Source organism: Nocardia sp. NPDC055053 (genome assembly GCF_053608285.1).
In genome coordinates this window covers 56130-113800 of record NZ_JBSGVD010000017.1, presented here as the reverse complement: position 1 = coordinate 113800, position 57671 = coordinate 56130, and the positions used below count along the sequence as shown (strand labels likewise).

Genomic DNA, 57671 nt, shown 5'->3' with positions numbered 1-57671 from the left:
GCACGATCCGCTCGTCGCCGACGGGCTCGACGCCGAACGTCCGGAGGACGGGCAGCATGAGCCAGTGTGATGTGGCGCGCCGGCCGCGCAGCAGGCCTGCGGCAGCCAGGATCGCCGAGCCCGAACACACCGACGTCGTCCAAGTCGACGTCTCGTGGGCGCGGCGGAGCCAGTCGAGCAGCTTCCCGTCGCCGGCGTGCTCCATCGACGTCATGCCCCCTGGTACCAGAATGATGTCGGGGGACGGGGTCTCGTCGAAAGAGTGTGTCGCGCCGATCAGCAGAACTCCCGAGTCGGCTGGGACCGGGCCCGGCTCGTGCCAGAGGAAACGTACTTCGGCGCCGGGCAGGCGCTGGAGCACCTCGTAGGGGCCGATGAAGTCCAGTGCGGTGTATCCCGGGTACACCACGATGGCGATCTGCACTGTTGTCTCCTCTGTCAGGCGAAGGTCTTGCGGTACTGGTCGGGTGAAATGCCCAGCCGTCGAACGAAAATGCGGCGCAGCGACTCGGCGCTGCCGAACCCGCAACCGGCGGCGATGACGGTGACGGTGTCGTCGGTCTCCTCGAGTCGGCGGCGCGCGGCCTCGGTGCGGATTCGCTCCACGTAGGCGCCGGGCGCCTCACCGACCTGCTGGGTAAACACCCGGGTGAAGTGCCGTTGGCTCATAGCGGCCCGGCGAGCGAGCGCGGGAATGCTGTGCGCCCCGGCGGGTTCGGACTCGATCGCTTCTTGCACCTCGCGGATGGGTGCGCGGTTGGCGCGCGGCGTCCATACCGGCGCGGCGAACTGCGTCTGTCCGCCGGGCCTGCGCAGATACATGACGAGATAGCGAGCCACCATCTGTGCTGCCTCGGTACCGTAGTCGTCCTCGACGAGCGCCAATGCCAGGTCGATGCCAGCGGTGACACCCGCCGCGGTCCAGACGCGCTCGGAGCTGCGGACGAAGATCGGCTCGGGATCGACAGTGACCGAAGGGAATTCGCTGGCCATCCGTCCGGCGAAAGCCCAGTGCGTGGTGGCCACACAGCCGTCGATCAGGCCTGCTTGGGCCGCGAGGAACGCGCCGGTGCAGACGCTGACGATGCGGCGGGCGTGCTCGGCCGCAGTCTGTATCCACTCGACGAGCTCCGGATCGAGCCGGGCATCGTCGACCCCGAGACCGCCGGGCAGTATCAGCGTGTCGAGCGGATCGCGAGGATCGGGCAGGGGCTGGGCGAGCAGGGCGAGTCCGGTGTGTGTGGTGGCCGGTTCGCCGGTGCGAGTGACGACGCCGACCGAATAGCCGTCATCTCCCCGACCCTGGCCGGTCAGGTAGAGGGTGGCGGACGTGAACACCTCGAACGGGCCGACCAGGTCGAGAGCCTGGATGCCCGGATATCCGAGGATGAGGACTGTCTTCACGAACCCAGTGTTGGCGACGGCGGCTGTGGCGTCCAGGCCATGGTCCCCACAGATCAGGACATGGATGTTGCCCGGCCTTCCGGACATTGCCTCAATGGTGGGCACAAGCGATTCGCGCCGGTTCGTCGTCATCGGAGGTGGCCTGGCCGGTCTGGCCGCTGGACAGCGTCGGCACCCGGCAGTACGTGGAGTTTCCGGGCGCCGGGAGTCTGCGCTGGCCGGGCGGGCGCGCGGTCATGTTGTATACCAAGGGTTTCGGCGCAGTGCGCACGCTGATGGGTGCGCATCCCGACGCGGGCCCGCTGGATCGGCTGCGTGCGCTGCGGTCCTCGCTGCGGTTGGTCCGGCAGGCACTGTGGCAGCCGAAGGACCTCGCCGACATCACCACCGACCAGTGGTTCCAGCGCGTCGGAATGCCCGCGAAAGCGCGTGAAGCCCTGTGGGATTGGCTCGCGCTCGGTATCGCGGCGGAGCCGGTGGACCGAGAGTCGGCGAAGGTGTTCGCCGATGTGCTGGCCACCGGGGTCCGGATCGGGGTGCGGGACCGGGCGGGTGTCACGATCGGGTACCCCACGGTGGACCTGGACACCCTCTACATCTCCGGTGCCGAGAAGGTCTTCGAACGCCATGGGGTCGACGTGCGCTACCGGGCGGTGGCTCGCAAGATCATCATCACCGACGGAAGGGCGACCGGTGTGCAGATGGCGGACGGCTCGGTGATCGAGTCCGACGCGGTGATCTGCGCGGTCCCGAATTCCACAATCGGCGGGCTCCTCGACGACCTGCCCGAGCATGCCGAAATATACGCTGCCGCCGACAAGTTGGGCGTCACCCCGATCGTGAGCACGAACCTGTATCTGGACCGGCCGCTGAAGACCAAGTCGGCCATGGAGGCGCTGATCGGTGGCACCGGCGTGATCGATCAGGTTTTCGACCGGCAGCGCATGCACGGTCGCACCCCCGACGGAACCTGGCTGTACTGCTTGACCACCAGTGGCGCCTACGAGCAGATCCGCAAGAGCAACGACGAGATCGTCGCCGAGCAGATGGACCTCATCCGCCGCTATTATCCGGAAGCCGCCGAGGCGAAGGTCGTGACCGGCCATGTGGTGAAAATGCCCAAAGCGACGTTCTCCCAGGTCCTCGGTACCGACAACCTGCGCCCCGGCCAGCGAACGTCGGTCCCGAACCTGATGCTGGCCGGTGACTGGACCCGCACCGACTGGTCGGCGACGATGGAAAGCGCCGTCCAGAGCGCCGAACGCGCCGTCGCGGCGCTCCTCGATCAGCAGAACTAGATCATGACCCGCTGCCCCGCGGGTCAGGTGTCGTGGATCAGGACGGCCGGGCGACGAATACCCGTTTCAGCAGGGAGTGCAGGCGCTCGCGGTCCTGGTCGCTGAGGCTGTTCAGGCCATCGTGGGTGGCGTGCATCTTCGCCCGGATCGCGTCGGTGACCCGCTCGCCCTCGGGCGTGATGACCAGACGTGTGACGCGCCGGTCGGAGGGGCTGGGCTCGCGGCGCACGAGGTCACGCTTCTCCAGCCGGTTGATGATCCCGGTGACATTGGAGGCGTCGCAGGACAAGACCTTGGCCAGGGTGCGCATCGCGACGGGCCCGCGGCGGAGCACCGTCAATGTCTTGCCCTGGCTCGCGGTGAGGTTCTCGCTCGCCGCCGCGGCCGTGAAGTCCCCGTAGTAGGCGCCGAGCGACACCGAGAGCAGCTCCATGAGCTGGGCCGTGTCGACGCGGGGAGCTTCTGTCATGAGACCACTGTATCCACAGAAACTTGACCATCTCAAATAATTACCTCTACGGTGTCGGTATTGCTTGAAGTTCTCAACCATCGACATTGTCAAGTAGCTATGAGGAGCATCCAGTGATCGTCACCGCGTCCGACGCCTCCCGCACGGCGGAGATCCTGTCACGGCCCGTCACGTTGAACGGTCTGACCGTCCCGAACCGCATCGTGATGGCGCCGATGACGCGCATGTTCTCCCCGGGCGGCGTTCCCGGTGACGACGTGCGGTCCTACTACGCCCGCCGCGCCGCCGCCGGCGTCGGCCTGATCGTCACCGAGGGGACCTACGTCGGCCACGATTCGGCCGGGCAGAGTGACCGGGTGCCGCGCTTCCACGGCGAGGAGCAGCTGGCGGGCTGGGCGAAGGTCGCCGAGGACGTGCACGCGGCGGGCGGCACGATCGTGCCGCAGCTGTGGCACATCGGCATGGTCCGCAACCAGGGCGAGCAGCCCTACCCCGACGCCCCGGCCATGGGCCCCTCCGGGATCGGCGCCGACGGCACCGAGGGAGCGGGCAAGACGATGACCCAGCGTGACCTCGACGATGTCGTCGGCGCCTTCGCCGAGGCCGCCGCGGCCGCCGAGCGCATCGGTTTCGACGGCGTCGAGCTGCACGGTGCCCACGGCTATCTGCTCGACCAGTTCCTGTGGGCACAGACCAACCGCCGCGACGACGTCTACGGCGGCGACCCGGTGGCCCGCACGAGGTTCGCGGCCGAGATCGTGGCGGCGGTCCGGGCGGTCGTCTCGCCCGATTTCCCGGTGATCTTCCGCTACTCGCAGTGGAAGCAGCAGGACTACCGCGCGCGCCTGGCGCAGACCCCGCAGGAGCTCGAGGCGATCCTGGCCCCACTCGCCGCGGCCGGCGTAGACGCCTTCCACGCCTCCACCCGCCGCTACTGGCTCCCGGAGTTCGACGGCTCGGATCTGAACCTGGCGGGCTGGACCAAGAAGCTCACCGGCAAGCCGGCCATCACCGTCGGTTCGGTCGGCCTCGACGGCGACTTCCTCCGCGCGTTCACCGGCGAGGGCGCCGAGCTCGGCAACCTCGACAACCTCCTCGACCGCCTCGAGCGCGACGAATTCGACATGGTCGCCGTCGGCCGCGCCCTGCTCCAGGACCCCGAGTGGGCGTCCAAGGTCCTCGGCGGCCGGACCGATGAACTGAAGCCGTACGACGCGGCGGCGCTGAAGACGCTCAGCTAGGCGAATCCCGCTGTGCGGTAAGGATTCTCGCCGCCGCACAGGGGGAGCAGCTCCTCCTCCGGGGCCGAAAATCGTTGGCGCACTGCAAACTCTGCCCGATAGCCTGGTGAGACCGCGGATGAGCTCTGGGGAGGGGCGAAACGATGTGGAACTGGGGAAAATCTGTCGCAGAACACGCCACCGCTGCCGCATGGACTACCTGGCCGCCGGCCGATACACCACCGGCCGTCGTCGATCCTCCGGCGTGGGGTCGGTCGGCCGGTGGTGCGGGCCCGAGCGGGGGAGAAGCGGCACGTCCGTCGTCGAACTAGTGGTGTCCCGCTCCCCGGTCATCCGGTGTTGCCGAGGGACGATTTCGTGGGACTGTGAGGGGTCGAGAGCAATCGATCCAGGAGGCCATCGGAGATGCGGGGAATCAACCACATCGTCTTGTTCGTCGCGGATCTGCCGCGCAGTATCGCGTTCTACGAGGACGTGCTCGGATTCGAGCGGCTCGCCGAAGGATTCCCCGGCGGCGCGTTCCTGCGCCACCCCGGCTCGGCCAACGACCACGACCTCGGGCTCTTCCAGGCCAGGACGCCCGCGGCTGGTCCGGCGGGCTCGGTCGGGCTCTATCACGTGGCGTGGGAAGTGGACACGTTGTCCGAGCTCGCGGCTGTGCGGGACCGGCTGGCGGGGGCCCACGCGCTGACCGGGGCGAGTGATCATGGGTCGACCAAGGCGCTCTACGCCCGCGACCCCGACGGCATCGAGTTCGAGGTGTGCTGGCTGGTGCCCGACGAACACGTCGAGGACGCACTGGCCCCTGGCACTTCGATGACCGCGCCCCTCGACCTCGACGCCCAGATCCAGCGGTACGGCGCGGCCACACCGGGCGGACCGCGCACCGATCCCCAGGTGTGGGCGCGTGTCGCGGCGCGGCGGGCCGCGATGTCCTGACCCGTATTCCGCCGACTCGGCGGCAGAGTTGTCGGTGGGGATCGGTAGCGTCGCGTGCTGTGGAAACTGGGGAACGCATTGAAGAACTCGCCGACCGTATCGTGGCGCTGCGCGACGCCTACTATCAAGGCGCGCCGCTGGTCGCCGACGCCGAGTACGACGCGATCGAAGACGAGCTTCGTACCCTGATCGCGGCACACCCCGACCTCACGCCCGACCCGAATCCGCTCGAGCAGGTCGGCGCGCCCGCGGTGCTGCACGCTCCGGTCCGGCACTCGCGTCCCATGCTGTCGCTCGAGAAAGCGACCAAACCCGAGCAGGTCGAGGCGCTGTTCAACCGCTTCCCCGGTCAGCCGGTGGTGGTGATGCCCAAGCTCGACGGCCTCTCGCTGGCCCTGGTCTTCGAAGACGGGCGCTTCGTGCGCGCCGTGACCCGCGGCGACGGCACCACCGGAGACGATGTGACCATGCTGGTCCGTGCCCTGGTCGACGGTGTTCCCGAGCGGATCGAGGTTCCGGGCCGGGTGGAGGTGCGCGGCGAGGCGGTGATGCTGCGTTCGACCTTCGCCGCCTACAACACGGCGCATCCGGACAAACCGCTGATCAATCCACGCAACGCCGCGGCAGGCACACTGCGGGCGAAGGATCCGGCGACGGTCGCCGAGCGCCGCCTGCAGTTCTTCGGCTTCGATCTGGATACCTCCGCGGGCGGCGCCGCGGTCGACCTCGCGGAAGGGTTGCGCGCGCTGGGTGTCGAGGGTGCGCGGATGCGCTTGTGCGTCGATGCCGTCCAGGCTCAGGCGGCGATCACCGCGATCGAGCAGGGCCGCAACGAGCTGGACTACGACCTCGACGGCGCGGTGCTGCGGCTGGCGGACCGAAATGCCTACGCGGCGGCCGGAACACGGTCGAACTCGCCGCGTGGCGCGCTGGCGTTCAAGTTCGCCGCCGAGGAGAAGACCACGGTGCTGGCCGATGTGGTCTGGGACGTCGGCAAGACCGGCAAGATCGTTCCTGTCGCGTGGCTGGAACCGGTTTTCGTCGGTGGCACGACGGTCACGAAAGCGACGCTGGCCAACCAGGAGGTCATCCGCGCGCGTGACATCAAGATCGGTGACACCGTGCTGGTTCGCCGCGCGGGCGACGTGATCCCGTTCGTGGCCGGCGTGCTCGACGCGGCGAAGCGGACGGGCCAGGAGCGCGAGATCGTGGCGCCGACCGTCTGCCCCTCGTGCGGGCAGCCGGTGACCGAGCAGGGCAACAGCCGAGAGCTGTTCTGCACCAACGTTTCCTGCTCGGCCCAGACGGTGCGGCGCCTGATCCACTGGGCTTCACGGGCCGCCGCCGACATCGACGCCATCGGGCAGGTGTGGATCGAACGCCTCGCCGAGGCGGGCATCCTGGAGCGTCCTTCGGACTTCTACACCCTCACCCAGGAGCGCCTGCTCGAATTCGACCGCATCGGCGAGGTCTCGGCCGCGCGGATGATCGAGTCGATCGATGCCAGTCGCCAGGTCGGCCTGCGTCGCGCGCTGATCGGCCTTGCCATCCCGATGGCCTCCGACGGCACCGCGGCTCGGTTGGCCCGTGCGGGATTCGGCTCCCTGGAGGAGGTCGCCGACGCGGGCGAGGAACGACTCGTCGCGGTGGAGGACATCGGACCGAAGGTCGCCGCCTCCCTGGTCGCCCACCTGACCCGCCTGCGTCCGGAGCTGGAGCGGCTGCGTGCGGCGGGTGTCGACCTGGATGTGCGCGCGGAGGACCTCGCCCCGGTCGTCGCGGCAGGCGCGCCCCTGGAAGGCAAGACGGTGGTGATCACCGGCGCCATCAGCGACCCGCGTTCGGGCGAGAAGGTCGCCCGCCCGACATTTCAGCGTCTGTGTGAGCAGGCGGGCGCGACGGCGGCATCCTCGGTCTCGGCGAACACCGACCTGCTCATCACCGGTGCGGGAGTCGGTGACAGCAAGCTGACCAAGGCGGCGAAGCTCGGCGTCGAGGTGGTCGACCAGGGCGAGATCTGGAATCTGCTGATCGATGCCAAGGTCGTCTAGTCATGTGTCTCCATAGCCCCAACCACTCCACCGCAAGGGCTATCACGATCCCGGCCCGGTAGGTCGCGGCCAGCGTGTCGTAGCGAGTCGCAACACCACGCTGATGCTCGACCTTGTTGAACGCCCGCTCGACCACCTTTCGACCCCGGTAGGTGGCCCGATCAAACCCCGGTGGGTGGGCGGCACCAGCGCTTCCCCGACGTCGACGGTTGGCGATCTGTTCGGACCGTGCGGGATCTCCGCATCGATCCTCTTGCACCGCAACAAGTCTCGGTTCGCGCCGTGGAATACGCCTTGTCGGCCAGGACTCGATCCGGGTTACGGCGCGGCGGGCCGCCGACCAGTCTCGCCACGGCGCCCCGGGCCGTGATCACCGACAGCCGCCGCCACGGCTGACATGATGCCCGGCCAATCGATGTACCGACAGGCGCCGTTGCCCGATGTGCTGGCCAATCGACGGTGGCTGCGAAGTCGGACACGGGCGCGTCGGCCGGACGGAACTTCGTCGGTCGTCGGCTCTTATCACAGGCAACTTTGGTGTGGCGCACGCTCGACGAGCGGCTCGAGTTCGGACTGCGCCGCTCACGGCGTACCGGACGGTGAGCCGGTTTCGCGATACGGTACTGTCAATACGTATCAACGTATTGACACCCGGAGTGGGGCTCGATAGTTTGTCTTTGGAAGCGGGATGTGCGCTACCGGATCAAGCGGATCGCGCGGTTTCCAAGATTCATCCATGCACGAGGGGGTCTCGAATTCAGGCGAACATTCTATCGTGAGCCGACGGCCGCACATGCGGTCTCGTTCAAATTTTCAGTCGGACGGCCTGGTAGTAGTTCCGGTGCCCGATGCGTGACACGCGACTGCCGCCCAGCGAAGGCTTGAGAAGCCAAAGATGTTTGTGCGCAACATGATACGGCACCCCTTGTAGTCGCGCTTTGCTCGATGCGGATCGAAAGAACATCAATTCTTCCGGGGTGTGAACTTTGCCTACTTTTGAAATTCCGATCGTCGTGAAGTTTTGACGATCCGCCATTTCCGACATGCGCTCTTGTTTATCACTCGGCGCACTATCACGTGGCTGTAACGAGTCAAGTCGGCCAGGTGGACTTGTTCGTGTGCAATTCATTCGATATCTGGAAAGTTTGACAATGAGTGGAGAAGTTTCGATGGACCGTGCAGTGCAGAAGTCAAGTGCAGCCGACGCCCACGAAGAGGAGAACGTCGCGGTTGAGACCCCGCCGGATACCGAGGGTGGCGAGGCCGCAGTGGGCGCCGACGATGCGCTCGAAGACCTTGATGACCTCGACGACGTCGACTTCGATCTCGACGAAGTCGAGAACAAGATCGCCCCACTCGCACTCGCCGAGGCAGAGGCAGAGGCAGAGTGGGTGGTGCACCCGTGACCGCCGGGTCGGTGACCGCCGATCGCCCAGTCATTTCCGAGGTCGCGACGGGACCAGCCGCATCGTATGCCGGGCTCCGGCAGGCGATCTCCGACATGCGTTCCAACGGAGCAACGTTCGGCTCTTTGCCGACAGACTATGCCGCTGAGTGGGCGGTCCTCTTTCCCGGCGAGGGCACCCCTGTGCGTCCCCTGCACGACATAGCGTTGGCCGCCTCTGAACGCCGTCTGCACCGAGAAAGTGAACAGGTCTACCGGACGATCGCGGTTGCGGCGACCGCACTGTGCGCCGGGATGATCGAGCTCGATCGGCCACTGGTACTGCGCGGGCTCGGCCGGACCGACCTCAGCTCCCTGCGTGGATTCATGCGGACTTTCGAGTTCGCGCGGATGGACTCCTCGGCACGGATCTTGGTCGACGACGTCGGCTCGGTCCGCGCACACGAGGGCGTCGAGGCGGACTTTCGCGCGGATCGGCGGCGCTGCCTGGCGAGGATGGACGCCCCGGTCTCCGAATCGGAGTGGACGATCGACGCGGGCCGCACGGTGCCCACGAGCGCGGGCGGGCGCGAGGCGGTCCTCTTCGATGCGGCGACCGACAGCCAGACCGCTTCAGCCGATCGGCTCGCCGCTTCGCTGTCCTACTGCCAGGCCGGGTTCTTCAGCGCCAACTGGGAGGGCATGGCGATCGTGGCGCTGGAGTCGCTGCGACTACTGCCAGGTCTCAGTGAGGCACGCGTCGCCACCATTCTGGAGGCGGCCATGCGGGGCAGCGACGATCGTGAGGCCGCTATCGAGTTCGAACCCGGAATTTTGCGCAACGCCTCCGATCTCGGTGCGTACTTCGCCAAAGTTCTCGGCATCCAGGCGACTTTCCGCGGCGATCAGACATCTGCCCTGCAGTGGTTCCGCCGGATGCGTGAGGTCGGCGAAGGACTCTCGCCCGAGGTCCGTGCTCAGTCGCACCTCTACAGTGCGCTGACCTTGACCAAGCGCAAACGCCAACTGTCAGAGGCTGTTGCCGAGCTCGAGGCGGGGTTCGCTGTGCTCGCCCCGGTGGCCGGTGAGCCGGTGAGTGTGCGCCGAGAGCGCGGGTGGCTGCACAATCTTCGGGGACTCACATTTTTCGCGGAGAAGCGGCACAAGTCCGCGTTCGCGCAGGAGAAACAGGCACTCGAATGTCTTGCCGATCTCGACGATGCGAGTTCGACTCACCTGCGGATCAACCTGTACTCGAATATCAGTGTCCTGCAGGAACGTTCGGGTAGACCCGAACTGGCGCTCCGTACCTGGGAACGGTTCGCCGGCGCCTCGGGGGCCGACAGCATCAGCTTCCGCAAGCATCATTCCTACCGTTCGGCCGGATTGAAACTGCTGGTGGGGCAGAGCGACGTTGCGTTGGCCGATCTCGACACAGTCCTCGAGTCGGCCAAGGCGGGCACCGACGATTTTCATGAGTGCGAGGTGAACCTCGAACTCGGTGGTCTTCACCTCCGGCGCAGTGACTCCGCTGCCGCTGAGTACCACTTCGTGCACGCGGAAGCCGCCGCACGACGGATCGGAGACCCCTATCGGACGGCGCAGGCGATGGCAGGCAGGCAAACTGCCGGTGATTCGACGGTCACTACGGCAAGTGTGATCGAGATTGCCAGGCGCAGCCTCACCCACTCGCGCGCCGCTGCCGAGCTGGCCGCTGAGCTGTCGAGCGGACGTGTTGCGGTCGAGTCGCTTCCGCAACCACGCACGAAACTGAACCGGCCGTTCGATCTAGTCAATTTCCAGGACTGAGGATGACAGGCCAACTCCCCTGGAAGATGGGCTCGCGTTTGCTGCTGCGCCGGGCAGGGTTTGCCATCGACATGTGGCGTGAACTCGGCCACGAGGCGACCACTGAGGCGTCAGCCCACTATCGAGACTGCGTTCGGCAGCTCGAGGCAACTCGAGCAGAGCTGCTGCAGGGCATAGTCGGGGCGGTAGCGCAGGCTGCCGTAGAAGACGACAAGGCTCGGCTGCGCGCGTACTCGCGGGTGCGAAGCCGAATCAACAGACACCTCGACATCGAGGTGACGGTGGACCTTGCGTCGTTCGACGGGCAGATCGACGCCTACCGCACCGCACTTTTCGACACGACAGCCGCAGCGGAGCGGCTGCTCGATGCCGGAACGCTGGAATTGGAGGACCGTCCGCATCGTGTGCGGAACATGCTGCTCGACCCGCGGTTCCGGGACGCGGTGCTTCAGCTCGCTCCCTCTGTCCACGCCGAGGTCGTTCGATGGGCAGCGCGTCCGGCCGGACAGGTCCAAAAGGCCAAGGACCGCGCGTTCCACCGGCGCATGTACCTCTACGCGCAGCGACTCGCCGGGAAGAACGAAACGACCAGCTTTTTCGGGCCGCTCGTCCACGGCCGAATCGATGCCGACACGTCCGGTATCGGGCTGGGACCGGAGACCCCGGACGGGATCCGCGCAGTTGAGGCATTCTTCTCCTTTTGGGCGGTCTGCACTCTCGCCGAACGCATCGCGCATGACCCGCTGGTGGTAGATCGGGTTCCGTTGACCTGGGTACCCGCCTGCCGGCGAGAACCCGGCGCCCTCCATCTGGCCGATGGTCGCCAGGTGCGGTTGACCGGTGATCGGGCAGCGATCGCCGACGCGATCGACAACAAACGCGGACGTGCGGCGATAGCAGACATGACGGGGCTCGACGCTGCAGTCGTCGAAGACGTCGTCGGACGGTTGAGCCGAATCGGTGCGGTGCGAACAGTCCCGGAGCCCCCGTCGACGGCGTCACGACCACTGGACTGGCTCATCACGTGGACAAACACTTTCGCCGCAGACACGCGATGGCCTGGCGTACTCGCGGAATTGGCCTCGGGTGCTACCAGATATGCCGCGGCCGCCGACGACATCACTCGCCGTGCGGCGCTCGAGGAACTGGAAGCGAAATTCGCTGCCGCCTCCGGTGCCGAGGCCCGTCGAGCGGCCGGCCGCATGTATGCCGACCGCGGCATCGTGTCTATCGATGCCCGCGGAGATCAGACACCAGTGCTCGTCGGAGACGATGTTGCCTCCGACTGGGAGGCCCAGCTCGGCCCGGTCCTCGATGTGGCCATCCACCACGGTGAACTGCGGACCTCAGCGGCAGCCGGGCTCGTCGCGGAACTGATGCGGTCCCGGGGAGTCACCGAGATCCCCTACGACGAGCTGATCCGCTGGACCCGGGACCTCAGCCTGGACCAGATCGCCACGTTGGACGCGCCGTTGGAGGCATTCCGCGACAAGTTCACCGCGTTGGTGGCGGCATCCGTCGACCGGTGTAGCCCACAAAATGTCGTACTGGCACCAGCGGACTTCCGGACGTTGGTGCCGAACGCACACGGGACGCGTTTCGTCAGCCCGGACATCATGCTGGAACTCGACTCGTCGGGTCGGCAACGGCTGGTGCTCGGCGAACTGCATCCCTATGTCTTCAGCTGGGGTTCGCAACGCCATTTCTCCGAGGAACAGGGCACGCCGGACACGGATCTGGCGCCCTGGGGCGGAGCCACACGATTGGCCACGGTGATCCGCAGACGCCAGCACAAAGGCCTGGTTTCCGATATCTTTCCTGGCCGCTTCATCGAAGTGACCGCAGTGGCTACCGATGATCCGGCACGGTCGATCCCACTGTCGCATGTTCGTGTGCTGCTGACACCGGACGGACCGAAACTGCACTACCGGACCGGGGAGCTCGTGCTTTACGCCGGTGAAGACGATCACCTGCACCTTCGCGCGTTCGCCGCACCGGCCGCGTCCCTGCCCACAGTGCGTATCGGTGCGGCGGCACCTCGAATCCTCGTCGGTGACGTACTCGTGCAGCGGGCTCGATGGTGGTGCCAGACAACGGATTTGATCCCGGACCGAGGTGCGCAGCTGCCCGAGATCGTACGGCGCATCCAGTGGATGCGCGCGCTGCGCGGTGTGCCTCGCTTCTGCTTCGCGGGGGTTCCCCAGGAACCCAAACCGATCGGGATCGACCTGGACAACCCCCTCGCGGTGGACGCCCTCGCCGCTGTACTGCGGTCGGCAGACGCACCGCAATTCACGTTGACCGAGATGCGTCCCCGGCCGGACCGGCTGTGGCTGCGCCATCACGGAATGCCGACGACCTCGGAATTTCGTGTCACGTTCACCCGGAGCGCGTCATGACGCAGAGCTGGAACATACTGTCGACGCTGGTGCTACGGAGCGCCGGATTTCCCTGGCAGCTGGTCGAATCGTTGCGGTATCACCACAGCGCTGATCTGGTCGCCGACATCATCGATCTGGAACACCACGCGAGTGCTCTGGCGCAGACTCTGCGCGGCGTCCGGCTCAGCCGAGGTGACCAAAGCAAACTACGGACGTTCCGACCACTTGCCGCCCGCGGGGATACCTTTCCCGAGCAGTGGTTGACGCAGTGGAACAAGCTGACCTCGGTCCTGGCCGAAAAGCACGAACAGCTCGGAGCAGCCACCGCGGCGGATACGACTGCAGTGGACCTGGCTTTCACCGCACTGCGTGCCGACGAACGTGTCGCTGAGGCCATCGCCTGCTCCTCACCTCCGGCGTACCGTGATCTGTCTCGCGGGGTCAAGGGCGCACGCATCCGTCGCCAGCTCGCGTCCTACGCGCAACGCCTCGGCGCGAAGAGCGAGACGATGAGTTTCTTCGGCCCGATCAACTACGCCGACCTCGCACCACACGAGCCGGGCGAGTCGACACTGACCTGGCTCGGGCATCGCGTCATCCGGGACCGGGAAGCCCACACCGCCGCGCGGGTGCTGCAGGCGATCAACCAGGCGATCAACGACGACGACGAGCTCCTCGCAGGTGCGACGCCGCGCCGGAAAACGATGTTGGGCAAGGCATCCGGAATCCTGGCTCTGGTCGACGGCCACCGGACCGTACGCGACATCGCTCGCGATGCGGCATTGCCGTTGGACGACGTGCTCGACCAGGTGCGCACAGGCGTCGGATCCGGCCGACTCACCCACGACCTTGTTCCGCCCTCGACGCTTCTCGATCCGTGGGGGTGGCTCGATGACCGGCTCTCGCAGTGCACCGCCGCCGGTCACCCGAGCCGAGCGCACTCCATCGTCACAACAGTGCGAGAGCTGCTCACTGCTTATCCGTCGGCTCCCGCACAAGCGAAGCTCGCACTGCAGAACGAACTCGACTCCATGATCGAGTCCGGCCGGGCCAGTGACGACCGCTTCTACAACGACCGGGTCGTGGTTCATGAAGCCGCAGTGGGCACCACAGCAGCGACGCTGCGCGGCGATCTGGCGGCCGATCTGCTCGACGTGGTCGCACCCGCGCTGGATCTGTTGGCGTATCAGGCAGATCTCACCCGCGAATCCACCAATCGTGCGCTCGCCGCACGGCTCGGCAACCGAGTGGTCCCCTTGGCCACCGCGCTGCGAGAAGTCGGCGACCTGACCGTCCATACGGCGGACTGGCTGACCGCCGCGATCACCGCCGCACTGCACAACACCGACCCCGACACTGTTGCGGTTGATCTCGCCGAGCACCTCGATATTCCGCCCGTGCCGCGAAATCCGGTGCTCTGTTCGATCGATGTGCTGCCGGCGGTCGCCGACCTGGCGCGGTACCGACCGGGATCGACACCACTGGTTCTCGGTGACATCCATGACGCGGCGCTGCTGACTCCCTGGGCGCTGCGGTTCCATCCCGACTCCGCGCGTGCCTTGCTCGAGCGTGACACGGCCATCGAACAGGCGCTCGGAAACCAGACCGCGGTCAATGTCATCCCCAGGCGGAGCACGGGACTACCTCCGCTGGAATTCCCCGGGCTGGTCCTCGAACTCGGCGGCACCGCCGCGGACCCGACACGGGCACGAATCGGACTGGACGCGCTGCAGGTCCGCAGCGACGGGGCACAGGCGATCCTCGTCGATCGCACCGACCCCGAACGTCCACTGCTTTTCCACAATGGTGAACTGGACAGTGGACTGCACACAGCACTGGCGCTGCCTCGCATTCGGCGCGCCGTTCTGCCTGATCTGTCGTATGTTCCGCGACTGACGTGGCGGAATGCGGTCCTGAGTCGTCGGGTGTGGAAGCTGCCCTCGGACGCAGTTCCACAACCGAACGCCAAGATCGGCGAGAGCAGCAGGCTTTTGGCGACAGCGCGATTGTGTGCCGATCGCAAGCTGCCCACCCGGTTCTTCGCGAAGTCGCCTGCCGAGCGAAAGCCCATCTTCGTCGATACCGCCACGCCCTCGTTGCTGGACGCATTGACGCGACTGGCCGCGACCGCCGAGACCCTGACCGTGAGCGAAGTACTACCGGCTCCGGAAGACGCCTGGCTGCGCGACGGTGAGCTGCGCTTTGCCGCGGAACTGCGCTGTGTCTATCTCCGGAAGGGAGCGAATCAGATATGACGACACCACAAGCGCCGCTGCTGGTGATCCCACCGCTGTCTGATCCGACACGCATCGTCGCCGATGCCGGTTCGCCGGTCCTCGACCTCAACGCGAGTTTCCGAAACCGCACCGCCGACCCGGCCCGCATGCGGGCGGCCGCCGACATGGCCGACCCGCTCGATGCTCTGTTCCTGCATGCCGCGACGGCCATACTCGATCGGCAACAGCACGACCAAGCGACCCTGCGAGCCATGGGAGTGGCGCTGCGGTCGTCGACCGCGCACGACGACACCTTGCGAATGACCGCCGACGATGTCGAGATCGTCGACGGCAGTACCGAATCGAGCAACGATGTCGGCGACGCGGGGCGCCGGACGACGCTGTTCGAGCCGGAGGTCGCGCTGGCGGCCGAGATAGCCGGCCGAGGTCCGATTCGCGTTCTTGTCGATACCGACCAGCAACTACCCGCGGCGATCGCCATCGCCCTCGGTTCGGGATCGAAACGGATCGAGCTCTGCGGAAGATTCGCGTTCGCCCACCGCGCGACGTTGTCTCGCCTCCCCGAACTGCGTGGTGCGACAGTGTCGTCGTGGATTCCGCGCTGGCAGTTGGCAGGGGAATGGTCTGACGGAGAACCGGTAACCGTGGTCGCGGACCCAGCTGATCGGCGCGAGGGCGAACCATGGATCGGGTGGCTCGATGTCGCGTCCCTGCTCGAGGTGCCCACGTCCGGATGGCCGTTGTGCCGGGGACTGATTCTCACTGCTGCGGCTCGACCCGGCCACACGCAATTCATCAGCGGCGCCAGCGGTATGGCCGTAGATATCGCCGGCGTCGTCGGGCAGATGTCGTCCGGTATCCCGGTACGTGTCGAGCTTCTCGTCGGTGCGCCTGGGGTGGAGTACGACAGCATCCGGGAAACCGCGCACGGCCTGGCCGACGACAACGAACTGTGTCTTGCCGGGCTCCGTCCGTTCCGTCTCGGCGTGGACACACGCGGTAGCTGGGGCGGTCGCCAACTGATCCGTCGCCCGCAGCCCACCGACCGGGACCTGCCCAGAAGCCAGGACTTCGACGCTGCGGAAACGATTGAACCACAGAAGATTTCGGCAGTGATCGCTGATCTTCTGGCCGGACTCTCACCCCGGACCGAGCTTCTGCCTGGCCGTTTCGCGGCGACCGTGCCGATGACCGCGACAGGACAGGACGGCTGGTCGGCCAACGCGCAGGTCGTGCGGAACGACGGACCTGGCCCCGACGGCCGGGGACCGGGGCACTTCGTCGTGAACCTGGCCTCCGGCAGCGCTTTCCGCCTGCACCCTCGTCTCGCCCCGGTCGTGGACCGGCTCGCGCGTGGTGACCGATCGGTGGCCCAGCGGTTGTCCGACCGTGTTCGTGACCGACTATCCGGCCAACTGGCCGGAGCGGGTGTATGGAGAGGGTCGCTGTGACCAGAGAATGGCGCGTCGGGCGAGTGTTCGTCCTACGCCACGCCGGAATGCCGTTCGATTGGCTGGAAACCTTTACTGCGGACGCAGCGCTGCTCGCCGCCGCGCAGGACGTACTGGACCGGGAAGCAACGCTTCTGGCCGCTGCCGGCGCGCACGCGGACACAGTGCGTTCCGCGGTGCGTCGAGGTTCCACGGCCACGCTACCGGCCCTCACCAACCCGGATGCCCGTGCCGCGGTGCGGGAATGGGCGGATGCCGCTCGTCGCTTCGAACACGCCTACGAAGACGCGGACGCCGCGGCGGGCGATCAACTGCGCGAGGTGCTGCGCCGACCCGAAGTCGGCGAGGCAGTATTCCTCTCGAATCCCGATGCCTACCGGAACATGCTGGTGCCCTACCTTTCTCACGAAGGTGTCCTGAACTCGCGGTGGCGGCGCGTCCGACGCCAGATGTACACCTACGTCCAGCGATTCTGCGCCAAGAACGAAACCGTCAGCTTCTTCGGCCCCATGGCGTACGGAACAGCCGGTGCGACAACCAGGCTGCACCGAGGACGCCCGCGAGTACGACGCGTATTCCTCTCCGAGTGGGCGGTTCGCACCGTGATCCGGGCGATAGCCCGCGATACCCGGCTGCTACCGCACCTCCGATTCCACCCCGTCGCCCCCACCGGCACCGTCGCACCCGAGACCTTCGCCGAACTCCCGATCGGCGGGACGCGGTTTATCGACCTGGTTCGCACGACCGGCCGTCCAGCCAGAGAAATTGCCGCGGACCTGCGCAAACTGTTGGCCGACGGAGCCGCCGACGTCGAACTCGGCGGAGGAGAATACGACACTGCCCCCTTGAGTACTCTGCGCGACCAACTCGCGGCGATGCCGCCGCTGCCCGCCAGAAACGAGTGGATCGACCGAATCGACGAACTCGAGAGTCTGCGCGCGGCACTGGAAGACCAGCCGCTGGACAAACGCATGGTCACCGTCGCCACCTTGGAACAGCGCTTCACCGAGATCACCGGAAAGCCGGCCCGGCGCGGGGCGGGAGCGACCTATGCCGACCGGGCGATCTTCTTCGAAGAATGCTCCTCGGAGTTCGACCTGGAGATCTCCGAAGAGCAACTGGCCGAGTGGGAACGGCGATTGACCCCCCTCCTGGAGGTGGCGGTTGCGCACGGCGCCGCGACCCAACAGGCGGCGGTAGAAGTGGTCCGTGGCGCGCTCACCGACGCCGGGCACGATCCCGACGAATCGATGACGCTCGCGGCCTGGTCGACACGCGCAGCCGCCGCGTTGGAAGAACGGGAGGCGAGCACCTCGCGCTTCCGCACCGGACATGCCCCCACCTATTCCGGTGAGGCCGCCGATGAGGAGATCTCCACGCTGCTCGAGAAAGCCGCAGCCCTGCGTGGGGACCGCTATGCCGTGGTCGACCTGTGCCCACGGGCCACCGGCGAGCACGCACTTCCCGGAGCCCCGCTGATCGTTGCGCGTACTCACCACCATCTCCTGGTACACAGTTGGCTCGCCACCATGTTCGACGATCCCGGGCAGTTCGCGGCTGACGCGAACGAGTGGATCACCGGCTGTGCCGGCGAGCTGGTCGGCCTCGACTTCGGGCGACGTAACAAGGGCTACTACCGATTTCCGGGACCGGAGGTGGCATTCAGGCCACTGTCGTGGGTCGACACTCGACGGAAGGACCTGCTGACTCCCGACGAGGTGACGGTCACCCCGGTCGGCGAGCAGGTCGAACTCCGGGACCCGCGGGGGCGCCGTCTTCGTACCTATGTGCCGCTGAGCGATTTCGTGAAGTTTCCGCCGACCGCGGCGCTGTCGCATCCGCAGGTGGTGCATCCGGTGTTCGCCAACGCCCAACGGCATCAGCCCGAGGTCGAAGTCGAGGGCGTTGTCGTGCAACGGGCACGGTGGGAGGTGGCGACCGACGAACTCACGGCATCGACACCGTCGGGGAGATTCCTGAACCTGCGACGCCTCGCTCGGCTGACCGGCTCCCGGTTCGTCTTCTGCCGCAGCGCGACAGAGCGGAAGCCGTACCTGTTGGATCTGGCCGCGCCACTGGCCGCGGATCTGCTGGCTCACATAGCCAAACAGCCCGGCGAGCTCGACATCGAGCCGATGTCGCCGGAACCGGAGATGCTGTGGCTGCGTGACCAGCAGGGGCATCGCTACACCAGCGAGGCACGGATTCAAGTCATCGGTCACGACGCCGAGGAGGCTCGGTGACCAGAGTGCTGTTCGCCGAGAACACCGTTCGTGGCGTCGTGCGCGTCGACCCGACCGGAACTATCGAGCGTGAGGACCACCGAACCGCGGGAGGCTGCGTGGAAACGGTGGACGCTGCCGGGATGGGTGAGCACCGCGCTGCCGATGACGCAAGACAACTTCCCCCTGCGGCCGCTGCGGCATTGACGCATGTCCTTGCCCAGCCTGTCGACGCGGTCGCCGCCTGCTGCGAACCGCTGCTGCGTGAGCTTGCCCGCGAGACCGGCGCCGTCGTGCGGGTCGCCGGACTGCATCAGCGAATAGTCGCCGGTGATCCGGAAGCCCTGGTCGAGGACCAGCGGCGATACGCCTCGGTGGAGGTGCAGATAGACACCCCGCGTGGACCGGTTTCCGAGGCCCGACTGTCGAACTGCGATGCGATCGGAGGCGAGAGTATCGCCGCACTGGTCGAGGAGTTGCGCACACGAGCATCGCTGCCGTCCGTCGATCCGGACGAGATCGCGTGGCAGCACGCGGATCTGGTACTGCTGCCGGGGCGAGCGGGCGCGTTCTTCCACGAGCTCGTCGGACACCCGCTCGAAGCCGATGTCCTGGCGACCGGGACCAGCTGGCTGTCCGGGCGACAGGGTGAGGTGATCGGTCCGCGCTGGCTGACCGTTGTCGACGGATCGATCGAGGCAATAGGCGGCTTCCACAGTGCGGTCGACGACGAAGGAACCGCATCCTCGCCGGCTGTTCTGCTCGACAGGGGTCGTGTCGGCGAACCGATGACCGACGCCATGTCCGCGACGCGGCTCGGCCTTCGCCGAACCGGCCACGGGCGCCGGTTGAACTACCGGCACCCCGCCATCCCGAGGATGACCCACACCGTCGCCACCATCGAGCCGGGGATCGCCGCCGACGCCCCGCTACGACCGTATCTCGCACCGTTGGGGCTACGACTGGAGTCGATGAATCTCGCCACCGGCAATTTCGTCTTCCGTGCCATCGACTCGCTGTGGTGCGAACCAGGTGCGGCGACACGCCGGTTCGGGCCGATCGAGATCCGCGGGAACGCCGGTACCGCGCTCGGCGCACTGGTCCCGGTGGACCCGGCGACCCGAGCCTACGGCCGGGCCAATCGCGGCTGCGGCAAACTCGGCCAGTTCCCGCTTCCGGCATCGTTCGCCAACGCCGGAATGAGCTTGCCCGCCAACGCGATCCACATACGGACCGTGCGCCATGAATGAACTGGACCAGACCACGCAAACCCTCCTGGCGGGCCCACGACGGAACCGTTCGGTCGATACTCTCGCACTGCGTCGCGACGAGTCGGGAGCGGTCGTCTCCTCGATCCGGCTCGGTATGCCCGAGCCGGGCACCGACACGATCGACTCGGTGACCGCAGTGATCGGCACGCTCGATCGGTGGAGCATCGATCGAACGGTTGGCCTGCAGAGCGCGATCGTCACCACGCGGCAGCGAAAAGACTCCCGGCACACGAGCGTGCTCGCGCGGCTCGAAACCGCCTTGGGGCCGGTCTTGGTCGGGTCTGCGACAACAGCCGATCCCGCCGAACTCAGCGATGCACCCGGCCTCGCTGCTCCGCCGAAGCTGCCGAACCGGCTGGTCGCACCCCCCACGGATTGGGTGCGGCTGCCGCTGTGCTTGCGGCCGGAAGTAGCCGCCGTGCTCATCTCCGGCGCGGGATTCTCGCTGTTGTCCGCCAAAGGAACCGTGACGCGGCAGACGATGACGGGACGCAAGCTGCTACCGGGACTCACCCTCACCGAAGTACCCGTGTGGCCCGCCGAAGGAACACCCGACGACCTCGGCGGCACGGCGACAGCCGTCGCTCTGATCGAGAACGGACGGGTTCTCGCCCCAGATCCCGCACCGCGGCTGGTGTGGAATCACGACCTCGGAGCCACGGCTGCACCCATCATCACCGGGTGGCGGCTCACCGGCCCGGAAGCGACCGAGCCGTCGCGGGTGATCGAGCTCGTCCACTGCGTGGAAGGACTACAGCGCTACCACTCCCGCGGCTGGGTCCGGCTGACCTGCCTTGCTCGTGAGAGCGGCCGCGACGCCTGGTTTTCGCTGACACTGACCGCCCGGCCGATTCACCTGCTGCGCTGCGCCATCGGTACGACCGGCCCGGCCTCGACCGTCTACACCGATGCCGAAGTGACCACATCAACCGTGCTCCTGCCTTCAGCAGAAACGCTCAACACGAAGGACCGCGATGTCATCACCGTCAGTCAGCCATGATTTCGCCATTGTGGGAGGCGGCATCGTCGCCGCCTGTCTCGCCGACGAACTCGCCACCACCGGCGCCTCGGTCGTCGTCTTCGACGCGGGCACCACTGCCGGTAGCGCAACCGCGCGCGCCGCGGGCGTCGCCGTTCCGTCGTTGCGCTACCTCAGCGATCGAGAGTTCTACCAGTGGCTGTGCACCGCCCGTGAGAGTCTGGACTCCGATATCGCGATACTCGAGCCGGAGTCGGGCCCGTTCTCCATGGCTCGTCCAATTCTGCGGGCACTACGGCGAACCGACGCCGACCAGTACGCGACTCGCCTCGCCGATGTCGACGGCACATGGGTCGAGCACGCCGAACTCGGTGAGATCGCGCCGGGACTGACCCTGCCCGAAAGCCGGCGGTACGTCCTGAGCGACGGCTTGATGGTGGACGGGGCCGGATATCTGCGCGCGGTCCGCGATCGCGCACTTGCCCGGGGCGTCACCTGGTTGCAGGGAACCGACGTGCGCGAACTCTCCGAAGACACCGCCGGAGTCAGCGTGCGGACCGGCAACGGCATGTACCGGGCCGACCGTGCGGTCGTCGCCGCCGGAGCGTGGAGCAGTTCCCTCGGCGCACCGGCCGTGCGCCCACAACGCGGTCAGATGATCCGCTTGCGCACCGAGGTCGAGCTGCCGGTCATCTTCTCTTCGGCGCTCTACCTCGCTCCGGCGATCGGTGGTGGTGTCCTCGTCGGCGCCACCGAGGAGGACACCGGCTTCGACGAAAAGGTCACCGCGGGTGGACTGTCGGGCCTGCTGTCGTTCGCGACGGCGGCGATGCCGGCATTGGCGGATGCGGAACTGGCCGAGTTGCGTGCCGGACTGCGCCCCGTGACCGACACCGGTCGACCGATTGTGGGTGCGCTCCCGGAACGCTCCCGGCTGTTCGTCTGCGCCGGACACGCCGGGCACGGCTTGCTGAGCGCCCGCGCCACTGCGGTGGGTCTGGTCGCCGGCCTCGCCGAAGACGACTGGGACTCGCTGCCCTACAGCATGTGCCCGAGCCAAGTCGCTGCCCGATCGGCGCGGTGACCCCGATGCGCATCGATCATGTCCTGCTCGGGTCCCGCCGCATCGAACCGTTGCGGGATCGGCTACGCGACGAATTCGGGTTCGGCATCACTGATGGCAGTCCCAACCCGGACGGCACTGCCAGCTGGATCGTCCCCATGTCCACCAACCAGGTGCAATACCTGGAACTGCTCGTCATCCATGACGAGAACCAACTCGCCGGCTCCGAATTCGGGAGACTGTTCCTCGAACGCACAGCAGAGGGGCCCACACTGCTGAACTGGGCTGCTCTGGTCGACGATATCGAACAGGTCGCAGCACGGATTACCGCCACCGGTGCGTCTGCGGATCTGGTCACCGGAGAGTCGGTGCGCGCTGATGGGGGAGCGGTCCCCTGGGCAGAGGCCGGATTCGCCGCATCATGGGCCGCACCGGAACGACCGTTCTTCCTGTCCTACGGCGACATGGCGACACGGCAGCAGCGTGTGCCGGTCGACCTCGATGCCGCGGCCCACGATCACGTGCCCACCGGAATCACCGGAATCCGGGTTCGCACTGCCGACATCACCGGGTATCGCGCCTGGCTGGGCGATGAGAACCCTGGCATCGACATCGCCGAGGACGCCACCGGAGGCATCGACGAGGTACGGCTGAGCACGACCGAAGGCCAGGTGACACTGCGATGGTGACGAAGTCGCCGGTACTGCACGCGATCGTCACCGGCGCACCGCCTGCGGGCGGAGTCGGCGCGCTGGTGTCTGCCGCCCAGGCAGACGGGTGGCGTGTCGGGGTGATCGCCACCGCTTCCGCCCTGCCGTTCCTCGACATCGAGGCGCTCACCGCGATGACTGGCTATCCGGTGCCGCACACGTTCCGGTCCGTGGGCGAACCGGAACCGTTGCCGCCCGCGGACGCGGTCATCCTCGCCCCGGCCACGGCCAACACGATCGCCAAACTCGCGACCGGAGTGTCGGACACGCTCGCCACCGGCCGATGCGCTCAAGCCATCGGTGCAGGCGTTCCGCTCGTGGTTGTCCCGTTCAGTACCCGCGACCACCTGGCGCACCCGGCGATCGCCATAGCCATGTCGTCGTTGCGAGCCTGGGGCGTCACCGTCCTGTTCGGCGAACAGGTGTGCCCCTTGCCCGCCGGCGGGCCGACAAGTGGTGCGGCCGAGGCCTTCCCGTGGCGGCTGGCCTGGGACCGCGTTCGCGCGGAGTACGAGAAACCGGACAACGATCAGCGGAAGACGACACCATGAACCCATCCGTAGTAATACTCAGCGGCTCGCTGAGTCGCGGCTCGGCGTCCAACCGACTCGCGACCTGGTGCGCCGAACGGTGCGCACCGCACACCGAGACCACGGTGTTTCACGGTCACCAGCTCGAATTCCCTTTCTACACACCAGGACTGGCCGACTCGGCGACAGTACGTCCATATTTGGACGCACTCACCGCTGCTGACGGCGTCATCGTGATCTCACCGGCCTACCACGGCAGTATCTCGGGGCTGCTGAAGAACGCCCTGGACTACATCAACGAGCTGTCCACCGATACGCGTCCTTACCTGCAGGGGCGGGTGTTCGGTTGCGTCGCGGTCGCCGGTGGGGAACAGGGCGCGGCCAGTACATTGGCCGCTCTGCGTGCGATCAGTCACGCGCTGCGTGCGTGGCCGACCCCGCTCGGCGTCGGCATCGCCCGCCCGCCGTTCACCACAGACGGACTACCCGCCGATGCCACCGTCGCCCAGCACTTGCCTGCCATGCTCAACCAAGTCCTGGAAATGTCGCGCGCGCTGAACCACAAGGAGCAACCGCTCCCGGTCGGGAGCCAGTGATGGCAGTGGACACAGCGGTGGCCGGCGCACCGTCGAGTCGCGCGACTCCCCTCGCGATCGTCACCGCGGCAGTGGCATTCGTTCTGCTGTTGGTTGTCTCGCTGGTGTGGACCCGGCCCGCCGGGGCGGGGCCGGTGTTGTTCGCCCAATTGCTCCTGGCCGTGACCGTCGTCATCGTGAGCTGCCGGGTCGCCGGTCGCGCGGCGGTCGAACTCGGCCAACCCAGGGTCATCGGGGAAATCGCGGCCGGAATCGCCCTCGGGCCGTCGCTGCTCGGCCAGCTGTGGCCCGGCGCGATGGACGTGCTGTTCCCGGACCCGGTGCGGACACCGATGAGTTGGCTCGCCCACCTCGGCATGCTCCTGTTCTTGTTCCTGGCGGGGATGGAGATCGACCCGAAGCTGTTGCGGCGCAGCGGCCGCCTCACCACAACGGTCAGTCAAGTCGGCTTTCTGGTGCCGTTGCTGCTGGGAGCGCTGTTCGCGGTGTTCGCCTACCCGCGCCTGGCACCTCCCGGCGTGCAGTTGCTCCCGTTCGCGCTGCTGGTGGGTGCGGCGATGAGCGTCACCGCGCTGCCGGTGCTGGTGGTGATCCTGCGGGGCAGCCCGCTGCGTGGTACCGCACTGGCCGCCATCGCGGTCACCTCGGCCACTGTCGCCGACGTGCAGGCATGGATTCTGCTGGCCTTGGTGGCCGGTCTGGTCGGCGGTGTGGCCGGGGGGCTCCTGCCCACTGTCGGACTCACCCTCGCACTGATGGCCGGACTGATGGTGCTGCGCCCCTGGCTGCGCGCGTTGCTGAACAGCCAGGTGATTCCCTTACCGATGCGTGTCGTCATATTGACCGCCTGCGCCGTCGGATTCGCCGAGCTGTCCGCGCTGGCCGGAATGCACGCAGCGATCGGCGCGTTCGTTTTCGGCTTGCTCGTACCCCGGGTCGGCGTTGTCGCGGAGCGATCGATCGGACTGCTCGGACCAGCTGCTGCGATCCTGCTGATGCCGCTGTTCTTCGCCGGCAGCGGCATGGTCACGGATCTGACGAAACTCGGCGCAACCGGCGCACTGTGGGGATGGTTCGCCGTCGCACTGGCCGTGGCCTTCGTCGGCAAATACGGAGGAGTGGCTCTTGCCGCACGCGCCGCTGGTGCGTCGTGGCCGGACTCGGCGCGGCTCGGGGCTCTACTGAACTGCCGTGGAATGACCGAACTGGTCGTCCTGGGTATCGGGCGGGAACTCGGCCTGCTCGGACCCGAGCTGTTCACGATTCTGGTGCTCACAGCGTTCGTGTGCACAGCAATGACATGGCCCGCAGTCGCAGTGGTCGATCGATTCGGTCACACCGGCCTGCTCACAAGTTCTCGATGAAAGGTCTTCGCATGTCCGCACACCCCTTGAACGCATTCGATCGTCTGCTCGCCACCTTGCCCGAGGACGACTCGACCGCGGTGCGCGAATGGTTCACCACCTCGAACTCCTTCAGCGCCGACGCCGAAGGCGAACTCGACGACTTCCGCGATGTCTCGGCTGCTCGCCCACGCCCCGACGATCCCCGCGCGATTCGCCGCATCGGAATCGTCGGCGGCGGTACCGCCGGATATCTCACCGCGCTGGCCTTGCGAGCCAAACGACCATGGCTGGAAGTGACTCTTGTCGAATCCAGTGGAATACCGATCATCGGCGTCGGTGAGGCGACGACGCCGTCGATGGTGCCGTTCCTGCACCACTACCTCGATATCGACGTCGACGAGCTGTACCGCGAGGTCGCACCCACGTGGAAACTGGGCATCCGATTCGACTGGGGCCCTAGGCCCGCCGGCTTCATGGCGCCGTTCGACTGGGGGTCCAACTCGATCGGTGTGCTTGGCTCGCTCGCCAGCCAAGGCGATATCAACGCCTTCACGCTCCAGTCGTTGCTGATGGTGGCCGACCGAGCGCCGGTCTTCGACCTCGGCGACGGTGAACACATGTCGCTGATGAACCATCTGCCCTACGCCTACCACCTCGACAACGCTCGATTCGTCCGGTACCTCACCGAACTCGCCCACCGGCGCGGCGTACATCACCTCGATGCCACCATCGACGAGGTCGTGCTCGACGCCGACGGCTGGGTCGATCACCTGGTCACCACCGACAACCAGCACATCGAATTCGACGCCTACGTCGACTGCTCCGGATTCCGGTCGATGTTGCTGGGCAAAGCACTCGGCACCCCCTACGTGCCCTTCACCGACAGCCTCAAGACCGATCGCGCGATCACCGCGGTCGTGCCGCACCACGGCACGATCAAACCGTACACGCGCGCGACCACGATGGATGCGGGCTGGTGCTGGACCATCCCGACGCGCACCGACGATCACGTCGGCTACGTCCACTCGTCACGGTTCATGGACGAAGATGCCGCCACTGCGGAGTTGCAGCGGCTCTACCCTGACGCCCATTCCTTCCGGACTGTCCGGTTCCGCTCCGGCAGACACCAGGAAGCATGGCGTGGCAATGTCATCGCGATCGGCAACTCCTACGCCTTCGTCGAGCCGCTCGAGTCGAGCGGGTTGATGATGATCACGCTGGGCATCATGTCGCTGGTCGGATCGCTGCCCGCGTCATGGGACGAGCCCAGCCCGCGCGCCGTAGTCAACGCCGCACTGGCCAAGAAGTGGGACGAGATCCGCTGGTTCCTGTCCCTGCACTACCGCTTCAACACCCGCAAAGACACCGAGTTCTGGGTGGACGCACGGGCCGACACCGATGTTTCGGGTCTGCTGCCGTTGCTCGAGGTGTATCAGGGCGGCGCTCCGCTGCGATTCCGCGACCCGGTGGTGCGCGGATTCCTGGAGTCCACCGCACCCACCTTCTACGGCCTCGATGGGGTCGACTGCTTGCTGCTCGGTCAGGAGGTGCCGACGAAACTGTTGCCGCAGAACGAATCCGGCGAGGCATGGGCAGCGCGCAAGGCCGCCGCCGATGCACTCGTCGCCCGCGCTCTGCCCACCGAACTGGCGTTGCAGGCCTTCGATCAGGATCCGCAGCTCAATGCGGCCGTCCTGCGTTCGCGAGGCAGTTGGGCAGGGCCGCGTGGCGCCGAGCGCCTCGTCGCGGCCGAACCGGTCGGCGCCACGGGTGCGCGAGCCGAGTCGGCATGAGGCAGATGCCGGCTACCGGTGCCTTCGATCTGCTCGACCCCGAAATCGGCCGGCGATGCCGGGCCGCGGTCGACAAGCACGCCGACGACCTGCGCGAGCTGTCCCACGCCATCCACGCGGACCCCGAAACAGCGTTCGACGAACATCGTGCCGTCGCACGATGCGCGGATCTACTGCAGGCGAACGGCTTCCGCGTGCAGCGCGAAATCGGTGGACTGGCAACGGCATTCAGCGCCGAGTACGGATCCGGGCCGTTCGTTGTCGTGTTCTGTGCCGAGTACGACGCGTTGCCCGGGCTCGGCCACGCGTGCGGGCACAATGTGATCGCCGCGGTCGGTGTCGGAGCGGGCTTGGCGCTGCGCGAGGTCGCCGACGAACTCGGCATCACCGTCCGTGTGCTGGGAACTCCCGCCGAGGAATCCGGCGGCGGAAAGCTCGTCCTGCTGGCGGCGGGGGTCTTCGACGACGCCTCGGTGTGCTTGATGGCACATCCGGCACCGGAAGAGAACTGTGCCCCACGGTCTCTCGCGGTGATGGATATCGAGGTCACCTATCACGGTCGCGCCAGCCACGCCGCCTTCGCGCCGCAAGCAGGAATCAACGCCGCGGATGCGCTCACGGTCGCCCAGGTGGCGATCGGCCTGGCCCGTCAACACCTGAGGCCCCGGCAGATGGTGCACGGCATCGTGACCGATGGTGGGGATCTACCGAATATCGTGCCGGAGCGAACCCGTGCTCTGTTTCTGCTACGGGCATCAGATCTCGAGGATCTGTTGGATCTGCGGAACCGGATCATGGGGTGCCTACAGGCCGGGGCGAACGCGACCGGATGTACCTTCACCATCGCCGAGCCGACCCCGGCCTACGCCGAACTCGCGCATGACCCATGGCTCGTCAACGCCTACCGCCGGGCCGCGCGGGCACTGGGACGACCTCTGCTTTCCGAGCAGGCCGAAGCCGAAATGCCTACCGGTAGCACCGATATGGGCAACGTCAGCCGTGTGGTGCCGAGCATCCATCCCACACTGGCCATCGACTCCGGCACCGCGGTCAACCATCAACCGGAATTCGTCGCGGCGTGCGTGTCCGAGTCGGCCGACCGCGCAGCGCTGGACGGGGCATTGGGCCTGTGCTGGACCGCGGCGGCCGCCGCCGCCGACCCGGATCAGCGTGCGCGCCTGGACCGCGCGCGTACCGACCGGCCGCGGGCACACAGCCCATCGAGGGAGGAGAGGCCGTGACGTCAGGACATCCGCTCGTCGGTCAAGCCGATCCAGTCGAACCGCAGGGGACATTCACCCTGGCCAGGCAGGTCGTCCTGCCTGATCGAGTGCTGCGAATCCAATTGCGCCCGTGGGCATTGCTGCGTACCCCGGGGTTCCCCGCTCAGCTGGCAGACACCGCGACGGACACACAGCGTTTGGCTGCCATCGCACGCGTCTTGGACAGCGAAGCCGCGCTCGATGCGATCGCAACCGATTTCGACGAAAGGGTCGCGCCCGAGCTCGGCGAGTTCGCGAACCGACATCCGAATCGACAGCGGACGCAGCGGGCGGTGCGTCACGTGCGTCGTCTGTTGTCCGCACGTACTGAACTGGACGTGCGTGCGACGGATCTGTTGCTCAGCGCGGGCTTGGAGGACTGGTCGCTACGGTGGAACAAGGCCGCGCAGGACTATCTGTCGCGTCTTGCCCCGGTGGCGGCCTCGGAATCCGACGCGTTGTCCGCGGCCCGATCGACAGTGCACGCAGCCTTCGCCGATGAGCGAATTCGCCACGCGGTCTTCGTATCCAATCCCGACTTCCACGATCATGCCGCCGCGGTCTGGGACCGCGATCCCACCGAGGTGCTGAACGGATCGGCTCGTCGAACTCTGGCCACGTTGCACCGTTATCTGCGGCGGTTCAGCACCCGGTGCGAAACAGTGTCGTTCTTCGGGCCGGTCCAGTTCATCGAACTCGACGGTGCGGCGACAGAGCCACTGGCGATCGACGAACCCGGTTCCGAGCGGATCATCGTCGAGGCAAGTAGCTGGCTGGTCGAAGCATTGACCAGCCACCTCACGGCCGCCGCCGATCCCGCTGACCGATCGATACGACGCAATCCACTGTTCGCCGAGCTGCCCGGCGGGCACGGCCTGCGACATGCCGCCAACGGCCGCAAGTTCCGCGTCGACGCGCCGAGGCTCGCCCTGTGGCGCGCCGCAGACGGGCGCACGGCCGTCGAAACGGCCGAAGCGTTGGGGTGGACCGTCGATGAAGTGCTGGCCACCGCAAGCTCACTCGGTGGTGCGGTATCGATCCTGGCTCACCCGACACCGTCCGTGGAGCTCCATGCGCTGACACGCCTGGCCAGGATGAGCGATGACCCGGTAGTGGCCGGGCTCGCCGCGGCGCGTGATCGCTACGCAACCACCGCGTGGCCGCAGCGGCGCGCGGTGCTGCGCGATGCGCGCCGTCTCGCCGGTGAGTTGGCGGACGGCTCGACCCGCAGACAAGAGGGTAGCCACTACGCCGATCGGGAAATCTTTCACGAGGATCGAACCGGTCCCCACAGCGAGAGGATCCGAATCGGCGGTCCAGCCCTGGAAGGGATGGGTGACGCCCTGGGTTCGGTACTGCCGATCTGTTATCTGGGGGCCTTGCTACGCCGCGCCGACGCGCGTGCGGCCCTGCGGGAAGCGCTCGGGGGCAAGGCCACACCGTTGGCAGAGCTGACCAGCCTCACTCTGCCGACAGAGGGACCCGCGATGCGCGAGTTCCGTGACCGGCTCGAGTCGGCGTTCGCGCGCAGCTCCGATGTTCGCTCGGGTGAGCTGCATGTCGCGTTGGCCGATCTGTGGTCTTCGGTCCCACACGACGCAGCGGCGGATGTCTGTTTTCCGAGCCCGGACCTCATGGCACTCGGTCCGGAATTGTCCACAACGCCATGGCTGTTGGCGGAACTGCACGACGATTGCAGCTCGATCTATGGTGGGCTCGAATCCCCGTTGCACACCGACCCTGGCCGGTTGTGGCGCGAGTTCGCCGCGGACGTCGCGGCATCGGTCGGTGATCAGGGGGCCACCATCGTGGGGCGCCGGCGCAGCGCGCACGTCACCCCGGAGCTGCCTGGTGTGTCGATCGAACTGGCGGGACGGTCGAGCAAGGAAGAGAGTGAGATCGTCCCGATCGCCGAGGCCGTCGTGGCACCGGAAGGCGACGCGGTTCTGGTGCGCGGGCAGCGACGCAGGCTGTATCCGGGAGATCTGAACGCCACGTTGTACTGTGCGTTGGCTCTACCTTCCGTCGTGCCGGTCCCCGTCGGCTCCGGTGTGCATACGCCGCGGCTGAGCATCGACGGCACCGTCTATCAGCGCGAACGATGGCGGTGCCGTGTCCCGGAGTCCGGGAACGCGCTCGACCTGCACAGGCTTCGCCGTCGGCTCGGACTGCCCCGGCGAGTGTTCGTCCGGTACCCGGCTGAACCCAAGCCGCTGTATCTGGACTTCGCTGACCCGTTGAGTCTGCGTGAAGCCGCACGCCACGCAGGTGCCGAGGTGAGTGTGACCGAGATGCTGCCGGCATCCGACTCCCTGTGGTGGCCACTCCGAGACCCGCAATGCGCCGAATTACGAATCGGTTGTTCGATCACGCCCGTCGAGAAGGAGTCGAAATGACAATCGCTGGAACAGGCTTGGACATGCTGCTGATAGACCGCCCGCAGGAATACTGCGAGCGGGTGTATCACCGGCTGGCCACGGAACGGGTGGTGTGGTTCACCACCGTGACCTCGCGCGGTGTCGCGGCACCGAATCCGGTGTGGTTCTACTGGGATGGCGCGAGAATCCTTGTGGCCCATGACAACAGGGCGCATCGGTTGGCGCACCTGCGCCGCAACAGCGACGTCGTGCTGCACTTCGACTGTGGTTCTCTCGGGCGCGACATCGTCGTGATCGAGGGCGAGGCCGAACTGGCCGAAACGCCCGACGGCGGGCCGGATGCCGGGTACCTGGCGAAGTATCGGCACCCGATCGACGAGATGTTCGGGGGAGTGGAGCCTTTCCTGCAGTCGCATCGCGCCTTGACCTACGTGCGGCCGACGCGACTGCGTGGATGGTGATCGTCGGTCTCACATTGCGGTAGCCGCGATGAGGCTGGTGCGTTCGCTGGGCGAGTGCTCCACCCGATCGAGGCGGAATCCCGCCGATGCCAGCAGGTCGGCGGTTTCCTCCTCGGTGCGCTCACGCCCCCCGATGATCATCAGCAGATGAAGGTCGAGCAGGCCACGCGCTGCGGGCTGTCCGGGTCGGCGGAGACCGCCGACGATCAGCAACGTGCCCCCCTCGTTCATCGCTGTCCGGCAATTGGCGAGCAGGACTTGTGCCTGAGCATCATCCCAGTCCGATAGCACCCTGCACAGCACGTAGGTGTCGCCACCAGCGGGAACACCGGTCAGGAAGTCGGCACCCTCGACGCAGGCACGGTCTCCGAATCGAGTCAGCGCATTTGCCGCTCGCTCGACGACACCTGGTAGATCGACCACCAGAACACTCAGATGAGGATGCGCGTCGAGGAGGGTCGCTGCGAGCGTGCCGTTGCCCCCGCCGATATCGGCAACCACGGTCGCCCCACGCACCGCCAGGTCGCCCGTGACGAGCTCACATGACTCGGTGACCGAGTCCGCCATTGCGGCGTCGAAGTCCGCGGCCGCGTCTGGATGGCTGGCCAGATGCTGCCAGAACGACGTCTCGAAGACGGCGTCGAAGGCGGGTCGACCGGTCCGGATCGCGTGCGCGGATCCTTGCCACGCCGTGTATTGCATCCCCGCCGAGGTCGTTGCCCAGCGAGCAAGCGAGCCCGGTGCGTCGCGTCGCAAGAGCTCACCCGCCGGAGTGAGTGCGTAGCCGGCGCTCGTTCGGGTGACCAGACCGACCTCGAGCAACGCCTCGAGGAGGCGTTGTGTTGCCGGCGCATGCGTTCGGCACCGGACCGCGAGCTCGTCGGCCTCGAGGGGGCCGTCGGTGAGTGCATCGGCTATGCCGAGGTCGACCGCGAGGACTGTGACCTTGGCGCGCCGGTATCCGGTCACCAGTTCGCGGATCTGCTGTGCGGGATCGGATCTCGCGGGAGATCCGGGCTGTTCGGCGGGGTGGAAGGCGCGGTCCATGGGCGTCTCGATTCTGAATCGGTGCGGCGGCGACTAGATTTTGCCACAGATATACGGTACAACAATGCGGTACACGGATCCGGTAGCATGATACCGATACCGTGGCGGGTTGAGGTCCCTTGCGAAGTCGCATGGAGGCACATGCCGCCAAGTCCGAGAGCGTAGGGCTGGTGGGCTGTTGTCTGGCTTGCCGACTCGAATCAGTAGACAAGTAAGGAGTGCACACGGTGAACGCGATCGGTAGCCGGCCCGGAGTGGCCTTGGTGGATGTTGCCGTTTCCGATCCCGCCGCGGCGGGCAAGTTCTACGGTGACCTGTTCGGCTGGGATTTCGATCCCGAGCTGTGGCCGAACGGCTACCGCTATGCCCGCGTCGACGGTTCGATCGTCGCCGGAATCCGCCCACTGAACGAGCAGGAATCGGCGAAGTGGGACGTCTACTTCGGAGTCGATGACGTGGACGCCGCTGCCGCCAAGATTTCCGATCTGGGCGGGCGCGTGGTTTTCGGCCCCAACGACGCGGGTGGCGCCGGTAAAGTCGCGATCGCTCTCGACACCGCGTCCGGCGCCTTCGGGCTCTGGGAGGCGGGGTCTGGATGGGACTTCGGCCATGGTCGTGATCACACACTGGTCTGGTCGGAATTGCTCACACCCGAAGCTTCGGTGGATAAGTTCTATTCGTCGCTGTTCGGCTTCGAAACCCATCAGATCGGCGAAGGGCCGTTCGACTACACGATCTGGACCCTGGGCACCGACACCTCCGTGGGTCGCCTGAAGTCGACCGACGGCGAAAGATCCTCTTGGACACCATATTTCGGAGTTGACCCGGCGATCGGAACAGACAAGACCGTCGCCCGCGCCACCGAGCTCGGCGCGCAGATCCTGTTCGGCCCCGCAGATATCCCGGCGGGGCGTGTCGCGACGCTACAGGATCCCTTCGGCGCGCAGTTCTGTGTTGTTGATCTTTCCCGTTCCACTCGTTGATCCGATCGGCTGCCCGATGAATACACACGAACCCGTTCACGCCAGCGCTGCCCGCATGTATGACTATTACCTCGGCGGCACTCACAACTTTGCCGTCGACCGTCAGCGTGCAGAAGAAGTCATCGCACTGCTGCCGATTACTCCGACCATCATGCGCGCCAATCGGCAGTTCCTGCGGCGAGCTGTTCGATTCTGCGCCGAACAGGGAGTGGATCAATTCCTCGATCTCGGGGCGGGCATTCCGACCGAAGGGCCGGTACACGAGGTAGTCGGTGCAGTAACGCCGGACTATCGAGTGCTGTACGTCGACAGTGAAGAGGCCGCGGCCGTCTACGGGAAGGAAATACTCGGCCCCGATCCGAGGTGCGCCTTTCTGCACGCGGACATCTGCGATATCGACGCAGTCCTGGACAGCCCGGAGGCCAAAGGACTACTGGATCTCTCGCGGCCGGTCGCCGTACTGCTGTTCTCGGTGCTGCAGTTCGTTCCGGACACCGCTGATCCATGGGCCGTGGTCGCACGCTACCGAGATCGATTGGCCCAAGGCAGCTATCTCGCACTCTCCCACGCCACGGCCGAGGGCTTACAGGCACAGTCCGACGATGTGACCGCGGTCTACTCCAAGACCGACAATCCCATTCAGTACCGCAGTGATACCGATATCCGCGCCATGTTCGATGGGTTCGGTCTCGTCGAACCGGGACTGACACGGATACCGGAATGGCGCAGGCCTGGTGACGAGGCAGACGGAGAGTATGTCGGAAAGGTCTTTGGCCTGGCCGGCGTCGGCACCAAGACGGGAACCGCATCAGAGGCGGCGGGTGGACCTGGGGGTACAGTTCGCCGATGACTGTTGCTAATACCCGGCGGCGGCGTGCAGGTGGCGAACGTCGGCAGGCCGTCCTCAAGAACGTTATCGAGGTCCTCGCCGAACGGGGATACCACAACACCCGTTTCCGAGATGTATCCGACGCCAGCGGGGTCGCGATCAGCACTCTGCAGGGATACTTCGGGTCACGGGAAGACATGCTCGTCGAGGCGCTGCAAGCGGCGACCGAGGGCGAGGTCACCGAGATGCTTCGAGTCGGTGAAAGCACCGAGGACCTGTGGCAGCAGGTGGTACTGCTGATCGATCGTGGCATCAATACCCCGACACCGGTGTGGCGGATGCTGATGGAATTCTGGACTGCCGCAGCGCACGACGACGAGTTGCGGGCCGACAGTATCGGCCTCCAGGCACGCTACCGGGCTCCTTTCGAAACAACGCTGCAACTCGGTGTCGACAACGGTGTTTTCCATCCGAAACACGACATCGGATCCGTCGTCGACCTGCTGGTCGCCGCGCTCGACGGACTCTGTTTTCCGCGGGTACTGCAACAGCCGTACCCGCACATCGAAGGTTTCCGAGCTGTTCTGCTCGATCAGCTCGCCATTACCCTGGGGGTACAGACGTGACAGTTCTGGTGACCGGCGCGACAGGCAAGGTGGGTTCGCAGGTACTCGCCGAACTGGGCCGCCGCGATGTGAAGGCGCAGGCCGCAAGCCGCCGCTCCGACCCTCCGTTCGATTGGCAGAACCCGCAAGGTTGGGAACGGGCCCTCGCCGCCGTCGACAAAGTCTTTCTGGTTCTGCCCGGCGGCGACGACGGCCACCGCTCGGTCCGCGGTCTCGGCGAGTCCGCGCTCGCCTTCCTGCAGGTGCTGGAACACTCGAACGTCGAACGCGTAGTGCTCATGACCGCACTGGGGATGGAGTACGCGCCGGAGACGATCGATCAGCGTCGGCTGGAGCTGGCGCTGCAGGCTTCGTCGGTCGACTGGACGATCGTTCGCCCGAATTGGTTCCACCAGAACGTCACCGAGGGGCCATTGCGCGACATCGCCGCTGCGGGGACCGGCACGCTGCGGCTTCCGGTGGCCGACGCTGCCGTGAGTTTTGTCGACACTCGGGATATCGCGGCGGTGGTGACCGAGGCGCTCGTCGCCGAGGGACACGTGGGCAAAGAGTACGCGTTGACGGGGCCAGAAGCGCTGACCTTCCATGAGTTGGCCACGCTGACCGCCGGTACGGGTATCGGCGTGGAAAGCTATGAGCCGGTGTCGCCCTCGGAGTTCGAACGATTCACCCTCGAACTCGGATGGGACCGAGAATATGTCGAGACGCTGCTCGGGCTGTTCTCGACCATCGCGGACGGATACGCGGCACCGACGACGACCGATGCCGCCGAGGTGCTGGGCGGACCCGTGCGCTCGTTCGCCGATTTCGTCGCCTCCAACGCCGCACCGCCGCAATGATTCTCACCGACCGTGTCGCGGGGGCGTTGCGTCCGTGAGGTAGACGAGTCGGATCGCGGTTCGCTACGTCGGCCCTGATCGCTGAAGATCGATGTCCGCAAGCTGAAGAACCTCGGGCTGACGTGCGGCTCCAGCGCCGGCTACGAGGTCTCACCGCGAGGCGCTGCGTACCTGCGTGCCGTCGACTCTCGGTAGGCAGGATCCGCGCTTGTCGTGCGCGCCTGGCAGGACGCGGAACTCGGCCCGACACTGGTCTCGAACGACAAGCGTGGGGGCGACGAAATGACAAGAACTGTAGAGAAATTCGCTGTCGGGGGCACCGGGCGGATGACGATTCCGTGGGTGATCTCGGCCGAGGGGCATCCGGAGCTGCGCGCGCGAGCTCGCTCAGTGCTTCGGTGGCTGGAGGTGACCCGCGAACCGAACTACGTCGACATCGGCTATTCGTTGGCCACGATCCGGGAGCGAGGGCAGGCAAGGGCCGTGATCCTGGGACGGGATCGGTCAGAGCTCATGCGCGGATTGCACGCAATCGCCACCGACGATCGAGCCGCCAACGTCGTGACAGGTACCCGAATCAGCAACGGCGGCGCATTCTTTGTCCTTGCGGCGCCGACGTGGCGCACGGTTCTCGGCGCGCGCGACGCTCTCCTGGAAGTCCCCAGGTTCGGCGCAAGTCTTCGCCGCTGCGCCGATCGCTTGGCGCCGTTCGTGGGACAAGACATCGCGCAGGTGGTCGCCACCGCGACCGACCGGCCAACCACAGACCAGATCGAGATGCTCACACCGGTGTGCTTCGTCGTTCATGTGGCCGCCGGTGACTGGTGGCGATCCTATGGTGTGTCAACCGATCTGGTGTTCGGTGAGCGTGGCAGCGAACTCGCAGCGGCAGTCGTCGCCGGTAGGTATCTGCTGGAGGACGCGGCGCCCGTGCTTGTGGGTGCGGCGCCGCCCGAGACCCTGGACCGGGCGAGGTTGCGACACCGCGTCCGACGATTGGCTGGGCATGGACGAAACGTGGTGATCGAACTCGGGACCTATCCCGTACTCAGGAGTGCGCTGTCCGACTTGCCGACCGAGGGCCGGGACAGCAGCCAGGGTGTGGTGACGATCCATCCGAACCACGACAACGAGTTGGAGGGTAGAGCAGTCTCCTTCATGCTTCCGCTGGCGCAGGCCTACGTGAGCGGAGTCGATGTTCCCTGGACTGCTCATTTTGCGGGGCGTCATGCAGTGTTGCTGGATCTGCCGAACTGAAGCTGCGGTCCTGGCCGCCGAGTGCCGAGACCTGGTGCGGTAGCGGACATCCGAAGGTCGCCCGCCCGACATTTCAACGCCTGTGTGAGCAGGCGGGCGCGACGGCGGCGTCCTCGGTCTCGGCGAACACCGACCAGCTACAACGGCTCCTACACCAGCCCAGCTCGCAGTCACCGAGAAGCTGTTTCTCCAGCCTTTCCTGCGTGAAGCCACCGCACCTGCGACAGATAACAGGAGGTCCGCTTATCGCGGTGCGGGGTTGTCGATCTGTTCGCGGAGAATATCGCCGTGACCTGCGTGCCTGGCGAATTCCTGGATCATGGCGAGTAGTGTCCAGCGCATGCTGACCTTTCCCTCGCGGGGGATATCCAGGGTGTCGTCGAGGTCGAAGCGGGAGGCGATTTCTCGTGATCGCGTGCTGGCGCGTTCGAACTCGGCGATGACATCGGCGAGGGACTCGTCGTCTGTGACGGTGAAGGTGCCCTCGTCGCGGCGGGAGTAGCCATCGCATTCGGATTCGTCCAGGCCCGCCCAGAATCGCTGAAACCAGATTCGTTCCGCGGCGGCGGCATGCTTGAGCAAGGAGATCGGTGTCGTCAGTGACGCGACGAGTCGCCTGCGGGCGTCGGCCTCGGACAGGCCGCGGGCGGTCTCGATCAGTGCGGCGCGGTTGCGGTCGAGCATGTTCTCGATAGTCGCTCGCTCGGCGCCGTTGGTAATTCCATAGGTACTCATGGGTCTTCACTCCATTCTGTTGGGATCGAGGCCGTGCGGTGTGTATCGATCGGCCGACACACGGCGGTGCGGCGATCGATGTCGGGAAGGGGAGAGACATCCGGCGTCAGAGAACGACCGGGAAGTAGGCATTCGATCTGCTGGTCGCGCTGATTGCGCAGGGATCGTGCCGAGAGGCGGTGACGACGCAGCCTTAGTCTGTCAGAAGGCGCTGCTGCCTGGGCCAGCATATCGCAGTTCCAGTGACCAGATGCCGTTCGATGAAGTTCACCTGACACGGGTGAGGTGGGTGAAGTGCGGAACCGGCATCATCGGTCCGAACGCGCCATGATCGAGGCCTGACCGAAAGGAATCCGCTATGGAACTGGCTTTGTCGACCACCCTGCACACCAGCTTCGACGACGCGATCGAGCGCACCCGAGCGGCGCTGGCCGCCCAGGGATTCGGCATCCTCACCGAAATCGATATGCGCGCGACCATGAAAGCCAAGCTGGATGAGGAGATGGAGGACTATCTCATTCTCGGCGCCTGCAATCCGGCCCTGGCTCATCGCGCTGTCGATATCGACCGGCAGATCGGCCTGCTGCTGCCGTGCAACGTGGTGGTGCGCCGCGACCGCGCCGCGAGCGACACCGTCATCGTCGAGGCCATGAACCCCGAGCTGATGGCGAGGATCACCGGTGAGCCCGCGCTCGATCCCGTCGTCGCCGACGCCACCGCGCGGCTGCGCGCGGCGATCGGCGAGCTCTAGGCCATCAGGCTCAGCAGACCGAGGTTCTCGGCCAGCGCGCCGTCTTGGCCGAGCGCGGTGAAGTCGGCCTCGACGTCGGCGCGGGCGAGCTTGCCCGCCCGCACCGCTCGATAGCGCACGAACGACCAGAGGAAGACGTCGAGGTTGTCGAAACGGGTCCCGCCCTCGAGCACCTCCTCCTCGTGGAACCACACCGCGACCTGGCCGTTGGTGAGCACGACGTAGAGGTTGCCGCCGCCGTCGGCGCCGAGGGAGAACACGTCCTCGTCGGTGACTTCGGTGGTGTAGTCGGCATCGAGAATGGCGCAGTCGTTGCCGGCGAAATCGAACGCGTAGGACCAGTCGAAGATGTCGAGGAACTGTGGCAGCGTGCCGGAGCGGACCCGGCGGTCGAAGGCCGCCAGTGCGGCGGCATCGGCAGGGGCCAGTTTCTCGAGAAACGGTGCCACCGAACGGGTTTCGGCGGGGATGGCGACCGGGTCGGCGTCAGGGAACCAGCGGGCGAGGTCGGTGTCGAGGCCGCGGTCGGTGTAGCCGACGAGATCGGTGAGGGTGAGCGTCACGCCCCGGATTGTAGGAACAGCGTCCGACATGTGCGCGCCGCGCCGGCATCGGCCCTCACAGATCGAGAACGAGAGTGTCTCCGTGGCAACGGGATACGCACGCGAGTGTCTGTCCCTCGGCGTGGTCGGAGTCGGTGAGAACGGTGTCGCGGTGGTCGGGGGAGCCGGCGACGACCCGGACGACGCAGGTGCGGCAGAAGCCCTGGCGGCAGGAGTAGGGCTGGTTCGGGCGGGCTCGTAGGATGGCGGCGAGCAGGGTTTCGTCGGCGCCGACCTCGACGACTTCGCCGGTGGAGGCGAGTCGCACGGTGAAGGGGGTACCGTCGACGACCGGGGCGGGGGAGAAGCGCTCCGAATGGAATTCGACGCCGTCCCTGTCCCTGATCGCGCTCAGGAGCGCGGCGGTCATGACGGTCGGTCCGCAGCAGTACACCGCGGTGTCGCCGTCGACGCCGGCGAGCAGATCCGCGGCGGTGGGGATGCCGTGGTCGGCATCGGTGCGCACCGTGACGCGGTCACCGAACTCGGCGACCTCGTTGAGGAACGGGATGGTGTCGCGGGTGCGGCCGCAGTAGACCATCGTCCACGGCACGCCGAGCCGGTCGGCGGCCCTTGCCATCGTCAGGATCGGGGTGATGCCGATGCCGCCCGCCACGAAATGCAGTCGGCGCGCGGTGGATCCGCGGCCGGGCGGGGCGAACAGGAAGGCGTTGCGCGGGCCGCGCACCCTCAGTTCCGTGCCGACCGTCAGCTCGTCGTGCACCTCGACCGACCCGCCGCCACCATCGGGGATGCGGCGCACCGCGATCCGGTAGGCGCCGCGGTCGGCGGGATCACCGCACAGTGAGTACTGGCGGATCCGGCCGGATGGCAGTTCGAGGTCGATGTGCGCGCCGGGCTGCCAGCGCGGCAAGCTGCGTCCGGACGGCGACTCGAGGCGCAGACTCACCACATCGGCGTCGGCCGCGACCAGTACCCGATCGGTCACGACGACCGGAAAACGGTTGTCGTCCACGCCGGATTCGAGCCTGCCCCGGTTGATCAGCGTCGACAGACTCACCTTCGCGGTGGCGATCCGGTCGAGAACCCGGATGGTCGGATCGTGGCGGTGCTTGCCGTACAGGTCCGGCGGCAGCACGGTGGGCACGGGGCGGGTCACTGGTTCGCCGCCCTGGCCGCGGGAGACTTGGCGAGGTACGCGATCGCCTGCTCGGTCGATCCGACACTGTTCGGCGTATAGCGCGGGTTGAACGTCGACAGCGCGCTGATCGCGAGCGCGCGCAGCCGCGGCAGCGCCCCGCGCCGCATCGCGCCGAGGATGCGCCACAGCAGCATCGGGTAGCCGATGTCCGGCATGCCGGGGTCCTGGTTGATCAGGTAGCGGGTGCCGCGCACGACCAGCACGAGCAGGATCGGGATGACGATCATCATCATCACCGCGCGCCGCAGATAGCCCGCGCCGAAGTAGACCGCCACGTCGTGAGCGACATTGCGGTGCTCGACCTCCTCGGCGCCGTGCCAGCGGAACAGGTCCAGCATTCGCGGGTCGGCGTGGTGTTTCTCCAAGTCGGCGTTGAGGATCCAGTCCCCGAGCCAGGCGAAGAAGTGCTCGAGACTGGCGATGAAGGTCAGCCGCTCCACCATCCGCGCCTCGGTCGCCGCGGTGCTGCCGTCGCGGGGCCCGAGGGTGTTGCGGAAGACGAATTCCATCTGCCGCACATACGGCGCGGTGTCGATGCCGTGTGCGGCGAGCACCCCGGCCAGCACCTTCTGGTGGGTCTCGGCGTGCATCGCCTCCTGGCCGATGAAGCCGAGCATGTCCTCGCGCAGCTTCGCGTCCTCGACGTACGGCAGCGCCTCGCTGTAGGCGGCGCAGAACATCCGTTCCCCTTCGGGGAGCAGCAGATTCAGCGAGTTGACGACATGGGAGGCCACCGGCTCGTCCGGCATCCAGTGCAGCGCGGTGCCGGTCCAGTCGAACCGCACGTTGCGCGCGTGCAGCGCGACGTGGGCGGGCTGGGCCCGGCGGCGGCGAAGCAACGTCATCGGGACCCCTCCGACGGTGCGGCGGCGCCGGCGCGCAGGAAACTGCCGGTGCCCCACTCGCTGCCGAGACCGTCGGCGAACACGCCGCGCTCGAACACCCGCTTGCCGCCGACGACGGTCGCGACCACGGCGTCGTCGTTGCGGTTGACCATCCGGTCGAGCCCGAACTCCGGCAGCGGCGCCTCGTGCAGTTCGTGCACGCTGGCGTCGAGCCCGGCCGGATCCAGGACGAGGAGGTCGGCGCGGTCGCCTTCGCGCAGATGACCGGCGTCGATCCGGAACCAGTCGGCGAGCTCACCGGTGAGCCGGTGGACGGCCCGTTCGACGCTCAGGAAGGGCTTGCCCGCCTCCTGCGCGCGCAGGACTCGTTCCAGCAGGCGCAGGGGGTAGTTGTAGAAGGACATGTTGCGCAGGTGCGCGCCTGCGTCGCCGAAGCCCATCTGCACGCCGCTGTTGGCGGCGAGCTTGTTCAGGTAGTCGGGCCGGTCGTTGGCGATGGTGGTGCGCCAGCGCAGCCCGGCACCGTGCTCGACGACCAGGTCGAGGTAGGCGTCGACCGGGTGCAGACCGCGGTCCTCGCCGACCTGACCGATCGTCTTGCCGACGACCGACGCGTCGGGGCAGGCCACGATCTCGGCGTCGAAGAAGTCGCGGTGCCAGATGCGCGGGGTGAACTTGTTGTCGTACTGCTTGCGGAACCAGCGTCGGTAGGACTCGTCGCGCAGCAGTTCGTTGCGCTCGACCTGATCCTTCAGGTGCAGTGCGGCCGCACCGGCGCCGAACTCTTCGAACACGACCAGATCGATGCCGTCGGCGTAGACCGTGAACGGCACCGGCAGGTGCTGCCAGCGGAAGTCGGTGCGCGCGAAGCGGTTCAGCAGGGGCGCCACCGTCAGCATGAACCACACCAGCGGCGGGTAGGCCTTGGAATCGGCGGCCGAGAGCAGCGAGGTGCGCAGCGGGCGGCGGCCGACCCCCGCGCTGGCCAGGAAGAACTTGGCGATGTTCGGGCGCAGGCTCACCGTCGGCGCGCTCTGCAGGACGCGGCGGTGGCGGCGCAGCACCCGGTTCAGCGCCCGCACCTCCTTGCCGCGCGCGTAGGTCGAGGGCAGCGAGCGCGACCGGTACTCCTCGCCGTCGATCTTGTCGAGCGGGTTCGACATCGACGACAGGCCGAGGAAGCCCGCGGTGATCGCCTCGCCGAGCAGCTCCTGCATCCGCTCGATCTCGGCGGCGGTCGGCTTGGTGTCACGGGTGACCGCGCGCCCGAGGCCGAGCACATGGGTGCGCAGATCCGAATGACCGAGGAACGCCGCGATATTCGGCCCCAGCGGCAGCTCGTCGATCGCTTTCGCGTATTCGGCCGGGCCCGACCAGGTGCGGGTGCGGTCGAGCGTCTCGTACACCGCGTCGCGAGGCACGGCTTCGACCCGGCTGAACAGGTCGGCGCAATCGGTGTTGGACGCCAGGACCGTCGACAGCGAGCAGTTGCCGATGATGACGGTGGTGACACCGTGGCGCAACGACTCCGACAGTTCCGGCTTGATCAGCACCTCGGCGTCGTAGTGGGTGTGCACGTCGACGAAGCCGGGCACGACCCACTTGCCGTCGGCGTCGATCACTTCGGTGTCCGGTCCGACGGGCAGTGGTTCGGCCGAAACGCGGTGCACGACACCGTCGATGATGCCGAGATGGCGCCGGGCCGCCGGCGCGCCGGTGCCGTCGAACCAGGTGCCGCCGGTGATGACGAGATCGAAATCGGTCATGAGGGAACTACTTTCCGCTGTCGGTCGAGTGCGCTGCGATGAACTTCTCCGCGTATCCGGCGATCGCGTCCGGGTCGGAGAAGGGCAGCCAGTGGCCGCGCGGCAGGTCGTGGCGGATCAGATCGTCTGCCCACTGTCCGTAGTCGTCGTAGCCGGCCGGGCGCACGGCGATGTCGCGGGTGTTGACGATCAGCTGCACGGGCACCGCGGTGCGCCGGTCCCGCGGGCCTGCCATGCGGGGAAGGATGTTGGCCTTGTAGAAGCGCAGGCCGGAGATCATGTCGCGGCGCAGGGAGCCGGCGACGGTGACCTGCTCGGGCCGGACGCCCTCGACCAGGCGCAGGAACAGCCGCCACAGCCGGGCCGAACCGGCCATCCGGAAGAACAGGCCGGGCAGCACCGGCAGCATGAAGAACCCGGTGTAGGCCGAGGACAGGCCCTGGGCGAGGGTGTTCCAGATCGCGCGCGGGGTCGGTCTGCGCAGCGGCGCCCGCAGGAACTTGCCGAGGTGATCGAGGTTGGGGCCAGAGATCGAGGTGAAGGACGCGACGAATTCCTCGGCGCCCTGTTCGCAGACCGCCTCCCAGACCTGGACCGATCCCCAGTCGTGCGCGACGACGTGCACCGGCTGCTCCGGGCTGAGCTGGTCGACGACGGCGAAGAAGTCGGTGGCCAGGCGATCGAGGCGATAGGCCGACACCGCGCGCGGAGCGCTGGACTCGCCGTACCCGCGGGTGTCGTAGGCCAGGACCCGGAACTTGTCCGACAGCAGCGCGATCACGCCGTCCCACAGGTGGTGGGTATCCGGCCAGCCGTGCACCAGTACCACGGGTACACCATCGGGCTGTCCGTACTCGAAGACAGCGAGCTCGATCTCACCGTTTCCGACCCGGTGTTGTTGCCTCGGCACTGGCCGGACGCTGGGCTGATTGTCGAGGTGAACCGCCATGGGAATTCCTTCTGGACGCGTGCGCCACTGCACTTTGTACTCCGGGTTCATTCTATAGTACCGCCGGTACCGATTGTCGAGTTTCCCGGTACGCCGCCGCCCCTGTCAAGGGTGCAATCGGGGAGGGACCGCCGGAACTGCCGGTATGCTGCCGAGACGGCTACGGCGACGCGGAAGAACAGGGAAATGTCGATGACATCGGGGCGTTCGGCCGCGCGGATCCTCTCGCGCGACGATGTCGTCCGGGGTGCGATCCGCGCCATCGGGCGCGACGGCGCGCACGTGACGATGGGTGCGATCGCGGCCGAGGTCGGCGTCGCGAAACCACGGTTGTACCGCATGTTCGCGGACAAGTCCGACCTGGATCGGGCCGTCGCCGACTGGCTGGTCGACCAGATCTACCGTTCGGTGGCGCCGGATCTGTCGTTGATGATGCAGACCCGTCGTGCCACCGTGCACCAGTTCCTGACCGCGGCCACCGAGGTCGTGCTGACCTACCCGAACGTATTCCGGTACGTGGCGATCACCCAGAGCGTGCCGACCGGTGACAGCTCGGCGCGCCCCCTCGACGTGGGCAGGCGCCTGTCGGGTGACCTCGCCGAGCGGACGAGAACGCTGTTCGCCGCGGTCGGCCTGGACACCGACGGCGTGGACCACCTCGCCCGTGGCATCGTGGGCTTCCTCGTCGCGGTCACCGATCTCTGGCTCGATGTGCCGGGCAAACCGGATCCGGCCGCGACCGAGGAATTCATCGCGCGCAGTACCGATTCCGTCTGCCAACTGCTCGACGGCTTCCTTCGGGGGAAGGGCGTCGTCGTCGACCCGGACCAGCCGGTCGTCGAAACACTGGCCGCGATCTCACAGGGGATCACGCCACCCTGACGGTGCTCTCGTACGGTGGACGCCATGGGCGAACGCATGGTGGTCATCGGTGGGGACGCGACCGGGATGGCCGCGGCGTCGCAGGCGCGCAGGCTGCGCGGCGCCGACGAGCTCGAGATCGTGGTGTTCGAGAAGGGAAACCACGCCTCCTACTCGGCGTGCGGGATTCCGTACTGGGTGAGCGGAGACGTCGAGGACGCCGACGACCTGATCGCGCGCTCGCCCGCCGAGCACCGCGCTCGCGACATCGATCTGCGTTTGCGGACCGAGGTGATCGAGATCGATCCGGCGGGGCGACAGGTGCTCTCACACGACCTCGCGACCGGTGCGCAATCGTGGACTAGCTACGACAAGCTCGTGGTGGCCACGGGCGCGACGCCGATCCGTCCGCCGCTGCCTGGCATCGATGCCGAGGGTGTGTACGGCGTGCAGACCCTCGACGACGGGCAGGAGGTCATCGACGGGCTCGCGGCGGCGACCGGGCGGGACGCGGTCGTCGTCGGCGCGGGGTACATCGGCGTCGAGATGGCCGAGGCGCTGGTGCGGCGCGGATTCCGGGTCACGATGGTCACCCGGGGCGCCGAACCCATGTCCACGCTTGACCCCGATATGGGTGCGCTCGTGCGGGAAGCCATGGTGGGAATGGGAATCCGGGTCGTGACGGACGCCGAAGTCACCGGCATGCGGACCGGCTCGGGCGGACGCGTCGAGGCGGTGACGACCGCTGACGAAGAGTATCCGGCGGATGTGGTGATCCTGGGGATCGGCGTGCGCCCGGCCACCGACCTCGCGCGCCGAGCCGGGCTGCCCCTGGGCGAGGAAGGCGGTCTGCTCACCGATCTCGCCCAGCGGGTGCGCGGATACGACGACATCTGGGCAGGCGGTGACTGCGTGGAGGTGCTGGACCTGGTGTCCGGCACGCTGCGCCACGTTGCGCTCGGCACCCACGCCAACAAGCACGGCCAAGTCATCGGATCCGGCGTCGGCGGCGGATACGCCACCTTCCCCGGCGTGGTCGGCACCGCGATCAGCAAAGTGTGTGATCTCGAGGTGGCCCGCACCGGCCTGGGGGAGGCGGACGCCCGGCGCGCCGGACTGCAGTTCCACTCCGTCACCATCGAATCCACCGGCCGGGCAGGCTATTTCCCCGGCGCGCAGCCCATGACGGTGAAGATGCTCGCCGAACGCCGCACCGGCCGGCTGCTCGGCGTACAGATCGTCGGCCGCGACGGCGCCGCCAAGCGCATCGACACCGCCGCGGTCGCCCTCACCGCGAGAATGACAGTGGAGCAGGTGATCTCGCTCGACCTCGGCTACGCACCCCCGTTCTCGCCGGTCTGGGATCCGGTACTGGTCGCCGCCCGCGCGGCGGCCCGCGCGGTGGCCCGAGGCCACTGATCCCCGGGCGGCCGAAGCGCCCGCTGCGCGACCGCCGCTCAGATCAGGGCGGCGGCGAGCCGGTCGGTCGCGGACACCAGCCAGGCCGGATCGCCGTTGGCTCGGCCCCACAGCGCTTCCTTGACCGCGCCCGCCTGAGTCCAGCGGCGGGCGCGGATCGGATCGATCTGCGCCGCCTCGCAATAGATGTCGAGGAGCCGCAGGATCGTTGTTTTCGGGTTCGCCGAGCGGAGCAGGTCGTCGAATCGGGGGCTGCGGATGACATTCAATGCGTCTGATGCGGGGTCGCCGACGTAACACTTGGGGTCGATCGCGAGCCACGGTTCTCGATCCGACGACAGGACATTGGCGTCGTGGAGGTCGCCATGGACGAGGGTGTTCGGCTGGTCGCGGCCGAGCTCGCGGAGGGTCTCGAGTGCCGCGTCGAGGACTCGGCGCGGCAACGGTTGGCCGAATTCCGCTGCCGTGGTGCGGATCTCGTGCTCCCAGTCGTCCATCTGATCGGCGAGCCGGGGGAGTCCGGCGGGGGCTTCGACAGCCAGCCTGCGCGTGAGGCCGCCCTGGATCGCGACGGCTCGTTCCGGGTCGGTCACGGTGGCCAGGGTGTTGTCGGCGCGTTCGAGCAGCATCGCGTAGCGGGCGTCGTCACGTGCGTAGATGCGCACGGCGCCGCGGCCGTTCCATGCCGTGAAGGCATCGGGTTCGTGGCGGATGCCGGGGTGAGGGAACGAGACCTTGACGACCGCGGGTGGCAGGTGATGCGGCCGCACCGGTACCACGATGCCGACTTCGCCGTGCATGACCGGGCCGTCGGGTGTGCAGGACCACCGTCGCAGCAGGTCGTCGACCAGACCGGGCAGGGCCTCGAGCCATGTGCGACCATGGTCGCCCGCGGCCGTCAGCTTCTTGCGGGCGAACACTTCCGGCACGGTGATCATGATCGCGTTACCCCCGCCGTCCTGTGTTGCTCCACGGTCCTGGCGAGGGCCCCCGCCGGGTGCGGTCGGCCGCACGGTACGAAGCTATCGCGAATTACTCGCGGGCTCGATGCACGCCGTGGCTCCTGGGGATGCGCAAATGTTCAGCTATGTTACTTTTCCTTCGGCGAGATCGCTGGGCAGCAGGCGGTCGCGTATGGGTCGGCTGCTGGGTCTAGGGAGTGTCGGATGGTGTCGAGTGGCCTGGCCGGGGCTCGTTCCGTCGTGGACCGGCGCGGGCCGTTCTCCGATCCGCGATTCGAGCGCTTCATGGCGCTGATCGATGGCCTGTCCGTCGAGTCGCACGAGATTCTGACCGGGTTCGCCGAGCGGCTGCGTGCCGTCGAGCGAATGCCTGGCGACTCGCTGTCCGACTAGCCGATCGGATCCTTCTCTCGGGGGCTTAGCTCTCTTCTGCCAATGTATCTGGGACGTATGCCTCGCTAAATCTCTGCTGTTCAGTGCGCCGGAAGCGGTAGCACTCGCGTCCTCCTGTCTGAAATCGGTCCTTGTCGAGGTATTGACCTGGACTCGGTGTCCAACCTAAATTACAGGGACACCGTGTCCCATATAAACGGGACGCGCGGCACACAGGAGTGCGTACATGACACAGAAGGTGTTCGTCGTCGGCGTCGGGATGACGAAGTTCGAGAAACCGGGCGAACTGGAATGGGACTACCCCGACATGGCCAGGGAGGCGGGCACCAAGGCGCTCGCGGACGCCGGCATCGACTACGACCGCGTCGAACAGGCCTACGTCGGCTATGTGTACGGCGAGTCGACCTCGGGTCAGCGCGCGGTCTACGAGCTCGGGCTGACCGGCATTCCGGTGGTGAACGTCAACAACAACTGTTCCACCGGATCGACCGCGCTCTATCTCGCGGCGCAGGCGATCCGCGGCGGCCTGGCCGAGTGCACGCTGGCACTCGGCTTCGAGAAGATGCAGAAGGGTTCGCTCGGCTCGACATTCGACGACCGTGAGCAGCCGATGATGCGCCACCTGCTCGCGCTGGCCGAACTGCAGGAGTTCGCGATGCCGCCCGCGCCGTACATGTTCGGCGCCGCGGGCAAGGAGCACATGGAGCGCTACGGCACCACCGCCGAGCAGTTCGCCGAGATCGGCGTGAAGAACCACAGGCACTCGGTGAACAACCCGTACGCGCAGTTCCAGAAGGAATACAGCCTCGAGGAAGTCCTCGCGGCCAAGCAGATCTACGGCCCGCTCACCAAGCTGCAGTGCTCGCCGACCTCCGACGGATCCGGCGCGGTCGTCCTCGCGAGTGAGGCGTTCGTCGACCGGCACAACCTGGCCGATCGCGCGGTCGAGATGGTCGGACAGGCGATGGTCACCGACCTCGAGTCCACCTTCTCGACCCAGAGCGCGATCAACCTGGTCGGCGCCGACATGTCGCGCACCGCGGCGCTGAAGGTCTACGAGCAGGCGGGCATCGGCCCCGAGGACGTCGACGTCATCGAGTTGCACGACTGCTTCTCCACCAACGAACTGCTGACCTACGAGGCGCTCGGCCTGTGCGCACCCGGCGAGGGCGGCCGGCTCGTCGACGACAACGCCACCACCTACGGCGGCAAGTGGGTCGTCAACCCGTCCGGCGGCCTGATCTCCAAGGGCCATCCGCTCGGCGCCACCGGCCTGGCCCAGTGCAGCGAACTCACCTGGCAGCTGCGCGGCGCCGCCGACGCCCGACAGGTCGACAACGCGCGAATCGCCCTGCAGCACAACATCGGTCTCGGCGGCGCGGTCGTGGTGACCGCCTACCGCCCGGCCAACCGCTGATCTTCCCCACGAAACCCGAGGAGTAACCCCATGGCATCTGTGTCCGTTTCCACCGATCTTCCCGTCACCCCCGAGCAGGCGTGGGCCCGCCTGAGCGACCTCGCGAACTGGGAGGACTGGCTGACCATCCACCAGGGCTGGCGCAGCGAGCTCCCCACCGAACTGACCGCGGGCTCGCGTTTCATCGAGGTGGTGTCGGTGATGAACATGGCCAACAAGATCGAGTGGACCGTGGCCGAGGTCGACCCGAACAAGTACCTGCGCATCACCGGCACCGGAATGGCCGGTGTCACTGTGGAATTCGCGCTGAGGGTGGAGCCGACCGAGTCCGGCTCGAGTGCCGCGTTCGACGCGAGCTTCAAGGGCACCATGATCGTGGGCCCGATCGGCAAGGCCGTCGCCAAGCACGCCGAAGCCGACCTGAAGGCCTCGATGGCCAAGTTCACCGAGCTCGTCGGTTCGGCCGCGTGACCACGTCGGATTCGGCCGGGGTCGTCTTCGACGGCTCCGGCCTGGGGGAGTGGACCGACGAGGAGCGGTTCTCGGTCACCGCGGAACGGATCGCGGAATACGCCGCGGCGACCAATGATCCGATCGACGCCCACCGCAGCGGCCAGATCGCGCCGCCGGTGTTCGCGGTCGTCCCGGTGTTCACCTCGATGGCGCCCGCCGCCCTGTCGGTGGCGCCGGTGGAGCTGCTGATGAAGCTCGTGCACGGTGAGCAGGACTTCCTGTTCCACCGGCCGATCCGGGCAGGCGACGAACTGGTGGTGCGCGCCAAGCCGATCGGCTACGTGGGCAAGCCGAACGGTTCGACGGTGGTCGTCTACGCCGAAACCAGGGACGCCGCGGGCGAACTCGTCAACGAGCAGTGGATGACGGCGTTCTTCCGCAAGGTCGACGCCGGTCCCGGCGCGGGGGAGCGGGCGCCTGAGCACCGGATCACCGACGCCGACCGGGCGAGCGAACCGGTCGCGAAGGTCACCGCACGCATCGACAGCGACCAGACCTTCCGCTACTCGCCCGCCTCCGGTGATCCGATGCCGATCCACCTCGACGACGAAATCGCCAGGATGGCCGGGCTTCCCGGCATCATCAACCACGGTCTGTGCACCATGGCGTTCACGTCGTGGGCTGCGCTGACCGAACTCGCCGACGGTGACACCGCGCGCCTGCGCCGCCTCGCCGTGCGCTTCGCCAAGCCGGTGCTGCCGGGCCAGGACATCACCACGACCCTGTGGCGCACCGCCGCCGCACCGGGTGTCGCCGCCTACGCCTTCGAGACCGAAGCCGCGGGCCAGATCGCGATCACCGACGGCCGCGTCGAAATCAACGAGGAGAACTGAACCCATGGGAAAGCTTGACGGTCGCGTCGCAGTCGTCACCGGCGCCGGGCGCGGTATCGGCCGCGAACACGCGCTGCTGTTCGCCCGCGAAGGCGCGAAGGTCGTTGTCAACGATCTCGGTGGCGCCAACGACGGGTCCGGCAGTGACGCCGGGCCCGCGCAGCAGGTGGTTGACGAGATCGTCGCCGCCGGTGGCCAGGCGGTCGCCAACACCGACGACATCGCCACCTGGGACGGCGCGAAAGCCCTTGTCGACCAGGCGATCAGCGAATACGGCACGCTCGATGTGCTGGTGAACAACGCGGGCATCCTGCGCGACGCGTTCATCGCGGGCATGGAGGAATCCCAGTGGGACGCGGTCATCGCCGTGCACCTCAAAGGCCATGCCGCGACCCTGCACCACGCCGCGGCGTACTGGAAGGCACAGACCAAGGCGGGTGCGCCCGTCAACGCGGCGGTGATCAATACCGCCTCGGCCTCGGGCACCTTCATGCCCAATGCGGGACAGGGCAATTACGGCGCCGCCAAGGCGGGCATCGCCGCACTGACCCTCGTCGCCGCCGACGAGCTCGAGCGCTACGGCGTGCGGGTCAACGCGATCGCCCCGATCGCGCGCACCCGCCTGACCCTGGCCACCCCCGGCATGGGCGCGCTGTTCGCCGCCGAGGTGCCAGAGGGCGAGTTCGACGCGTTCTCTCCGGCCAACATCTCGCCGCTGGTCGCGCACCTGGCCGAGGCCGGCTGCCCACTCACGGGCAACGTGTTCGCGGTGCAGGGCGGGGCCATCATCGAACTCGGTGGCTGGCACGACGTGCGCACGGTCGAGACCGACGGTCCGTGGACCATCGACGGTGTCGCCGCCCAGCTGAAGGAGTCCAGCTAGTCATGGCACGCAACAGCTATGAGCTCGGCGTCGGCGTCAGCGAGGATCACCTGGCCCTCGCCGACGCGGTGCACGGGTTCGTCGAACGCACCATCACCGCCGAGATCGTCCGCGCGGCAGTCGAAGCAGGCGAGGCGGGCAAGCAGCTGCCCTACTGGGACGTTCTCGTCGCGCAGGATCTGCTGAGCCTGCACGTCGCCGAGGACGTGGGCGGGCAGGGTGCGGGTCTGCTGACTCTGTCCGTCGCGCTCGAGCCGCTCGGCCGTGGCCTGCACACCGGTCCGTTCGTGCCGACGGCGCTGGCGAGCGCGGTGCTCGCCCAGGACGGTGGGGCATGGGCGCAGGCGCAACTGCCCGGTCTGGCAGACGGGTCGCGCACCGGTGCGGTCGCCCTGTCGTCGAACCTGACCGGCGTGCTGCGCGACGGCGCGCTGGTCGTGGACGGTACCGCCGACGGCGTGGCCGGGGCGGCGTCGGCGGAGGTGATCATCGCGCCGGTCACCGTCGTCGGCGAGCAGCGGTGGGTCGCGTTCGAGAACGCCGATCTGACCGTCGCCGCGCAGGACAATGTCGACGTGCTGCGCGCAGCGGCTCGGCTGCACGCGGATTCGGTCGAGGTGTCGGCGGCGCGGGTGCTCACGGTCACCTCGGCGCGGGTGCGCTCGGTCGCGGCGGTCGTGCTGGGCGCCGAGGCGGTCGGCGTGATGTCGTGGTGCGTCTCGACCGCGGCCGAATACGCCAAGACCCGCGTGCAATTCGGTCGGCCGATCGGCCAGTTCCAGGGCGTCAAGCACAAGTGCGCGCACATGGGCATCGCGCTGGAGAAGGCGCGCGCGGTGCTGTGGGATGCCGCCTCCGCGCTGGATCGTGACGACGAGACCGCCGACTACGCGGCCGCCGTCGCCGCGCTGATCATTCCCGACGCCGCGGTGCAGGTCGCCCAGGATTGCATCCAGGTCCACGGCGGCATCGGCTTCACCTGGGAACACGACGCGCACCTGTACTACCGGCGCGCGCTCGCGCTGCGCGGTCAGCTGGGTGCGCGCGACGAACGCGCCGCGGCGGTCGCCGGCTACGCGCTGTCGGGGCTGACGCTGTCCAGCGAACTGGAGTTGCCCGCCGAGGCCGAGCAGATCCGGGCCGGTATCCGGGCCGAGCTCGCCCAGATCGCGACGATCGACGACGAGGACGACCAGCTCGTCGCCCTCGGCGACGGCGGCTGGAACCTGCCGCATCTGCCCCGCCCGTACGGCCGCTCGGCCTCGCCGCTCGAGCAGGTGGTGATCTCGCAGGAGATCAAGGCCTCCGGTATCCCGATGCCGCAGCTGCTGATGGGTACCTGGGCGGTCGGCGCGATCGTCCCGCACGGCGACGAACGGCAGAAGCGCGAGCTGGTCGTGCCGACGCTGCGCGGCGAGGTGGTGTGGTGCCAGCTGTTCAGCGAACCGGGCGCGGGCTCGGACCTGGCGAGCCTGACCACCAAGGCCACCAAGGTCGACGGTGGCTGGCGGGTCACCGGGCAGAAGATCTGGACCACGGTCGCGCAGTTCGCGGAATGGGCGATGCTGATCGCGCGCACCAGCCCGGACAAGCCCAAGCACGAGGGCATCACCTACTTCGTGCTCGACATGTCCAGCCCCGGCATCACGGTGCGGCCGCTGCGGGAGATGACCGGATCGGCGCTGTTCAACGAGGTGTTCCTCGATGACGTGTTCATTCCGGACGAGAACGTGGTCGGCGCGGTCGACGACGGCTGGCACGTGGCGCGCACGACGCTGGCCGGTGAACGGGTGGCACTGAGCCAGAAGATGGAGGCCTACGCCACCGACGCCGACCTGCTGAAGTTCGCGGCCGGGCGGGACCTGTCACCGGTGGCGCGCTACCACGTCGGCGAGCTCATGGCCGAGAGCCGGGCGGTGGACGTGATCGGTTCCCGGGTGGTGCTCAAGCAGCTGTCCGGGATCGATGTCTCGACCACATCCAGCGTCGGCAAGCTGCTGGGTATGGCGCTGGGACAGGCGATTTCGGAGTTCGTCGTCGCCGAGCTCGGCATCGCAGGCGTTGTCTCGGTGCCGGGGGAGCGCAGTGATCACGCGATGGAACAGCTGATCGCCGGGCGCGCCACCACCATCTACGGTGGCACGACCGAGGTGCAGCTCAATGTCATCGGCGAACGCATGCTGGGGCTGCCCCGCGACGCGTCGGTGACCGCCTGAGCCTGCTCACGGCCGCCCGCAGGGTGAGTGCCGCGGCGATCGACAGGTGGTCGCGGCACTCACCTGCTGGTTCAGGGCACGCTGTGGGCGAAGACCAGAATCCCGCCGACCAGCAGCGCGAGGACCTTCCCCACCTCGAGCGCGATGTACGCGTGATGACTATGCGACCGTGGCGCGTCGACGCCGGCGAGCACGGCATCGCTGCGGCGGGTCAATCGCGGGCGCACGGCGACGACCTGGACGGCGAAGGCCACCATGGCCACGGTGAGCGCCCGCGTGGCGGCGGTGCCGGGGGAGTCGGCGAGGATCGCGACGAGAATCGTTGCGGCGAGGACGAGTTCGGCGATGTTGAGCGCGCGGAACACCAACCGGCCGATACCGAGCCCGATCGGCACGGTCACCCCGGGCGCCCGGAACTTCAGTGGCGCTTCCAGGAACGAGATGGCCAGCACCATGCCGAGCCAGCAGAACGTCGCCGCGGCGATCACAGCCCACGCGGTGGTCATATCGATCAGGTCCTCTCCGTCGGTGTCCATCCCCGACCAGAACAGGATCGCCGATGGATCGTGATCTGTCCCGAGTCCGCGTCGGCCGGGCGCCGGACCCGGCTGGGATACTGTCCCCGCCGGATCGCGCCGATCCGGCGCCCGATGGGAGGAATGTGACCGCACAGCGCGCCGATGGCAGGGCCAGCCGATGGGACCGGCATCGCGCCGAGCGCCGGGACCGGATTCTCGCCGCGGCGCTCGCGGCGGTGCAGGCGCAGGGCGCCTCGGTGGGCGTGCAGGAGATCGCCGATCTCGCGGAGATACCGAGGTCGGTGCTGTACCGGTTGTTCAAGGATCGCCAGGACCTCGACGAACAATTGCGGGCCCGCATCGTCGATGACCTGATGGCGGTACTCGCGCCCACCCTGAATCCCGAAGGCACCGTGGCCGAGGCCATCGCGCGGTCGGTCGACACCTATGTGGGGTGGATCGCCGCCAATCCCCGGCTGCACTACTTCCTCGGCGCCGGGTCCGAGGGCAAGCAGCGGCACAATTCGCCGATCGTGTCCGGGACCAAGATCGCGATCGCCGGCACCGTGCGCGAGGTGTTCGAGAACGCGTTGCGCGCCCAGTCGGCCCCGGTGACGATCGCCGAGCCGATGGCCTTCGGCCTGGTCGGGTTCGTCGACGGCAGTGTGAACCGGTGGCTGAGCCGTTCGATGCAGCCGATGGACGCGGCCGAGCTGTCGTCGTACCTGCAGGGGGCGATCTGGGCGATCGTGGACAGCAGCCTGCGCAAGGTCGGGGTCATGCTCAATCCGCTGACGCCGATGGCCGATCTCGTGGCGCCGCCGAGCGATACCCTTGAGCAAGGAAGTCTCGAGGGAAGGAGCTGACGTGGGGCAACCAGTCCGCATCGCGTGTAGCCGTCGCGTGATCGCCCGAGGCTGATCTCGAGCCACCGATGTCCGAGCCGATCGACCTGGTCGATTCAGCCGAACGAACCCGCACCGCGCTCGCCAGTGCCGTGGCGCTGCTGTCGCAGGCTTGGGCGTCCGGTTCACCACCCGATCTCTCGGAGTTCCTCCCCGGGGAACCGGCGGCACGGCGCACGATCCTGATCGAACTGATCAAGATCGACCTCGAATACCGCTGGCTCCGGTATCACTTTCCCAAACGACTGGTCGACTACCGCGCCGAGTTCCCCGAGCTGCGCGATGGTCCGCTGCCCGCCGAGCTCGTCTACGAGGAATTCCATGCCCTGCGCCGCGGATCGCGGGCAACCGATGCGGCTCCCACCGCCGATGCGGCTCCTACCGCCGGTGCGGCGACCGCGGCGGCGACCGGCCCCGAGCCGGCGAGCGACGACTACCACAGCACGATCATCGCCCGCCCCGGCGCGCAGGTTCTGCTCGACACCATCGATGTCGGCGATCACGTCGACGACTTCGACCTCCTGATGAGGATCGGCGCGGGCGCCTTCGCCCAGGTCTATCTCGCCCGGCAGCAATCGATGCAGCGACTCGTCGCGGTCAAGATCTCCCACAACCACGGCATCGAGCCGCAGACGCTCGCCCAGCTGGACCACGAATACATCGTGCGCATCTTCGACCAGCGGCTCATCGCCGACGGCCAGCTGAAACTGCTCTACATGCAGTACCTACCGGGCGGGACGCTGCTCGACGTACTGCGCTTGCGGCGCTCGGCGCCGCCGGAACGCCACGGTGGGCAACTGCTGCTCGACGCCGTCGACGAGGTACTCGCCGAGAAGGGAGAGGTCCGGCCTACCGAATCGGCGATCCGGACCAGGACCGCGGCACTGACCTGGCCGGAGACCGTCGCCTGGCTGGGCCGCAGGCTCGCGGACGCGCTGCAGCACGCGTCCGAACGCGGTGTGCTGCATCGCGACATCAAGCCCGCGAACGTGCTGCTGAGCGCCGAGGGTGTACCGAAGCTGGCCGACTTCAACGTCAGCTTCAGCAAACGTGTCAAGGGCACCAGCCCGCTGGCCTACTTCGGCGGATCCCTGGCGTACATGTCACCCGAACAGCTCGAAGCCTGTCATCCCGAGCTGCCCGCGACCGCACTCGACCTCGATACCCGAAGCGACATCTTCGCGCTGGCCGTCATGCTGTGGGAATTGCTCACGGGGCGGCGGCCCTTCCCAGACGAGACGTCGGCGGGTGAGTCGGAGACGTCGCTGGCCCGCATGCTCGAATTGCGGCGCAGACCGGTCGAGGCGGCATTCCTGTCGGAGCTTCCGCCGGATTGCCCCATGGCGCTGCGCCGCGTGCTCCTGAAATGCCTGTCGCCCGATCGCGATGACCGCTATTCGTCCGGCTCGGAATTGGCCCAGCAGTTCGACCTGTGCCTCGAGAAAAGGGCTCGCGACCTCGTGTATCCGCCGCCGGACAGCTGGCGAACGCGACTGTCGCGGTGGCCCACTCCTGTCCTCTGGTTGTCGTCGATGGTCGGTGTCGGGCTGGCGACGGTGTACTTGGCCGTGCACGCCCAGGAACTGATCAGACAGCGCCTGCCCGATGCCACGAACGCGCAGATCGACAGGGGCATCCTGGTGTGCGTCCTCGGTGGCTTGCTGTTGGCCATCGCCATCTACGTCTACATCTCGCGTGATCAGCTCGAGGTTCTTCGCGGCTTGCGCACAGACAGACGCTACGGCGAGGCACGGCTCGCGCGAGTGCGGTCGCGGACACTGGTGTGGGGCGACCTGTGTGCGCTCAACACCCTGCTGTCCGCGCTGATCGCCACCGGGACGGCCGTGCTGCTGCTGCGCTGGTACACCGACCTTCCGGTGCGGTTGCAGATCCACGCGGCGACGACCGTTCTGGTGGCAGGCACCATCTCGGTCGCCTACACCTTCTTCCTGTCCACGTTCTACCTCGTCCGCTGCGTCTATCCCCGCTACCTGCGCCACGGACAAACGACGGAGCGCGACGCCGCCGACCTGCGCTGGCTGCGCCGCAGAACCACGGTCTACCTCGCGGTGACGGCGTCGGTGCCGGTGGTCGGGGTGCTGGCCGGATTCAGCTTTCTCGAACCCGCGGAACTGTGGCTCGTGCGCGATTCGGTACTGGGGCTGTGCGCGGCCGCCGGCCTCGCCTTCGTCGCCGTGTATTGGCTGTTCCGCAAGCTGGACGCCGACCTGCGCGCACTCAGCCGGGTGGTCTAGCGCTCGACGGGCAGACTGGACGGATGGCACGTTCCGCTGTGTACCGCCCCACGCCGGCCGATCTCGCGGCGGCAGAGGGCAAATTCATCCCCGATGTGGTGGCGCCGGACCTGCGCGTGCTGTTCTGCGGGATCAATCCCGGGCTGTGGTCGGGGGCGACCGGCCACCATTTCGCCCGGCCCGGAAACCGCTTCTGGCCTGCCCTGATCCGATCGGGATTCACCTCGCGGCTGCTGCGTCCCGACGAGCAGGACGAACTGCTCACCCTCGGCTTGGGCATCACGAATGTCGTTCCGCGTACCACGGCGAAGGCGGCCGAACTGACGGCGCAGGAGTTGCGTGACGGCGGCAATGCCCTCGTCGAACGGGTGGAGCGGTATCGGCCGCGGGTACTCGCCGTCCTCGGCTTGGGCGCCTACCGCACCGCATTCGGCCGTCCACGGACCGCCGTCGGACAGCAGCCCGATGCGCTCGGCGATACCGCGGTCTGGGTCCTGCCCAACCCGAGTGGCCTCAACGCCCACTACACGCTCGACGCGCTGGCCGCCGAATTCCGCGGGCTCCGGATGGAGGTAATGGGCCTATGCTGAATTCAAGGCCGCCGAGCTCGGCGGTGGTGCCAACCAGCTGATGGAGGTTCCGCCATGGCCATGTCACCAACCGTGCACACGTGCCTGCTGGATGCGGGTGTGGAGTATGAGACTGTGCGGCATCCGCACAGCCACAGCAGTAGCGAGACCGCCGAAACAGCGTCCATCCCCGGCGACCGGCTCGCCAAGACGGTCCTCCTCGAAGACGACAAGGGCTACGTCGGCGCCGTGCTGCCGGCC

General features: G+C 67.3%; 51 protein-coding genes and 2 pseudogenes (2 of these 53 cut by a window edge). 40 read left to right on the top strand and 13 right to left on the bottom strand.

What is annotated here, in order from left to right; translation table 11 throughout:
* A protein-coding gene (locus tag ACWF82_RS19480; protein WP_452502968.1) for a DJ-1/PfpI family protein crosses the window boundary here: on the bottom strand, positions 1-424 show its 5' portion. Its footprint begins 320 nt before the window's first position; only the first 424 of its 744 coding nucleotides appear in the window; the start codon lies at positions 422-424; its stop codon lies beyond the left edge, outside the window.
* A gap of 14 nt (positions 425-438) precedes the next feature.
* Complete coding sequence (locus tag ACWF82_RS19475; RefSeq protein WP_452502966.1) at positions 439-1404, bottom strand: GlxA family transcriptional regulator; 966 nt, start codon at positions 1402-1404, stop codon at positions 439-441.
* 137 nt (positions 1405-1541) lie between these two features.
* On the opposite strand from ACWF82_RS19475, the gene ACWF82_RS19470 reads away from it, so the two are divergent.
* On the top strand, positions 1542-2702 hold the full coding sequence (locus tag ACWF82_RS19470) for a hydroxysqualene dehydroxylase (protein ID WP_452502964.1): 1161 nt from the start codon (positions 1542-1544) through the stop codon (positions 2700-2702).
* Positions 2703-2739: 37 nt separating this feature from the next.
* On the opposite strand, the gene ACWF82_RS19465 is transcribed toward ACWF82_RS19470, so the two are convergent.
* Positions 2740-3171 carry a MarR family winged helix-turn-helix transcriptional regulator gene (locus ACWF82_RS19465; protein WP_452502962.1) on the bottom strand — a complete coding sequence of 144 codons (432 nt, stop codon included), beginning with the start codon at positions 3169-3171 and terminating at the stop codon, positions 2740-2742.
* Positions 3172-3284: 113 nt separating this feature from the next.
* On the opposite strand from ACWF82_RS19465, the gene ACWF82_RS19460 reads away from it, so the two are divergent.
* The 3 genes from ACWF82_RS19460 (at position 3285) to ligA (ending at position 7402) form a co-directional block, all read left to right on the top strand.
* On the top strand, positions 3285-4412 hold the full coding sequence (locus tag ACWF82_RS19460; protein WP_452502960.1) for an NADH:flavin oxidoreductase: 1128 nt from the start codon (positions 3285-3287) through the stop codon (positions 4410-4412).
* Positions 4413-4817: 405 nt separating this feature from the next.
* The gene (locus ACWF82_RS19455) at positions 4818-5351 is read left to right on the top strand and encodes a VOC family protein (RefSeq protein WP_452502958.1); all 534 of its coding nucleotides are present in this window, start codon (positions 4818-4820) and stop codon (positions 5349-5351) included.
* 59 nt (positions 5352-5410) lie between these two features.
* Entirely contained in the window at positions 5411-7402 is a 1992-nt protein-coding gene (gene ligA, locus ACWF82_RS19450) for an NAD-dependent DNA ligase LigA (RefSeq protein WP_452502957.1), read from the top strand.
* An 805-nt stretch (positions 7403-8207) separates the two neighbouring features.
* On the opposite strand, the gene ACWF82_RS19445 is transcribed toward ligA, so the two are convergent.
* Entirely contained in the window at positions 8208-8447 is a 240-nt protein-coding gene (locus tag ACWF82_RS19445) for a hypothetical protein (RefSeq protein ID WP_452502955.1), read from the bottom strand.
* Between the two features lie 241 nt (positions 8448-8688).
* On the opposite strand from ACWF82_RS19445, the pseudogene ACWF82_RS19440 reads away from it, so the two are divergent.
* The 17 genes and pseudogenes from ACWF82_RS19440 to ACWF82_RS19360 all read left to right on the top strand — a co-directional run.
* Positions 8689-8808: pseudogene (locus ACWF82_RS19440) on the top strand (ammosamide/lymphostin RiPP family protein); the annotation flags it as partial.
* A gap of 680 nt (positions 8809-9488) precedes the next feature.
* Positions 9489-10595, top strand: coding sequence for a hypothetical protein (locus ACWF82_RS19435; protein WP_452502953.1), 1107 nt, complete (start codon positions 9489-9491; stop codon positions 10593-10595).
* 2 nt (positions 10596-10597) lie between these two features.
* Entirely contained in the window at positions 10598-12994 is a 2397-nt protein-coding gene (locus tag ACWF82_RS19430; protein WP_452502951.1) for a hypothetical protein, read from the top strand.
* On the top strand, positions 12991-15231 hold the full coding sequence (locus ACWF82_RS19425) for a hypothetical protein (protein WP_452502949.1): 2241 nt from the start codon (positions 12991-12993) through the stop codon (positions 15229-15231). The genes ACWF82_RS19430 and ACWF82_RS19425 overlap by 4 nt, the downstream gene beginning before the upstream one ends.
* Positions 15232-15377: 146 nt before the next feature.
* A complete protein-coding gene (locus ACWF82_RS19420) occupies positions 15378-16664 on the top strand; it encodes a hypothetical protein (protein WP_452502947.1) in 1287 nt (428 codons plus the stop codon).
* A complete protein-coding gene (locus ACWF82_RS19415; RefSeq protein ID WP_452502946.1) occupies positions 16661-18907 on the top strand; it encodes a hypothetical protein in 2247 nt (748 codons plus the stop codon). Before ACWF82_RS19420 ends, ACWF82_RS19415 begins: the two co-directional genes overlap by 4 nt.
* On the top strand, positions 18904-20136 hold the full coding sequence (locus ACWF82_RS19410; protein ID WP_452502944.1) for a metallopeptidase TldD-related protein: 1233 nt from the start codon (positions 18904-18906) through the stop codon (positions 20134-20136). Before ACWF82_RS19415 ends, ACWF82_RS19410 begins: the two co-directional genes overlap by 4 nt.
* Positions 20129-21157, top strand: a complete 1029-nt coding sequence (locus tag ACWF82_RS19405) for a hypothetical protein (RefSeq protein ID WP_452502942.1) — start codon at positions 20129-20131, stop codon at positions 21155-21157. Before ACWF82_RS19410 ends, ACWF82_RS19405 begins: the two co-directional genes overlap by 8 nt.
* Positions 21132-22220: an NAD(P)/FAD-dependent oxidoreductase gene (locus ACWF82_RS19400; RefSeq protein ID WP_452502940.1), complete on the top strand. Its 1089-nt coding sequence runs from the start codon at positions 21132-21134 to the stop codon at positions 22218-22220. Before ACWF82_RS19405 ends, ACWF82_RS19400 begins: the two co-directional genes overlap by 26 nt.
* Positions 22184-22888: a VOC family protein gene (locus tag ACWF82_RS19395; RefSeq protein ID WP_452502938.1), complete on the top strand. Its 705-nt coding sequence runs from the start codon at positions 22184-22186 to the stop codon at positions 22886-22888. The genes ACWF82_RS19400 and ACWF82_RS19395 overlap by 37 nt, the downstream gene beginning before the upstream one ends.
* Positions 22882-23460, top strand: a complete 579-nt coding sequence (locus tag ACWF82_RS19390) for a flavoprotein (RefSeq protein WP_452502936.1) — start codon at positions 22882-22884, stop codon at positions 23458-23460. The genes ACWF82_RS19395 and ACWF82_RS19390 overlap by 7 nt, the downstream gene beginning before the upstream one ends.
* Positions 23457-24035: an NADPH-dependent FMN reductase gene (locus tag ACWF82_RS19385; protein WP_452502934.1), complete on the top strand. Its 579-nt coding sequence runs from the start codon at positions 23457-23459 to the stop codon at positions 24033-24035. The genes ACWF82_RS19390 and ACWF82_RS19385 overlap by 4 nt, the downstream gene beginning before the upstream one ends.
* Complete coding sequence (locus tag ACWF82_RS19380; RefSeq protein WP_452502932.1) at positions 24035-25399, top strand: cation:proton antiporter domain-containing protein; 1365 nt, start codon at positions 24035-24037, stop codon at positions 25397-25399. Before ACWF82_RS19385 ends, ACWF82_RS19380 begins: the two co-directional genes overlap by 1 nt.
* A gap of 11 nt (positions 25400-25410) precedes the next feature.
* A complete protein-coding gene (locus ACWF82_RS19375) occupies positions 25411-27174 on the top strand; it encodes a tryptophan halogenase family protein (RefSeq protein WP_452502930.1) in 1764 nt (587 codons plus the stop codon).
* Positions 27175-27179: 5 nt separating this feature from the next.
* Positions 27180-28415, top strand: a complete 1236-nt coding sequence (locus tag ACWF82_RS19370; RefSeq protein ID WP_452502928.1) for a M20 family metallopeptidase — start codon at positions 27180-27182, stop codon at positions 28413-28415.
* A gap of 359 nt (positions 28416-28774) precedes the next feature.
* Positions 28775-30832 carry a lantibiotic dehydratase gene (locus tag ACWF82_RS19365; protein WP_452502926.1) on the top strand — a complete coding sequence of 686 codons (2058 nt, stop codon included), beginning with the start codon at positions 28775-28777 and terminating at the stop codon, positions 30830-30832.
* Positions 30829-31275, top strand: a complete 447-nt coding sequence (locus ACWF82_RS19360) for a pyridoxamine 5'-phosphate oxidase family protein (protein WP_452502924.1) — start codon at positions 30829-30831, stop codon at positions 31273-31275. The genes ACWF82_RS19365 and ACWF82_RS19360 overlap by 4 nt, the downstream gene beginning before the upstream one ends.
* Before the next feature lie 9 nt (positions 31276-31284).
* On the opposite strand, the gene ACWF82_RS19355 is transcribed toward ACWF82_RS19360, so the two are convergent.
* Positions 31285-32322, bottom strand: coding sequence for a methyltransferase (locus ACWF82_RS19355; protein WP_452502922.1), 1038 nt, complete (start codon positions 32320-32322; stop codon positions 31285-31287).
* Positions 32323-32549: 227 nt separating this feature from the next.
* On the opposite strand from ACWF82_RS19355, the gene ACWF82_RS19350 reads away from it, so the two are divergent.
* The 6 genes and pseudogenes from ACWF82_RS19350 (at position 32550) to ACWF82_RS19325 (ending at position 36856) form a co-directional block, all read left to right on the top strand.
* Complete coding sequence (locus ACWF82_RS19350; RefSeq protein WP_452502920.1) at positions 32550-33305, top strand: VOC family protein; 756 nt, start codon at positions 32550-32552, stop codon at positions 33303-33305.
* Complete coding sequence (locus tag ACWF82_RS19345; protein ID WP_452502918.1) at positions 33277-34155, top strand: SAM-dependent methyltransferase; 879 nt, start codon at positions 33277-33279, stop codon at positions 34153-34155. The genes ACWF82_RS19350 and ACWF82_RS19345 overlap by 29 nt, the downstream gene beginning before the upstream one ends.
* Complete coding sequence (locus ACWF82_RS19340; RefSeq protein WP_452502917.1) at positions 34152-34760, top strand: TetR/AcrR family transcriptional regulator; 609 nt, start codon at positions 34152-34154, stop codon at positions 34758-34760. Before ACWF82_RS19345 ends, ACWF82_RS19340 begins: the two co-directional genes overlap by 4 nt.
* Positions 34757-35599: an NAD(P)H-binding protein gene (locus tag ACWF82_RS19335; protein WP_452502915.1), complete on the top strand. Its 843-nt coding sequence runs from the start codon at positions 34757-34759 to the stop codon at positions 35597-35599. Before ACWF82_RS19340 ends, ACWF82_RS19335 begins: the two co-directional genes overlap by 4 nt.
* A gap of 78 nt (positions 35600-35677) precedes the next feature.
* Positions 35678-35794 (top strand): annotated as a pseudogene (locus ACWF82_RS19330) (ASCH domain-containing protein); the annotation flags it as partial.
* An 18-nt stretch (positions 35795-35812) separates the two neighbouring features.
* On the top strand, positions 35813-36856 hold the full coding sequence (locus tag ACWF82_RS19325) for an acyltransferase domain-containing protein (protein WP_452502913.1): 1044 nt from the start codon (positions 35813-35815) through the stop codon (positions 36854-36856).
* Positions 36857-37099: 243 nt separating this feature from the next.
* Here ACWF82_RS19325 and ACWF82_RS19320 read toward each other — a convergent pair whose 3' ends face one another.
* The gene (locus ACWF82_RS19320; protein WP_452502911.1) at positions 37100-37591 is read right to left on the bottom strand and encodes a DinB family protein; all 492 of its coding nucleotides are present in this window, start codon (positions 37589-37591) and stop codon (positions 37100-37102) included.
* A 358-nt stretch (positions 37592-37949) separates the two neighbouring features.
* Here ACWF82_RS19320 and ACWF82_RS19315 point away from each other — a divergent pair, with 358 nt between their 5' ends.
* The gene (locus ACWF82_RS19315) at positions 37950-38342 is read left to right on the top strand and encodes a DUF302 domain-containing protein (RefSeq protein WP_452502909.1); all 393 of its coding nucleotides are present in this window, start codon (positions 37950-37952) and stop codon (positions 38340-38342) included.
* Here ACWF82_RS19315 and ACWF82_RS19310 read toward each other — a convergent pair.
* From ACWF82_RS19310 to ACWF82_RS19290, 5 genes are read right to left on the bottom strand one after another with little or no spacing between them, the layout of a single operon-like run.
* Positions 38339-38905 (bottom strand): hypothetical protein, encoded by a 567-nt coding sequence (locus tag ACWF82_RS19310; protein ID WP_452502907.1) that lies wholly within the window; start codon positions 38903-38905, stop codon positions 38339-38341. The two genes, ACWF82_RS19315 and ACWF82_RS19310, sit on opposite strands and share 4 nt — an antisense overlap.
* Before the next feature lie 55 nt (positions 38906-38960).
* Positions 38961-40064 (bottom strand): PDR/VanB family oxidoreductase, encoded by a 1104-nt coding sequence (locus ACWF82_RS19305; protein WP_452502906.1) that lies wholly within the window; start codon positions 40062-40064, stop codon positions 38961-38963.
* On the bottom strand, positions 40061-40951 hold the full coding sequence (locus tag ACWF82_RS19300) for a metal-dependent hydrolase (RefSeq protein ID WP_452502904.1): 891 nt from the start codon (positions 40949-40951) through the stop codon (positions 40061-40063). Before ACWF82_RS19300 ends, ACWF82_RS19305 begins: the two co-directional genes overlap by 4 nt.
* Complete coding sequence (locus tag ACWF82_RS19295; RefSeq protein ID WP_452502902.1) at positions 40948-42717, bottom strand: N-acyl-D-amino-acid deacylase family protein; 1770 nt, start codon at positions 42715-42717, stop codon at positions 40948-40950. Before ACWF82_RS19295 ends, ACWF82_RS19300 begins: the two co-directional genes overlap by 4 nt.
* A gap of 7 nt (positions 42718-42724) precedes the next feature.
* On the bottom strand, positions 42725-43666 hold the full coding sequence (locus ACWF82_RS19290) for an alpha/beta fold hydrolase (protein ID WP_452502900.1): 942 nt from the start codon (positions 43664-43666) through the stop codon (positions 42725-42727).
* A gap of 192 nt (positions 43667-43858) precedes the next feature.
* On the opposite strand from ACWF82_RS19290, the gene ACWF82_RS19285 reads away from it, so the two are divergent.
* Positions 43859-44548 carry a TetR/AcrR family transcriptional regulator gene (locus ACWF82_RS19285; protein ID WP_452502898.1) on the top strand — a complete coding sequence of 230 codons (690 nt, stop codon included), beginning with the start codon at positions 43859-43861 and terminating at the stop codon, positions 44546-44548.
* 24 nt (positions 44549-44572) lie between these two features.
* Positions 44573-45946 carry an FAD-dependent oxidoreductase gene (locus tag ACWF82_RS19280; RefSeq protein ID WP_452502896.1) on the top strand — a complete coding sequence of 458 codons (1374 nt, stop codon included), beginning with the start codon at positions 44573-44575 and terminating at the stop codon, positions 45944-45946.
* Positions 45947-45984: 38 nt separating this feature from the next.
* Here ACWF82_RS19280 and ACWF82_RS19275 read toward each other — a convergent pair whose 3' ends face one another.
* A complete protein-coding gene (locus ACWF82_RS19275) occupies positions 45985-46884 on the bottom strand; it encodes an aminoglycoside phosphotransferase family protein (RefSeq protein WP_452502894.1) in 900 nt (299 codons plus the stop codon).
* Between the two features lie 228 nt (positions 46885-47112).
* Here ACWF82_RS19275 and ACWF82_RS19270 point away from each other — a divergent pair, with 228 nt between their 5' ends.
* From ACWF82_RS19270 to ACWF82_RS19245, 6 genes are all read left to right on the top strand, one after another.
* Positions 47113-47301 (top strand): hypothetical protein, encoded by a 189-nt coding sequence (locus ACWF82_RS19270; protein WP_452502892.1) that lies wholly within the window; start codon positions 47113-47115, stop codon positions 47299-47301.
* A 226-nt stretch (positions 47302-47527) separates the two neighbouring features.
* On the top strand, positions 47528-48718 hold the full coding sequence (locus ACWF82_RS19265) for a lipid-transfer protein (RefSeq protein WP_452502891.1): 1191 nt from the start codon (positions 47528-47530) through the stop codon (positions 48716-48718).
* 30 nt (positions 48719-48748) lie between these two features.
* Positions 48749-49189 (top strand): type II toxin-antitoxin system Rv0910 family toxin, encoded by a 441-nt coding sequence (locus tag ACWF82_RS19260; RefSeq protein ID WP_452502889.1) that lies wholly within the window; start codon positions 48749-48751, stop codon positions 49187-49189.
* Positions 49186-50064, top strand: a complete 879-nt coding sequence (locus ACWF82_RS19255; protein WP_452502887.1) for a MaoC/PaaZ C-terminal domain-containing protein — start codon at positions 49186-49188, stop codon at positions 50062-50064. The genes ACWF82_RS19260 and ACWF82_RS19255 overlap by 4 nt, the downstream gene beginning before the upstream one ends.
* Positions 50065-50068: 4 nt before the next feature.
* Entirely contained in the window at positions 50069-50947 is an 879-nt protein-coding gene (locus ACWF82_RS19250; protein WP_452502885.1) for an SDR family oxidoreductase, read from the top strand.
* A 2-nt stretch (positions 50948-50949) separates the two neighbouring features.
* The gene (locus ACWF82_RS19245) at positions 50950-53163 is read left to right on the top strand and encodes an acyl-CoA dehydrogenase (protein WP_452502883.1); all 2214 of its coding nucleotides are present in this window, start codon (positions 50950-50952) and stop codon (positions 53161-53163) included.
* A 71-nt stretch (positions 53164-53234) separates the two neighbouring features.
* Here the strand turns inward: ACWF82_RS19245 and ACWF82_RS19240 are convergent, their stop codons facing one another.
* Positions 53235-53669, bottom strand: coding sequence for a hypothetical protein (locus tag ACWF82_RS19240; protein ID WP_452503049.1), 435 nt, complete (start codon positions 53667-53669; stop codon positions 53235-53237).
* 155 nt (positions 53670-53824) lie between these two features.
* On the opposite strand from ACWF82_RS19240, the gene ACWF82_RS19235 reads away from it, so the two are divergent.
* The 4 genes from ACWF82_RS19235 to ACWF82_RS19220 form a co-directional block, all read left to right on the top strand.
* Positions 53825-54547: a TetR/AcrR family transcriptional regulator gene (locus tag ACWF82_RS19235; RefSeq protein ID WP_452502881.1), complete on the top strand. Its 723-nt coding sequence runs from the start codon at positions 53825-53827 to the stop codon at positions 54545-54547.
* A gap of 68 nt (positions 54548-54615) precedes the next feature.
* Complete coding sequence (locus ACWF82_RS19230) at positions 54616-56841, top strand: serine/threonine-protein kinase (protein ID WP_452502879.1); 2226 nt, start codon at positions 54616-54618, stop codon at positions 56839-56841.
* A gap of 23 nt (positions 56842-56864) precedes the next feature.
* Positions 56865-57431: a G/U mismatch-specific DNA glycosylase gene (mug, locus tag ACWF82_RS19225; protein ID WP_452502878.1), complete on the top strand. Its 567-nt coding sequence runs from the start codon at positions 56865-56867 to the stop codon at positions 57429-57431.
* Between the two features lie 99 nt (positions 57432-57530).
* Positions 57531-57671, top strand: partial view of an aminoacyl-tRNA deacylase gene (locus tag ACWF82_RS19220; RefSeq protein WP_452502876.1) — the 5' end (the start) only. 276 nt of this gene lie beyond the right edge of the window; the window shows 141 of its 417 coding nt (coding positions 1-141); its start codon is at positions 57531-57533; its stop codon lies beyond the right edge, outside the window.

Bases quoted from the DNA above. Each gene is read 5' to 3' on its own strand.
- ACWF82_RS19340 (WP_452502917.1), top strand. From the start codon at position 34,152: ATGACTGTTGCTAATACCCGGCGGCGGCGTGCAGGTGGCGAACGTCGG.
- ACWF82_RS19230 (WP_452502879.1), top strand. From the start codon at position 54,616: ATGTCCGAGCCGATCGACCTGGTCGATTCAGCCGAACGAACCCGCACC.
- ACWF82_RS19290 (WP_452502900.1), bottom strand. From the start codon at position 43,666: ATGGCGGTTCACCTCGACAATCAGCCCAGCGTCCGGCCAGTGCCGAGG.
- ACWF82_RS19285 (WP_452502898.1), top strand. From the start codon at position 43,859: ATGACATCGGGGCGTTCGGCCGCGCGGATCCTCTCGCGCGACGATGTC.
- ACWF82_RS19405 (WP_452502942.1), top strand. From the start codon at position 20,129: ATGAATGAACTGGACCAGACCACGCAAACCCTCCTGGCGGGCCCACGA.
- ACWF82_RS19265 (WP_452502891.1), top strand. From the start codon at position 47,528: ATGACACAGAAGGTGTTCGTCGTCGGCGTCGGGATGACGAAGTTCGAG.
- ACWF82_RS19270 (WP_452502892.1), top strand. From the start codon at position 47,113: ATGGTGTCGAGTGGCCTGGCCGGGGCTCGTTCCGTCGTGGACCGGCGC.
- ACWF82_RS19295 (WP_452502902.1), bottom strand. From the start codon at position 42,717: ATGACCGATTTCGATCTCGTCATCACCGGCGGCACCTGGTTCGACGGC.
- ACWF82_RS19380 (WP_452502932.1), top strand. From the start codon at position 24,035: ATGGCAGTGGACACAGCGGTGGCCGGCGCACCGTCGAGTCGCGCGACT.
- ACWF82_RS19250 (WP_452502885.1), top strand. From the start codon at position 50,069: ATGGGAAAGCTTGACGGTCGCGTCGCAGTCGTCACCGGCGCCGGGCGC.
- ACWF82_RS19355 (WP_452502922.1), bottom strand. From the start codon at position 32,322: ATGGACCGCGCCTTCCACCCCGCCGAACAGCCCGGATCTCCCGCGAGA.
- ACWF82_RS19390 (WP_452502936.1), top strand. From the start codon at position 22,882: ATGGTGACGAAGTCGCCGGTACTGCACGCGATCGTCACCGGCGCACCG.
- ACWF82_RS19400 (WP_452502940.1), top strand. From the start codon at position 21,132: ATGTCATCACCGTCAGTCAGCCATGATTTCGCCATTGTGGGAGGCGGC.
- ACWF82_RS19430 (WP_452502951.1), top strand. From the start codon at position 10,598: ATGACAGGCCAACTCCCCTGGAAGATGGGCTCGCGTTTGCTGCTGCGC.
- ACWF82_RS19275 (WP_452502894.1), bottom strand. From the start codon at position 46,884: ATGATCACCGTGCCGGAAGTGTTCGCCCGCAAGAAGCTGACGGCCGCG.
- ACWF82_RS19435 (WP_452502953.1), top strand. From the start codon at position 9,489: ATGGCGATCGTGGCGCTGGAGTCGCTGCGACTACTGCCAGGTCTCAGT.
- ACWF82_RS19420 (WP_452502947.1), top strand. From the start codon at position 15,378: ATGGCCGACCCGCTCGATGCTCTGTTCCTGCATGCCGCGACGGCCATA.
- ACWF82_RS19300 (WP_452502904.1), bottom strand. From the start codon at position 40,951: ATGACGTTGCTTCGCCGCCGCCGGGCCCAGCCCGCCCACGTCGCGCTG.
- ACWF82_RS19385 (WP_452502934.1), top strand. From the start codon at position 23,457: ATGAACCCATCCGTAGTAATACTCAGCGGCTCGCTGAGTCGCGGCTCG.
- ACWF82_RS19240 (WP_452503049.1), bottom strand. From the start codon at position 53,669: ATGACCACCGCGTGGGCTGTGATCGCCGCGGCGACGTTCTGCTGGCTC.
- ACWF82_RS19360 (WP_452502924.1), top strand. From the start codon at position 30,829: ATGACAATCGCTGGAACAGGCTTGGACATGCTGCTGATAGACCGCCCG.
- ACWF82_RS19320 (WP_452502911.1), bottom strand. From the start codon at position 37,591: ATGAGTACCTATGGAATTACCAACGGCGCCGAGCGAGCGACTATCGAG.
- ACWF82_RS19465 (WP_452502962.1), bottom strand. From the start codon at position 3,171: ATGACAGAAGCTCCCCGCGTCGACACGGCCCAGCTCATGGAGCTGCTC.
- ACWF82_RS19315 (WP_452502909.1), top strand. From the start codon at position 37,950: ATGGAACTGGCTTTGTCGACCACCCTGCACACCAGCTTCGACGACGCG.
- ACWF82_RS19455 (WP_452502958.1), top strand. From the start codon at position 4,818: ATGCGGGGAATCAACCACATCGTCTTGTTCGTCGCGGATCTGCCGCGC.
- ACWF82_RS19445 (WP_452502955.1), bottom strand. From the start codon at position 8,447: ATGTCGGAAATGGCGGATCGTCAAAACTTCACGACGATCGGAATTTCA.
- ACWF82_RS19280 (WP_452502896.1), top strand. From the start codon at position 44,573: ATGGGCGAACGCATGGTGGTCATCGGTGGGGACGCGACCGGGATGGCC.
- mug (WP_452502878.1), top strand. From the start codon at position 56,865: ATGGCACGTTCCGCTGTGTACCGCCCCACGCCGGCCGATCTCGCGGCG.
- ACWF82_RS19425 (WP_452502949.1), top strand. From the start codon at position 12,991: ATGACGCAGAGCTGGAACATACTGTCGACGCTGGTGCTACGGAGCGCC.
- ACWF82_RS19375 (WP_452502930.1), top strand. From the start codon at position 25,411: ATGTCCGCACACCCCTTGAACGCATTCGATCGTCTGCTCGCCACCTTG.
- ACWF82_RS19260 (WP_452502889.1), top strand. From the start codon at position 48,749: ATGGCATCTGTGTCCGTTTCCACCGATCTTCCCGTCACCCCCGAGCAG.
- ACWF82_RS19370 (WP_452502928.1), top strand. From the start codon at position 27,180: ATGCCGGCTACCGGTGCCTTCGATCTGCTCGACCCCGAAATCGGCCGG.
- ACWF82_RS19245 (WP_452502883.1), top strand. From the start codon at position 50,950: ATGGCACGCAACAGCTATGAGCTCGGCGTCGGCGTCAGCGAGGATCAC.